Consider the following 57671-nt stretch of genomic DNA (forward strand, 5'->3'; position numbering starts at 1 on the left):
GACAATGGAAGTATTGCTCAAACTGGCTTTTATTTAGATGGTAAACTGCACGGCGAATGGAAATCTTATAATGAAGAAGGGAAGAAAATTGCAATGGCAGAATACAATAATGGAAAGAAAACAGGGAAATGGTTTTTCTGGAATGAAGATTCATTAAAAGAAGTAAACTACGAAGATAATAGAATTGCAAAAGTAACTACTTGGAACAACTCTAATTCTGTAGTAACTGTAGATTAATTGTAACAAAAATAGAATATTTTAAAACCACGTTTTTACGTGGTTTTTTTGTTTTTAGTCCTATTTTATAAGCTCTTTATGGGGAGTGTTGAATTTCAAGTTTTTAAAACCTATTGGATTTCGTACTTTTGCCTATCGATAAAAGAAAAACATGATACAATCAATGACCGGTTTTGGGAAGAATATTATTCAGCTTCCTTCAAAAAAAATCACCGTAGAATTAAAATCATTAAACAGTAAAAATCTAGATCTCAATGCCAGAATTCCTTCATCTTATAGAGAAAAGGAAATTGAGCTGAGAAATATTATAGCAAATAGCTTAGAAAGAGGAAAAATAGATTTTAGTCTGTTTGTGGAGATTACCGGAGAGGTTTCTAACACCAAAGTAAATACTGCAATTGTACAAGGGTATATGGAACAATTGAGAGCGGTTAATGTATCTAATTCTGGTCAAAATGATGATATTGAACTTTTAAAAATGGCGGTAAGAATGCCAGACGCTTTAAAAGTAGAACGAGACGAAATAGATGAAACGGAATATGTAGAAATTAAGGCAGCACTACAAGAGGCATTAAAAGAAATTAATAGTTTCCGTTCTCATGAAGGGGCAGTATTGGAAAAGGATTTTGTTGCTCGAATAGAGAATTTATTGGACTTACTTAAACAAGTGGAGGCTATAGATCCAGAACGAATGGATAATGTTAGAGAGCGACTAAACAAAGCGGTTGCAGATATTAAAGAAAATGTAGACGAAAATCGTTTTGAGCAAGAGTTGATTTTTTATCTAGAGAAATTTGATATTACAGAAGAAAAAGTACGTTTGGCAAACCATTTGGATTACTTTTTACAAACGCTTTCTTCGGATGATTCTAATGGAAAAAAACTAGGATTTATTAGTCAGGAAATCGGAAGAGAGATTAATACCATTGGTTCTAAAGCTAATTTTGCACCAATGCAGCAAATTGTAGTTCAGATGAAAGATGAGCTAGAAAAAATAAAAGAACAAATGTTAAACGTATTATAGTTTAACAAGTAAAATACTTCAGAAGAACATTCTATGCAGCATACCAATAACGGAACAGGGGGAAAGTTAATTATATTTTCAGCGCCATCTGGGAGTGGAAAAACTACTATTGTAAGACATTTACTTAATTACCCAGAATTGAATTTAGAGTTTTCAATTTCGGCAACTTCAAGAGAAGCAAGAGGAGAAGAGGTGGATGGAGAAAACTATTACTTTCTTTCTTTATCAGATTTTAAAAAACATATAAAAAACGATGACTTTTTAGAGTGGGAAGAAGTTTATAGAGATAATTTCTACGGAACTTTAAAATCTGAAGTAGAAAGAATTTGGGCACTCGGAAAAAACGTTATTTTCGATATAGATGTTGCTGGGGGACTTCGTATAAAAAAGAAATTTCCAGAGCAAACTTTAGCAGTTTTTGTAAAGCCTCCAAGTGTTGATGAGCTTAAAATTCGACTTAAAAAGCGTAAAACAGAAAGCGACGATAAAATTAATATGCGCATTGCAAAAGCTTCTGTAGAATTGGCTACTGCACCACAATTTGATACTATTATTAAAAACTACGATTTAGAAACTGCAAAAAATGATGCCTATAATTTAGTGGCTAATTTTATTGGGTTAAAAAACGAATAGTATCAACTTTTATAAAGTGCGTTTGTTGTGATTAAAATAGGCGTTTTTACAAGTCTCTATAATAGATATGAGTAAAGCGAAGGTTTTTAAAGTCAATTATTGCTGGTTTAAAATTCTTAAAATCATATATTTAACTTAAAGTTATTCACATGAAAAAAAAAATTGGGTTGTACTTTGGTACTTTTAATCCTATTCATGTTGGGCATTTAGCAATAGCTAACCATATGGTTGAGTTTAGCGATTTGGATGAGGTATGGCTTGTGGTTACACCACACAATCCTTTAAAAAAGAAAAGCACATTGCTAGACAATCACCATAGGTTGGAATTGGTCTATCGTGCAACCGAAGGTTACGATAAATTAAAACCCAGCGATATTGAATTTGGACTTCCGCAGCCTAATTATACAGTAAATACTTTGGTGTATCTAAAGGAAAAATATCCAGATAATTATTTTGCTTTAATAATGGGGGAGGATAATTTATTGAACTTCCATAAGTGGAAAAATCATGATATTATTTTAGCTGAAAACGATATTTATGTGTATCCAAGAGTTAAGAAAAATGAAAATACTCAAAACTCATTTGAAGCACATCCAAATGTAAAAAAGGTAGAGGCTCCTATTATGGAAATATCTTCTACTTTTATTAGAAAAGCTATTGCAGCACAGAAAAATATCAAGCCTTTACTTAATAATAAAGTATGGGAGTATATTGATTTAATGAATTTTTATAAATAAGGAAATGAGACAGTTTTTTTATGAACGTTTCTAAACTAAATTATAATAAGTTAAAAAATATGAGGCTGTCTAAAAAAGTATCTAAACTCTAAATGTTATCCTGAGCTTGTCGAAGGATTTTATTGAGTGTTGGTTGCGAAACTTCGACAAGCTCAGTTCGACAAGCTCAGTTCGACAAGCTCAGTTCGACAAGCTCAGTTCGACAAGCTCAGTTCGACAAGCTCAGTTCGACAAGCTCAGTTCGACAAGCTCAGTTCGACAAGCTCCTTTAAGTTTGATAACTATGAATTACTTTTTTAGACAGCCTGATAATTATGTGTTCATTAAGGTTATTCTTTTGTAGGAGGAATACGTAACACTTGACCAGGGTAAATTTTATCTGGGTCAGTTAGCATTGGCTTATTAGCCTCAAATATTTCAGGGTACTTCATGGCATTTCCATAAAATTTCTTAGCTATTTTACTTAAGGAATCTCCACTTACAACAGTATGGAATCTAGCTACTGGCTCCGTATGTTCAACTTCCATAAGGTCATCTACAACAGCTATTCCAGCACTATTTCCCACTACTAAAACCACTTTTTCTTTTGTACTTTGGTTGTAAGCTTTCCCTCGTATTGTTGCAGTGTCTTCAGAAATAGTAATGTCTAAATTCTCAACTTTTAATCCTAAATCGTTTATTGTTTCGCTCAAGCTGGCTGCAGCTTTTAAATTTGCTTCTTTTATAGCAGCTTGCTTATCTGCTGCTTGCTCTGCAGCTTCTTCAGCGGAAGTTTTTCCTCCAAAAATTTTTGCACCAGCATCTTTAATAAATGAAAATAGCCCCATAGTTTTTACTTTTTAATTTGAAAGTTAATGACTATCAATCTACGAAAATTATCATATTAATACAAATAAATTGAAAAAATATACTATCAATTTATCGTTAAATAAAATGGACATTTTAGAGATATAAATGAAGAAGTCGTTTTTAGAATTTTCTAAAAACGACTTCTTGTAAATAACCAACCAAAAAAAATCAACTAACCTAACTTAATTCTCTTTATTACGTATTTATAACGTGGAGTTTTCAATAAACATTGTATGAATTTTCACAATCTATTGTTAAACCTTTTTTTAGCATTCTAAAGTTTGTTTCGTAATTTTGTGAATTGTAATGAAATGATAAAATACTGATAATCAACAGTTAATATCTTATTTTAAAATTTAATTACTTTTGACTTATAAATGAAGAATAAATTAATGGAGAATACTATAAAAGTTGCTGTTTTAGGTGGGGGTAGCTGGGCTACAGCGCTAGTTAAAATGTTGTGCGAAAATTTGGATGAAGTAGGTTGGTATATGCGTAATAAAAATGCTATTCAACATATTAAGGAGCAGCAACACAATCCTAATTATTTAAGTTCTGTTGAGTTTAATACGGATAAATTAAAACTGAGTAATGATATTAATGAAATGGCATCTTATGCGGATTATTTAATTTTTGCTATTCCTTCTGCTTTCTTGCATGAAGAATTAGGGAAATTATCAACATCTTTAGATAATAAGGTGGTTTTTTCTGCAATTAAAGGAATAGTTCCAGAGAGCGGACTTATTGTGGGGGAGTATTTTCATAACCTTTATAATGTTCCTTTTGATAGAATTGGAGTTATAACTGGACCTTGCCATGCAGAAGAGGTGGCTCTAGAAAGATTGTCTTATATTACGGTAGCTTCTTCTGATGAGGAAAAAGCGGAGATTCTAGCAAATAAACTTGCAGGTCCCTATATTAAAACTAAAATTAGTGATGATATTATCGGTACAGAATATGCTGCCGTCCTTAAAAATATCTATGCTATAGCGGCTGGAATTGCACATGGGTTGGGGTATGGAGATAATTTCCAATCGGTTTTAATGAGTAACGCCATTAGAGAAATGAAACGCTTTATAAAACGAATTCATAAAATGAAGCGTAATATCAACGATTCTGCTTATTTAGGAGATTTATTGGTTACGGGGTATTCCATTTTTAGTAGAAACCGAATGTTCGGGAATATGATTGGAAAAGGATATACTGTAAAAAGTGCTATGATGGAAATGAATATGGTTGCTGAAGGATATTATGCTACCAAAAGCGCTCATATAATAACCTCTAAGCAAAAGCGTAAATCTAAAACTCCAATTATTGATGCTGTACACGCAGTATTATATGAAGGAAAGGATCCTAAAAAAACATTTTTAAAACTTACTGAGAAACTTGATTAAAATCCCTCATTGAAGGTTTTGTTCCCCAGAGCCAATTCTGAGTTTACCGAAGTGTTCTACGTCAAAATGAGTTAAATTATATTCCTTTGAACACCTCGTAGGCTTGCCTTGAGGTAGATAATTTGCTTATTTTATAATAGTTAAGATTTAGTCTTTTTTCTTATAGCGAAGCGGTCTTGTATTTTAAATCCCTCATTGAGGGTTTTATTATAGAGCCTGTCCTGAGTTTACCGAAGTGCTCTACGTCAAAATGAGTTAAATTTGTTCCCTTTGAACACTCCTTATATAAGATATAAATTTAAAATAAAACCCCGTATTAAAGTTGGAAAACTCATTTTCGGGGTTTTGTTTTATATAAAAATGATTTATAGCTGATTGTTGTATTTACGGATGTGCCTTCCGTAATAAATAAAGCGGCAATCGTTGCTTAATAAATGCAGAATATTATATTCAATTTTATAAGTACCTATTAGAAGCTACGTTTTCTTATCAAATTTAATATCCTGGTAAAAACATATAATTATGATCTCCTTGCCGCAGCAGAATCCATGCAACCAGTTTATGAGATTCTCTGCTAAACAATAAAGAGCCAATAGGTTTTTCAGGATTTTTTTTATTGTAATATGCAAAAGTATAGGGGGCATACTCTTCCATTTGCTCTTTTTTAAATGGAGCATATATCTCAAAACTTTTATAAAACCGTATGGGTTTGGCATCCAGATTTTCTATCCCTATACTGTCAACCGTTTTTTTGAAATAAATAAAAGAATCACTAATAAATTTAGTTCTTTCTGAGTTCCTATCGTAATCTACAATATATCTGTTCAGGATAGTATCATTAAAAATCTCATCTAGTTTATGGTCTGTTGTATAATATGCTAAGCTCTTAAGGTTTTGATATATTTCTTTTTCTATTGCAGACCAGTTGTCTGGATTCTCTTGCCCATAAATATTTAGTATCAAAAGGTTGAAAAATAGGAAAGAAACTAAAGTGACAGTTTTTATGAGTTTTAAATCCATTATTTTGAAAATATTAGTTAGTATAACAGGAATTTTTATAGGTAGCTTTTGTTTGAAGTTAAATAAATTACTAGGTAAGATATGACTGCATAAATAGTAAGTACTCCTATTGTTGCTATGTCTTGAAAAGACTTAAATGATACAGAAATAAGGCCTATATAAGTAAGTAGATATCCTAATAAAATATAGGTTCTTTTTTTTGAAAAAATGAAAATCATTCCAGTAATTGTTAATATCGATATTAAAAGACCAATACGAAATAAATCTAAATCTTGAATACTATCTAATACCATAATAATCCATATAATCCCTGATGTTAGATAGAACTTTTGAACATCTATAGGAACGATTACTAATAATACTATTGAAAGTATTTTTAATATAATTAAATGCTGCTTTTTTTTCATTGAAAATTATTATTATCCGATAAAAGTTAACGGAATTTATTGAACTCCAATTATATTGAGATTCAAATGAGGTTTCCAAAATACCCCTTGCTATTAATAAAAATGAATAAAAAGAGGATTTTAGTAATGTTATTTTTTAAACTGCTTATTTTATAATAGTTAAGATCTAATCTTTGTTCTTTGTTCTTATAGCGAAGCGGTCTTGTATTTTAAACCGGATATTAATGATTAAAATTAATCTTTAATTACGCTATGTTTTTCTATGAGGGTTGAAATTTCTTTTTTGTAATTTTCAATAGTAGCATTGTCAGTCTTAAAGAGTTTTTGATATTCCTCAAGAATTATGGGGCTGTATTGTTTTACACTTTCAATATCAAAATACATACGTCCTGTTCTACGGATAAAAAAGTCTATTGGGTTTTGTAAAATTTCGTATTCAACAGTAAAATGAAATTCGGCTTTTATAAGTTTTTCAGGATTATCGTCTCCTGTAAAATTATGGTATAACTTTAAAATTTCTTCGGTTTGCTTTCCGTATGTATGTACTAAATAAAACGCATCATATTTTGAAAAACCATCTTTTTCAAGCTCTTTAAAAAGTTGTTTTCTGTACTGTTTTACTTCCCTGTAGCTTTCCCAAGTTCCGCCAGAAAGTGGAATTTTATCGGTGTTGCATTTTGGAATTTTAATAGCAAAGTCTTCTTCCATTCTTTTGGCTATTTTATCTACAGTTCGTTCCGCCATTTTACGATAACCAGTTAGTTTCCCTCCAGCTATGCTTATTAATCCGCTTGCGGAAACAAAAATCTCATCCTTTCTAGAAAGTTCTGATGGAGATTTACCGTCTTCATGAATTAAAGGTCGCAATCCAGCCCATGATGATTGGATATCTTCCAACGATAAATTTATTTTTGGAAACATATGGTTTATGGCTTCTATAAGATACACCGCATCTGTTAAGTTAGTATAAACTTCATCCTTATTATCGGTATAATTGGTATCGGTTGTGCCTACATACGTTATTTTTCCACGGGGAATAGCAAAAATCATTCTCCCGTCTGGAACATCAAAATAAACGGATTGTTTTACAGGGAATTTTTCAAATGGAAAAACAAGATGTACTCCTTTTGTTAAATGCAACCCATGTCCTTGTTTTGACTTATTTAGCAATCGTATTTCGTCTACCCAAGGCCCTGTGGCATTGATTACATATTTTGCGTTGATTTTATATGTTTCCCCCGTAATTTTATCGATTACTTCAACACCTTGTACCTTTTTGTTTGTGTATAAAAAATTAGTAACCTCTGTGTAATTAATAGGAACAGCTTGGTATTGCAGTGCTGTTTTTATGTTTTCTATAGTTAAACGGGCATCGTCGGTTCTGTATTCCGCATAATAACCAGCGCCTTTTAAAATTTTCTTCGGAAGTAAAGGCTCTAGGTTTAAAGCTTCCGTTTTATCTACCATTTGTCGTTGGTCTTCATCTTCTACCTGCGCTAATAAATCGTATACTTTTAACCCGATAGAAGTAAGCCACTTCCCGTAAGAGCCATTTTCAACCAAGGGGAGTAGCATTTTCTCTGGGAGGACTAAATGTGGTGCTAATTTGTGTACAATAGCACGTTCGGTACCTACTTCTTTTACCAACCAAAAATCGAATTGCTTTAAGTACCTAAGTCCGCCATGAATAAGTTTGGTAGATTTACTACTAGTACCAGAAGCAAAATCTTCTTTTTCTATCAGCGCTACTTTTAAGCCCCTTGAAGCGGCATCTAGAAGGATTCCAGCGCCTGTTATTCCGCCACCAATAACTACAAGATCAAAGGTAGTCTCTTTTAGTATTTTAGTGTTTTCTGAACGGTTGAGGTTGGAGAAGTTATATAGTTTCATGGATTGATTTTTCCTTTAAGAAAGATACAATTTTAAGCCATAAAAAGGTTAAGGGCAAACTCATACTTTACAAAACAAAGTGAAATTTAGTAAAAATCCATTTGAATCAATCTTAAATCTCAAAATTTTGACACTTTTTTTTATTTTCAATAGTCTTAAAAATTGCTTTTACATAAAAATAAGTAGAAATAAAAGGCTTCAGTTTAGAACTACGTTGATTATTTGTTGACTCCAATATCAACCCAAACGCCAGTGATTTTGTGCTTTTCATTTCTTTTGCTCGCCCAAAAGAAGCGAAACAAAGAAAAAGGCGCCTTATCCAATGAATTTTTTCGACAACGGGGTCGAAAAACCGTAACCGAAACTCTGCGTCGCTGCACTCCTGATTTCAGAGCTTTCGGTCACTATTCTGCGGATAAGGGGTTTAGCTGCGCTAGCACCAACACTACTTTTAACGAAAGCTAAATAAAAAGTATGAGTTTGCCCTGTAAAAAGATTAAGAAGTTTTTTCAATTTCAATAAAAATTGTTTTTTCATTTCCCAATTCATCTATTGCAGTAATTTGATGTTTCCCTACGGAAGGAAGAATAGCAATTTCATGAAAAGTTTTAGTTTCACCAATATAGGTATTGTCCAAATACCAGAAAATACTACTCTCTCTTTTGGGATGTGCAATTTTACATATTACTTCGTTGGTTTTACCTCTAAAGTTTTTGGTTAAAATTATTTTACTATTGTTTTCAGGATAAATAAAATCCATCTGAGAGGCATCGTTATTCTTACAAGCTATATTTAAAGGAGGCATGCTTTTGTAATTTGCATCACTGCTTTTATAATAAAATTCCATTAATGGAGGTAATACAAACCATGATTCAGAAATCATTTTTTCCAGTGGATAGCAAGAGGCGTTCACTCTAAATTGTTTTTTTTCGTCTAAATGAATCAATTTATGATAGGGACATACCTTAAAATTTGCTCCAGCATTAGGTACTTTTATAGTAGTATTTGGACAAATTGGAGACGCTAAATATCCGCTATTATTGCAGATAGTAACTTCTGTTAAAGCGTCAAAAGGAGTTTTAAACCAAGTAGTTTTTGGTAAGGCATCAAAGACATCAAACAATAGGGGAGCGGCACTATTTACGCCAGTTAATTGTGGTCTCCCTTCGCCATCCGCATTTCCTACCCAAACCCCTACCAAGTATTTTTTGGTTACGCCAATAGCCCAAGCATCTCTATTTCCGTAGCTAGTTCCTGTTTTCCAAGCTATTTCTTTAGAATTGTCAAAAAATTCCCATGCTTCTTCATTTTCTGGACGATTCACTTCTTTTAAAGCTTCAAGTGTTAAAAAAAAACTCCCAGCATCAAAGACATTTTTTTCTTGTGTTTTATTTCCGAAGTTATAATTTTCTTGCTGAAGAAATACAGGGTTTCCAAATTCATTAGAAAAATATTCACTAGAAGTTTCTGTAAAATGATTCACAGTAGAAGCCATTCCAGCATATGCTTTACATAAATCCCATAAGTTGCTTTCAGCGCCACCTAGAATCAATGAAAGTCCGTAATAGTCTGAAGTCTTATTAATATCCTTTTGATGAAAATAATTGAGCTGTTCTCTAAATTTCTCCAAGCCATATTCTTGTAATAAACGTACCGCAGGGACATTAAGAGAGCGTGCTAATGCTTTTTTAGCCTGTACCGCACCAGCATACTGTTCATTAAAATTGGTTGGACTGTATCCAGCAATTTGTGTAGGAACGTCTGCAACCAATGTATTTGGTAGGAGTTCTCCGCTATCCAACATAGCGGCATATAAAAAAGGTTTTAAAATACTCCCTGTACTTCTTGGAGCTTGAATAACATCAACATCTTTTTGATGCTTTTTTGTAGTTGGGGTATTTCCTACATAGGCAATTACTTTTTTGGTTTCAATATCCATAACTAAAACGCCTGCATTATATACCTGGTTTTGGCGTAGTGTTTCGTAATGGCGTTTTACAATGGTATTTGTACGCTTTTGAAGTTCAAAATCTAGTGTTGACTTTAGTTTTTTTCCTTTATTTTTTGAGGAAGCAAATTGTAAGAAATGAGGCGCTATTTGTGGTAAAGCAAAAGGTTTTTCGGGTAATGTTTCTGTTATTGCTAATTTATAGGTTAATGAATCTATAATTTCTTCGTTCCATAATTTATGGAGGAGTTTATCCCTTTTTTCTAATAAACGAGATTTGTTTTTTCCAGGATAAATAAGGGCTGGAGCATTTGGTAGTACTGCTAATGTTGCTGCTTCCGCCCATGATAATTTTTCAGAAGAAATTCCAAAATACCGCCAAGAAGCTACTTCCAATCCAACTACATTTCCTCCAAATGGTGCGTGTGCTGCGTATAAATTTAAAATTTCGTCTTTTGTATCTCGAAGCTCTAAACGGGTGGCTTGTACCAACTCAATAAGTTTTTCGAAATAAGTACGCTTTTTTCCTTCTCTTGAAAGTCGGATTACCTGTTGTGTTAATGTACTTGCTCCCCGAACTACTTTTCCAGATTTTATATTTGCTACAAATGCTTTTGCTATAGAAACAGGATTAAATCCTGGATGATGATAAAAATAACCATCTTCAAATTGTATAATACACTGCTTAAACTTGTAAGGAACACTGTCGTTTGCTGGAAAACGCCATTGTTCATCATTGGCAATTTTAGCACCTAAAAGAATTCCTTCCCGACTTTCAATTACTGAAGAAGTTGGATTGTTGAAAAGCGACTTAGGAAGACAAAAATAATATCCTACTAACAGCAATAAAATGACAACACTTTTGTAGCGATGCGTTACAAAAAGGAACTTTTTTGCATCGTATAAAAAATGTTTAATTATTGAATTCATCTTGTCTTTTGCGTTTAAGCGAAAAATAGTAAGATTGCTTTACCCCCTTTAAATCTTTCCGATGGCTATAAAGTCATAAAGCGACAGCGTATTCTTAATTTTTCAATCATTAAATCCTTCAATGTTTTAATCTTTCAATCTTTTCCATAAACACTTAAACACTAACTTATTTAATTACTTCTACCCATTTACCTTTTGTTCTCACCATATAATCATTATCATACATAGCTTCACATTGAATTCCTGGTAAATAATACTTTCCTAAGTAGGATGCATTTAATAGAATTCTAAATGTTTTGCTTTCATTTTTCTTTAAGTCAAAATAGAAATTAGCACTGCTATCTCTAAGGTCGGTATAATTAACTTGGTTATCTTCAAAATTTCCGAAATCGGTAAAACGGGTGTTTACAATTTCCCATCCGCTAGGGAAAAATTCTGTTAAAGCAACGTTTTTTAAGTCTACAGCTTTAGTGTTGGTTATAGTAACTTCAGCAATAAAATTAGTTCCTTGAGTTAATGTATTTATATCTATAGACTTACCGTTTTTTCCTTTGAAGCTAACCAGAGCTTTTAAGTTTCTACTAGATTCTTTTTCTTCTCCTACCGGAAGTTTCCCAGTATTAAGTACTCGTACAAAAACAGTATTTTCTGCATTGTTTTTTAGAGTAATAGTATTGCTTCCTTTTTTTACTGAAAGTACTCGGTTTGCTAAGGTTTTATCAGTCTCGATAGTATTGCTGTTTGTATTCAAGGTATAAGAAATGTGCATCCCTTTCCCGCCAATATAGTTAGCAAATTTTGCCATAGCAAGCAAATTGTAGGCTGTACTCTGTGTACTCATCCATTTATCTGAAGCCAATGTTTTGGCAACATCTTTTGAGATACTTTGAGCTTGCTCTTTATTTTTTAAAAGCACTAAAGTTTCTAAAGCCATAGCTCTATTTCTATCCGTAGAGCCATAGGTGTAAGCATCATAATCAACAGGTGCAAAATCTATAGTAGCGCTGTTAAAAACGGTTTTAGCAACCTGAAGCTGCCCAGCAAGTGCATAAGCTGCTGCAAGTCTATGTTTGGCTTCGTTAGAAATGCTTGGAGTTTCCAATAACCTATTCATGGAAGAAACATCGGGTTTTCCCGCTAAAGCCAATGTATATAAGCGGTAAGCTTGTGCTAAACTTGAATTAGTACTAGAATTTCGCCATTGTTTAGCTTCTTGTTGTTGGTAGTGAATCCATTTCTGTTTAAAGCCAATAGGTAATACATATCCTTTGCTTTCTGCCTCTAATAAGAAATGTCCAGCATAAGAAGTCCCCCAGTCGTCGGTAAAGTTTTGTCCTTGCCAATAGGAGAAGCCTCCATTAGGAAGTTGAAAACTACTAAGACGATTAATACCTTTTTCGATATTTGTTTGAATACGTTGTTTTTTATCAATAGTAAGGTCAAAAATATCAGCTAAAAATAATTGAGGAAAAATAGCAGAGGTTGTTTGTTCCACACAACCATGAGGATATCTAATTAAATATTCCAATCGGTTAGTAAAATCCATTGGAGGCAATGTAGAAAACTCAATTTGAGCACTGTTACTGCCATCAATTCCAAAGGTTTCTAAATTAATAGTTTTTGAAGCTGTAGCCTCCAAAATTTCTTCTTGCACAATGGTAGAATACGGATTCGGATTTACAACATCCAATTCGATTTTATAACTTGCTTTTTCACCATTTGCTGTTGCATTTACTTCAATGGCTCCTATGCCTGTAATTTGATTTACCTGAAGGTCAAAATAAACCATTTTTTCATCAGGTTCTGTAAACGTTACCGTTTTGGTTTTTTCGCCAATTACTTCGTAAGCAACATTATTTTTAATAGAAACGGTTACATTTTTAATAGTGTTTTCCATGGCGAAAACAGTAACTGGAATATTAACTGTTTCTTTTGGAGTTATTTTTCTTGGAGCCGATGCAAGTAGCATTAAAGGTTTTTTTACAGGAGTAGATTTCTCAGCAATTCCGTAGGCATTTTCAGCAGTATTTCCTGCAATAATCATGGTGCGTACAGCTCCAATATATTTAGGAATTTTAATTTTATGCGTTTTTGCTTTCCCTTTTGGAAGTTCAAATGGTCCTAAATAGACAACCATAGGTTTGAATCGGTTTGCCTTTTTATTCTTAGCACCTGCCAACATTCCATCTCCTCCAATACTAAATACTTGATCAATTCTACCGCCAAAAGCCCCAATAATATCATCATAAACATCCCAAGTTTTAACACCTAAAGCTTCACGGGCAAAAAAGGTATCCCAAGGATTTGGAGTTTTAAATCGGGTTAAGTCTAGTAAACCTTCATCTACAATAGCTAACGTATAAGTCATTGCTTTCCCATTCTTCTCACTCACTTTTACATTGATATTCTCTTCAGGTTTTAGAGAATTAGGCATAGATATTACTGGTTCTAAAATGGTTTCTGGATTATTAACAGTAATCGGAATTACACCATACATTCTAATAGGAGCGTCATTTACTGTGGTGGCATGCGGTTGAAGTAATGAAATATGAATATATACATTTGGGGTGTAGAGCGCTTCAATTGGAAGCTCAAATTTGGTTTCTTCCTTTTCAGGAATTATCCACATAGATTTTAAAACTTCATTTCCATTTTCAACGGTTACTAAAGCTCTTCCTTGGTTGCTAGAAGGAAAGGTTATAATTGCTTTTTCCCCTACATTATAAGTTTCCTTATCAGAAGAAAAAACAAGCATGGTAGCCGATTCTGGGTCTTGGTTTTTAGATTTCCCAGCCCATCCTGGCCAATCAAAATAAACAGTTTTCCCTGTGGAATGTCCTCCTTTAGAATCCTCAATACGCACTAAATAACGTCCCCATTCTGGATATTTTATTTGGAATTTAAAACTCGCTTTTCCGTTTTTATTAGTACTTACCGTAGTTTTAAATACTTCTTCTTGATAATTGCTGCTATTAAAAGTGGATAAATTATCTTCGGAAGTGTCCCACCACCAGCGCCAATCAATTTTATAAACCGATACATTAAGTTTGTCTACCGCTTTTGGTTTTCCATTTTCATCTACAGTAGCAACTTCAAAGGTGTGATTCTTGTCTGTTAGCAGCATACTTCTTTTAGCATCTCCGTCGGGAACTCTAAGTCCTACATAAGTGTTGTAAGGCGAATAATTTTTTGTAAATACATCGGTGCTGAAATCTCCCCCGTTTTCATAGACTTTTGTAATAAATGAAGCCTTTAACATTCCTGGAGCTTTGCCTTTTAGTTGTGGAGATAAATTGAAAGTAGTTTTTCCTTCCGCATTTATTTTTCCATCGAAAACAGTTTGATCTTCAGAAGAAAATTTAATGGTAGGATCGTCAAAAGTGTAATTTGGAAATTCTTTAAATGTTGTGTTTGTTACTGAAAAACGCCCTTGAATATCGCTCTTTAAATTTTTTGCAATAGCGCCATGTAACCACGTAACCGACATGTTTCCTTGGATAGCTTCGTTGGCGGAAAGCACTTCTTTATTAAAATCGACTTTTATCTTTAATCGATTCGGTTTGATAGTTTCTATTTTAAGATTTTTTGTAAACGTAGCACCGCCTACACTTACTTTTGCAAGCCAATTTCCTGTTGGTGCATTTTGCTGTGTTACAACATTAAAATTATAAAACCCACCAATACCATCTGCTTTAACCTCTTTATGAATTATTTTACCATAAGGATCACTTAGCTCAAATTTTACAGGATGATTATCTGGAATAGGGTTATTTTTATCATTTAAAATAAAATTTAAAAAGAGGGTGTCCCCAGGGCGCCAAACTCCTCGTTCGCCATATAAAAATCCTTTAATTCCTTTTTGGAGTTCTGTTCCTGCAACATCAAATTTACTTACAGATAATGCGTTTCCGTCGTTTAACTTAAGATATGTTTTTTGATTATTACGTTCGGCAATAGCAAAGAAAGCAGGGGAGTTTGCGTCAAAAATAGTAGTGCCAGAGGTTTCGGTAATTACGTTTCCAATAGGTTGTTGTTGGTAGTTGTAAAAAGTAACTTTTGTTCCTGCTAGAGGTTTTGTAGAGATAATATCATTGGCACTTACAAAATAGCTTTGGTTTTTTCCTTTTTTAATGGTTAAAGCAATGTCACTAGCAATAACATTTGTTTTAACGGTTTTGTTGTAATAGTAAGAATCCTTGCACGGATCTTCGCGTTCATTCCAATTGTAATTGTAGTAATAGTCATTATCCCAATAGGTGTTGTCTGTAGTTGGCGACCATTCCTCGGAATTGTTTACCTCATTTTTAAAATTGTCAAATTCATTGAGTTCAAAAGTTTCACTTTCTTCACTATTGCAGGTATACGAACTGTATTTTTTTCCGAAGGAAAATTCCACTCTATAAATAGCGCCAGGGTCTGGAGTTATAATATCTCGAAGGTCAATGGCGTATGCTCTCCAGTTTCCAGTGTTTTTTGTAAGGTTGGTTTGAAGTTGAATTGCTTTTTTAGCAATTGGGCGCGCTGTGGTGCGTAAATTTCCTTCTCCGTTGAGGTCGTTTTGCTGAAGAAATTGAAGAATATTATTTTCGTAAATTTTAATAATTGTAACATCTACGGCTTTTAAGTTAACTGCTTCGAAGTTAATTTTAAGGTTGCTAGAATTTGGTAAAATAGTACCGCTACTTAAAAGTCTAACATTAGGTTTTAGTTGTTCAAAGGCAATATTTTCACTAAAAATATTTTTAAGTTTAAAACCTTCCGAACTTTCTATTCCTTGAAAAACAGTAAGATTATTTACACCCTGAATTTTTTTATCTGGATATGCTTTTATAACATTCCCGTCAATAATAAATTTTAGATTTTCTGCACCTTCAAGTGTAATTAATCCTTCAAGCTTTTGAGATTTTTTAATTGGGTCGGAAAAATTTATTTCTAAATATTGATTTTCCCCTTCGTACGTATTTACATCTACAATAGTAAAATTATCTTTTCCAGGAATTTTTACTTTTGCCTCCCCTTTGTCATGAATACCTTGGTTATTTCCATCCCATAATATTTCTATTTCCGAATCATTGTCAAAGCGCTGAATACTATCAATAGTAAAAAGAATTTGAGTTCCTTCTTGGATTGTTTCGTCAAATTTGATGTTAAGCGATTTACTGTTTTGATAAGCAGAAACTAAGCTTTTTGCAGTTTTTAAATCCATAACATCACTACTGCGCAAACTTCCTTCTAAATATTGCCAATCTCTGTTGTAAGATTGAAGGTTTGATGTAGTGATATTAAATTGTTGTTCAAGCGTTTTTACTTTAAAAGTAAAGTCCTCAAGGTTGGACGGAATGTCCTCAATAAAGTTTTCTAAGTCTAAGGTAAGTGTATATTCGGTGCCTTGTTTTAAACCTTTTTCAGGAATAAAAGCAATAGTCTGATTGTTTAAAGCAACCACTTTTCCAGCAGCATAAGGCTTTATCTCTAGTATTTTATCATCTAGAATCTTGTTCTCCGAAAGTTTACTAGAAGGGTTTTTTAATACAACTCTAATATCGGATTTTGCTGAAATAATTCCTGTAGAAACATCAGAAATGTATTCTCTATATTTCAACAGGTTTTCCTTTTGCTGCTGAATGTCATTTTCTTTGTCTTTACAACCAATAATTAAGATTGCTAAAATGAAGAATAGTATTTTTTTTACCTGCATGATGTTTTTTTATAGGCGGATTAGACTATCAACCAAGAGTTATATTTTAAACAATGTATTATTTTAATCCCTCATGGAGGGCTTTATTCCTCGAAGCCTGCCCTGATTTTACCGAAGGGCTCTACGTCGAAATGGGTTAAATTATTTTCCTTTGAATACCTCGGAGGCTTGTCTCGAGGTAATTGATTTACCAAAGATACGAACAGTATGCTATTTTATGCAGGAAATTAATTACTTTCCGTAGATAGCAATTTCTAATTCCCCATCTCCGTTAATAGAAGCGCGATACATCCCTGCGGTATTAAATTCCATCGCCATGTTTCCTTCATGGTCAATAGCAATAATACCTCCATCGCCACCCATGTTTGGCACTTTTTCTTGAATTACTATTCTAGCAGCTTCAGCCAACGATTTTCCGCCATATTCCATCATGGCAGAGATATCATAAGCCACAACTCCACGAATAAAATATTCTCCCCATCCTGTAGAAGAAACAGCACAAGTTTTATTATTTGCATAGGTTCCGGCACCAATAATTGGAGCATCTCCCACACGTCCCCAACGTTTATTGGTCATTCCACCTGTAGAAGTTCCTGCGGCTAAATTTCCATTTTTATCTAAAGCTGCACACCCAACAGTTCCAAATTTATCGTCTTTAATAAAAGGGTCGTAAAATGCAGTTTGATCATCATGGTCGAGTTCTATTTTTTCTCTTTTTTGGGCTCTTTTTAAAGAATTCATTCTATTTTCAGTATAAAAATAAGAAGGATCAACTAGTTCAATTCCTTGTTCCTTAGCAAACTGTTCTGCCCCTTCTCTAGCAAACATAACATGTTCGGAATTTTGCATAACCGCACGTGCAAGATTAATGGGGTTTTTAACTGTGGTTACACCTGCCACAGCACCTGCATTTAATGTTTTTCCATCCATTATTGATGCATCCAACTCATTCTTCCCGTCATTAGTAAAAACAGCTCCTTTTCCAGCATTAAATAGCGGAGAGTTTTCCATTACATTAATTGTTTTTTCAATTGCATCTAAGCTACTCCCTCCTTTTTCTAGGATAGCGTAGCCTGTTTCTATAGCTTCTTTTAATTTTGCTCTATAGGCATTTTCCAGAGAGTCGCTCATATTCTTTTTTAAAATAGTCCCAGCGCCACCGTGAATAACAATTCCAAATTTATTTTTGCTTGGAGCTTCTTTTTGAGCAGGAGTTTCTTCCGTAGAAATTGTAGTAGTTTTTGACTGGCAAGAGAAGAAAAGAACCACAAAGGTTAATAAAAGGTATAGATTTCTCATGAAAATTATTTAAATTAGGATGTTAGTGGTTACTAAATTACTTTATTCCCAACTCTTTCCCAACTTGTATCCTTTTTATTTGAACCATGGGAGTTTAAATTAATTTAGTTAAGGTTTTAATACAGAAGAAAAGAGAGGTTACAGATATGATACTTTTATCAGTAAATGTATTCGTATATGAAGAGTAGCATGTAACAATTCAAATAATTTTCCACCCAATATAGCGTTGTTAGATTAAATATTAACATTGGTTTAGCACGGAAATAGTTGTTTTTTACATACATTGTCGGAAGTGGTTTTTTTATCACTATTTTTACTCACGATTATAAATGAATATTTTTATTATATTTAAATTATAAATTTAACGATAACTATGAAAAAAAACATAAGATATAGAACTGATTACCTTTTGCCTAAAAATAATTTTTTGGTCGGAATGGGTTCTATCTTAAATATAGCTGGTAGTTATTTTGAATACAATTACTCAAAATCAGATAACGAAGCAGACTTAAAATCATTGACTTCGGATTGGGATAATGTTGGCCAAGATATTAGGAAATCCAAAATTAGTTTTGAGGAAGAAAATAAACATAAACTTTGTTTAAAATAATTTCTTGTGTCTAAAAATAGAAAAGTTGATAATAAGTCTGCTATTAAGAAGACAAGTCAAGATATACCAGAAGAACTACAAGAAATAGAGGAAGATTTAACGAATTATAATCCAGAAATATTCAAAGGAGTTCCTCAAAAAAAGAAGGTAGAAATACTGCATAGTCTTTCCGTTGTGTCAATTCAGCATAGAAGTCATTCAGGTCCTTTGCCAGATCCAGAAACTTTAATAAAGTATAATTCCGTTATTCCAAATGGAGCAGATAGAATTATGAAAATGGCAGAGAATCAACAAGCTCATAGAATAAGTATAGAAAACAGAGTTGTTGCAAGTCAATCAGCTCAAAGTAAATTAGGTCAAGTATTTGGATTAATAATTGGGTTAGTTGGAATAGGATGTGGCACATTTTTAGCTGCTACAGGAGAACCTACAATTGGAGGAATTATTGCTGGCGGAACTGTAGTTAGTTTAGTTTCCGTTTTTGTGATTGGTAAATCAGCTCAACGAAAAAGTTTAGAAGAGTAGTATAGTTTCTTAAATTACTCCAACTAACGATTAAAATCATTCTTAACTATTAAAATTAGTCATCTTACTACCATTTTTTCTATAAGTTACTTACTTTTATAGTTCATTTAGAAATAATATGGCAATTAAAAAACCTTTCAATTTAAATAAATGGGTAGAAGAAAACAGAGGACTCTTAAAACCTCCTGTTGGAAATAAAAACCTTTATAAAGAAGCCGACGATTACATTGTAATGGTAGTGGCTGGTCCAAATGCCCGTAAGGATTATCATTACAACCAAACGGAAGAGCTTTTTTATCAAATAGAAGGAACTATAGAAGTTCATGTCCAAGATGAAGGGGAGAAGAAAATTATGGAGTTAGGCCCTGGAGATATGTATTTACATCCTGCAGGAATTCCTCATAGCCCTATTCGTTCAGAAGGTTCTATTGGTTTAGTTATTGAAAGAAAACGTGATAAGCTTAATATTGAAGACGGATTATTGTGGTTTTGCGATAATTGTAATCATAAATTATATGAAGTTCGTTTTCCATTAAATGATATAGAAAAAGATTTTTTGAAGCACTTTAAACACTTTTATAATAGTAAAGAATTACGAACATGTGATAATTGTGGAACGGTGATGCCTATTGATGAACGTTATGTAGCTGATGAAGATTAATATGGGTTTTTGTAACGAAATGTCTCCTGCCTGTCGATATGACTTCGGAATATAAAATAAATGAATTTATTATCTGTAAAGCTATTTCTAGAAGATTTATAACCTTGCATGAAAGCATCTATAAAATGAGGTTCTAGTTTAGAATTACGTTGATTATTTGTTAGCTCTAATACCAATCCAAATGCCAGTGACTTCATGCTTTTCATTTCTTTTGCTCGCCCAAACGAAACAAAGAAAAAGGCGCTTTATCCAATGCATTCTGCGGATAAGGATTTTAGCTTCGCTAGTCACCAACACTGTTTTTAACTAGAGTTTTTCTATAATTTAAGTCACAGATACAGGGATTTATATAACAGAATTTTCTTAATACTTTGTACTAAATACCAAGTACCAAAATAATATTAGTGAATTTGTGACAGTAATTTTACTTTAATATGCTATCTTACAGTGTGTTAAGTCTATGAGAGTAGACCGTAGTTAGTTTCAGGAGTATCTGTCTTTTTATGCAATCTTTTTTCTTTTAAGCCAAATATAGTAACCTGTAATGGATAAAAATGGCCCTGAAAGTCCGACTATACAGTACAGAATTTTACTAAATAAGCCTCCATATTGTCCAAAGTGAAGTGGGAGAATACTACTGTTAAATTTAGTACTGAAATTGGCTTCGCTAATTTTGGTAACGGCTTTAATATCCCCCGATTTATAATCTATTAAAACCTTGTTATAATATTCGCTTAAGTAAAAAGCATCCCCTTTAAAAACACCATTCACCGTAATACTACTTTTTGGAGAAGTAGGGAGTCTAAGGTAGGTGGGAGTAAAATCTGGGTACTGTTTTTTTATAGTTTTTAATGCTGCTTCTACGGAAGTTTCTACTGTTGGAGGAGCTGGTTCTACTGCTTTTTTAAGTCCAGAGGTAACCACTTTGTAGGCTAAAAATATACCAGTAAAAACAATAATTAAATTTAGAAATAACGCCCAAACTCCAACATAACGGTGTAAGGAAGAGTAGTAATTTCGTTTGTTTTTACTACTTATTTTTGTTTGGAATAGCAGTGTTTTAAAAATAACTTTTCGGTAAAGAATGATTCCCGTAATTAATGAAAGGAAAAAACATATTCCTGCTAAAAGCACCAAGAAACGCCCTACAATACCAGCATGTAACGAGTAATGAAGTTTAAGAATCCACTTTGTAAAATGGGTGTTGGCATTTATAACTTTGCTTATTTTTCCTGTGGAAGGGTTTACAAAAGCGTATTTTCTAGCTTCGGGAGTTCTTAAATTAAAAATTATTGTTTTTCCTTCTTCAAACTTAATAATCCGCTTATCCCAATTAGGAAATTTTTTCTGAACTTCAGCAATTGCTTTATCTAGTTGTAAGTCGTTAGTTGTTGTTTCAACTTCATAACTATCAAAAATCAGTAAATCAATATCGTCTGTAAAAACCAACACAGAGCCCGTAATACCCAAAGCGAATAAAAAGATACCCGCAATGATACCGAAGTACGAATGGTATTTTAAAAGGACTCTGTTGTTCATGGTTGTATCTTTCTATAAGTTTACTGTAAGTGATACATTAAATTGTGTTCCGTTTGCCTTAATATAATTGGAGTCTCTAGCATTCCATTGAGAAATCGGATTATAATAATCTTCATTCAACAAGTTTTTAATACCTAAGCCTACCTTTGTAGAAGGAGTTAGTTGATAATTTGTTGTAAGATTTAATATGTTAAAACTATCAACAGGACCTTTACCATAGGTGTAGCTTCCATTATCATTTGGTTCAAAACGGTTTCTATCTCCACTGTAGATATAAGAAAGGCGAGCATCAAATTTGTTATTCCATTTGTAAGACACATAAGAAACTATTTTAACAGGAGGAATTCTGTCTCCTCCCATATAAGTATCGTAATCTCCACTATCTTGACTGTCTATTTTTCCTTCAGTATAAGAAACCGAAGTTCCAAAATTTACATTTCTTGCGAGTTCTGTATCCATAGAAACTTCAAAACCATATACTTTTTCTGGCTGACGTAAAATCTCAAACGCACCACTAGCAGTTTCACTGTAAGTAGAACCTAAATCTGAGGTGCTTATAAAGTAAGCTCCGCTTAAATTAGTTCTTCCTAGGTGACTGTTAAAGCCTATTTCGTAGTTGTTTGCAATTACAGCTTCGGAATTAATCTCGTTAACTGTATTTTCTGTTGCAGAGCGAAGTGTTCTTCCTAAATCTGCAATAGAAAAACTTTGAGAGAAACTTATAAAGGGTTTAAAAATACTCCATTTGTTATATCGTAATCCAGCGTTAAAAGTAGTTGCATTATAGTCTAACTCGCCTCCTGTTATGGCATCACCCCCACTATTAGGAGTAGTTTCTCCTACGTTATATCTTGTAAGAGTTGTGTAATCTGGAATCTCGATATTTATGTTTTCAAAACGAATTCCAGCTTTTAAAACAAAGTTTTTATAAAGTGTTTTTAGTTGAGCATAAGGCGCAAAGTTTGTCATATCCATTTGCGGAACCCAATCACGACCATCAACTAATTCTTGCTCTGTTTTATCATTTAAAACATCAACACCATAAAGAATATTTCCTGTTACTTCTCCAAATGTATAAGGTGTTTTTAAATTAAAACGAGCTCCTTTTTTTGCTGATAAAATGGATGATTGTCCGCCATCATAGCCTAAGTTTGGATCGTAAAAGCTATCTGTATACCCATATACGGTTTTAAAATCTTGCATATAAAGGTTCAATCTAAAATCTGTTTTCCCGAAGATATCATCATAATCATACGTTAATTGTGCATTATGGTTATATCTATTTCCTTGATCTTGACCTAAATCCTCACCAAGTACTCCAATAGTTGGTGTTTCACCATAAACCCCAACCTGCGGAACGTAATCTGTATCTTGATTGCTGCTGAAATAATTATACATTAATTCCACTCGTTGCTTTTCGGTAATTTGATAGTTAAGTTTCCCGAATAAACTATACTGGCTAGTTTCTCCTAACCCATAAAACGGAGAAATTACCTCACCATTAGCATCTTTATAAATGCCTGTTTGTCTAAAGCTTCCACTAGCAACATATCCTAATTTATTAAGTTGCCCAGAGAAAGTTTGAGTTACTTTAGCTCCAACAGTATTGTTAATGTCTACCAATGCCCCTTCAGCGCCAACATACGTGGTGCTTTCTAATTTTTTGCTAGCATGTGGTTTTTTGGTAATATAATTTACAATACCACCATCGGCACCATTCCCATAAATAGCAGTTGCACCTTTAATAACCTCTACTCTCTCTAAAGTACTTGGATCTATAGTATTTACATCTCTTCCTCCTGATCTTAGTGGGGTAGACTGCGGAATTCCATCAATTAAAACCAGCATTCTTCTACCTCTTAATGTTTGCCCGGTACTACTTGTTTGGTTAGAACTTAGAGACATCCCAGGAACTTCTGTTAAAACATCGGCAACAGAATTACTTGTTTGCGCTAAATTTTCCACTTGTTTTGAAGTTATAACAGAAACAGAAGAAGGAACTTCATCTAGTGTTTCTCTGGTTCTATTGGAAGTAATTACAACTTCGTTTAACTGCTCCATTGATTCTTCTAATACAACATTGATTTCTGTTGTAGTATTGTTTTTAACTTCTACTTTTTTTGTGATAGTAGTAAAACCAATAGCAGAAAATTTAAGGGTATACAATCCGTTTTGAAGATTCTCTAAACGGTAAGTACCATCGTTGGCTGTAGTAACGCCTTTATTATTTTCTTTTATTACAACCGAAATATATGGGATGCCCTCATTTGTATTATCTACTACCTTCCCTTGGATACCTCCTTCTTGTCCATAAATGGCTATGGAGCTGATGAAAAACAGTATAAAAGTTAAATATTTCATTATTATTCTTATTTAGATTTGTTTAAAATAGCAGCAAAAGTACGCTCATTTTACTCTTATCCAAATATTATGAATGTTAATTTTCTATTTTCTTCTAATAAGTAAGAGTATTCTTATTTTTCTGATGTATGAAGGATTTGTTGGTTTCAGGGAGGGTTTAAAATCTTATAATTTTGCTACAAATACTAAGAGATAATTTCTCCTGTTTGATGGGGTGGAAATAATGATGTATGTTTGGATTCATCACAAAAAATAGCCTGCTATATCCCTTTGTTTTAACAGTATATAGGGGTTTATTTTTAGCTTACCGAATGTGGCTTTCCATAAAGAATTTGTATTTTCGTGATTATTGAAACATAAATGAGTTAAAAAGTTATAAATATGACAATTAATATAAGTGATTCTAAAATTTCTGAAGCGTTAAATCAATTAGGAGTTAAAACTGAAAATTTAGGAAGTTCAACAGGGAGCAATTGGTTTGCATCTGGAGAAGAATTAATTTCTAAATCTCCTGTAGATGGTGTTATTATTGGTAAAGTAAACCAAACTACAGCTGAAGATTATGAAAAAGTGCTTCAAACTGCAGAAGGAGCTTTTAAAGAATGGCGTAAAGTAACTGCACCCCAACGTGGAGAGATAGTAAGGCAATTTGGAGATGAACTTAGAAAACACAAAGCTTCTTTAGGGAAATTAGTGTCTTATGAGATGGGGAAGTCGTACCAAGAAGGTTTAGGAGAAGTTCAGGAAATGATAGATATCTGTGATTTTGCAGTAGGGTTATCTCGCCAATTGCATGGCCTTACTATGCATTCAGAACGTCCAGGACATAGAATGTATGAACAATACCATCCATTAGGAATTGTAGGAATTATTTCTGCTTTTAATTTTCCGGTGGCGGTTTGGGCTTGGAATACAGCTTTAGCTTGGGTTTGTGGAGATGTTTGTGTTTGGAAACCATCAGAAAAAACACCTTTAACGGCTGTTGCTTGTCAGAAATTAATAGGGAATGTTATAGAAGCAAACAATTTGCCAGAAGGGATTTCTTGTTTAATAATAGGCGATTATAAAGTTGGAGAATTACTTACAAATGATAAAAGAGTTCCGTTGGTTTCTGCAACTGGGTCTATAAGAATGGGAAAAATAGTAGCACAGGCTGTTGCGGCTCGCTTAGGGAAATCTCTACTAGAATTAGGAGGTAATAATGCCATTATTGTTACGCCAGACGCAGATATTAAAATGACGGTTATTGGTGCTGTATTTGGTGCTGTTGGAACTTGTGGGCAGCGTTGTACGTCTACACGCCGACTTATAGTGCATGAAACTATGTATGACCAAGTTAAAAATGCGCTTGTAGAAGCATATAAACAGCTTAGAATAGGAGATCCTTTAGATGAGAATAATCATGTTGGGCCACTTATAGATAAAGATGCTGTTGCTAATTATTTAAATGCTTTAGCTGAAGTTAAAAAAGAAGGAGGTACAGTTTTAGTTGAAGGTGGTGTGCTTGAAGGGAAAGGTTATGAAAGCGGATGTTACGTAAAACCTGCAATTGCCGAAGCTGAAAATCATTTTGAAATTGTGCAGCATGAAACATTTGCTCCTATTCTTTATTTAATGAAGTATAAAGGTGGTGTTGAAAATGCTTTGGAACTTCAAAATGGGGTAGTGCAAGGCTTATCTTCAGCAATTATGACTAATAATTTAAGAGAAGCAGAACACTTTTTATCTCACCAAGGATCCGATTGTGGCATTGCAAATGTAAATATAGGAACTAGTGGTGCCGAAATTGGGGGTGCTTTTGGTGGCGAAAAGGAAACAGGAGGAGGAAGAGAAAGTGGTTCCGATGCTTGGAAAGTGTATATGAGACGTCAAACCAATACCATTAATTATACAACTGAACTTCCGTTAGCACAAGGAATAAAATTTGATTTATAATAGCATAATCATACTTTCTACATAAAAAGGAGGCTATCAGGCTTAGCTAATCGAAGTTTTTAAACATCTAACTCTTAAATATTATCTTAAACTTGATAGGATACTCTTATTGTTAGTTGTTTAAAAACTTCAACAAGCTCATTTTTAAAGTTATAAATTACTTTTTAGACGGCTGTTTTTAATATTGTAAAACACTATTATTCGATAAAAAAGTAGGCTTAAACCCTAAACTATAGTAACTTAATTACCAAGGTTAATAAATATTTTCAGAAAGTATCCCTTTTGCTGTTAAAAATAGAAAGCAAAATTTTAAAAAGCTTCCTTTCTAAAATAAATATTTTATCCCAGTAACAACTTGTCTTTACTTTTTTTGCAGCGAAACGGTCTTGCGTCTTTATCTGAAAAGTACAGATTATAAAACTCCATTAGCTTCCACCCATTTAAAAATATGTGGATCTTGGGGAGTAGACATTCTTTCTGAAATACGTTTTAATCTTTCAGGTAATCTTACTAGGTAATCTCTAGCTTTTTCACCTTTATCATTTAACTCTCTAATTTTATCGATTTCCCAATATTGGTTTAATCGATCTAAAATATTGATATAATCAAAAGTTGTGTAAACACCTAGGCGTTGTGCCGCATTAGAGAAGTTTTCAAAAGCACTTCCAATATGGTCTCCAGATTCCCTAACAAATTGTGCTGGCATTACAATTTTTCGCTTCATCATATCAGCAAAGGCAATCATCATTTCACTAGGGTCGTAATCAAAAATAATTTTTACAAACTCACGGTATGCCAAATGGTGTCTCATCTCATCTCCAGCAATTATGTTACACATTTTTGCCAACATAGGGTTTCCTTTCTTCTTAGCTAATTGTCCCACTCTTTTATGAGAAATATTGGTAGCCAATTCTTGGAAAGAAGTATAAACAAAGTTTTTATATGGGTCTCTTCCGGTACCTATATCAAAACCATCAGCAATCATATGTTGTGTAGTAACTTCAATTTCTTTCATGTTCACACGGCCAGAGAGGTATAAATATTTATTTAAAACATCTCCATGTCTGTTCTCTTCTGCAGTCCAATGACGAACCCATTTTGACCAACCATTTCTTGCGTGTTGGTCTACGCCTTCTACATCCATCAACCAAGATTCGTAGGTAGGTAAAGCTTCTTCTGTAATTGTATCTCCAACCAATACTACCCAAAAATCGTATCCTAATTCTTGTGCCTCTCCTCTTATTTTTTTCACTTCTTCAAAAAAGTTTTCACCTTGAGAATCTGGTAAGAAATCTGTAGGTTGCCATATTTGGTCAGCAGGAATAAGATATTGCTCTAGAAAAGAATCAACTCTCTTTTCTATAGTTTGCATTACTTCAAGTCTAATATTATGTAGTGACATGCTGTTCTGATTTTATGTTGGTAAATATCGTATTTCTAAAAATTATATACGAATACTTTAAGCTTTTTCTGCAATTCTCTTTTTAAAAGGAGGTTATGCAGTATTTTTTTGGTTTTAAAACCTCTTATTTTACTTATTAATTGAGATTTTAACGCTCCAAAACGTGCTCTTTATTTGCTGATGAGTTTATGTCTAAATGTTTTTTCAGTTTAATACAAAAAGATTTTAATCCCAACGCTTCCTATTAAAGATACAAAATTTAAAAGTTAGAATGAAGAATTTTACATTTTCATAACTATTTGACTCAAAGTTTTTTACATATTTAGCCCTACAATTTAAGAAATTGACTAAATTTGAGTGTAAGAATTTATAAACCAAAGTGATATCCTATGAAATCTCTCTACTTAGTTGGTATAATTATTACCATTATAGTTGGCTCTTTTTTTAATTGGATTTTATGTTGTGAGGTAGAAGCAACCCCAATAGAAAATATAGAGACTATAGCTCCAAAAGAAACTTCAATGGTTGTTAACCCACTTGTAATAATAGACAGCACAGGAAATTTTAATTATAAAACGAATGATAATTTCAATTTTAATAAATCTGATTTTATTATTCTTAGGCCTCTTGGTGCTGGGGTAGAAGAAGGAATTGCTCAATTGAAAGATTATCTTAATGGAGATGGTGCAAAATTTATTGATGTAACAGGTTTTTATTCAATTGCTGAAGAAAATAATTCTGCTTTTCCAAACTTAGGATTAGCCAGAGCAAATGCAGTTAAAAACCATTTGATAGCAAAAGGGGTTTCTTCTAAAAAAATTAATACTTATGGAGAATTAAAACCAAATCTAAAAGTTCAAGATAGTATCTATGTAGGGCCTGTTTCTTTTGTTATAACAAACGATTCTAATTTTAAAGATGCCGAAGCGGTTGTAGAAAATATTAAAAAGAATCCAATTGTATTATACTTTGAGACTGGCAGAAGTACTATTACCTTAACAGAGGAGCAACGGGCTAAGTATTTAAGTATTGTTCAGGCTATGGATAAGGTTGATGATGTTTCAGTCCAAATTATTGGTCATACCGATACCACAGGAAACGCAGAGAATAATAAGGTTTTAGGAAAAGAAAGAGCAGAATTTATAAAAACCTATTTGGTAAGAAATGGTATTTCTTCTGAAAATATTGAAACCATTTCAAGGGGAGAAACGGAGCCTATAGCAGATAATAACACGAACGAAGGGCGAGCAAAAAATAGAAGAACTGTAATTACAATTAAGAACTAATCATCCAAAATTTATATATATGAACTGGTGTTTACTTATTCCATTAATAGTAGGCGTTATATGCGCAATTTTAGGTTATTTATTAGGGAGGTTATCTTCTGGAAATAATACTGCCGAGATTGAAGCTTGGCAAAAAAAATACGACAAATTGGAAGCCGACCTTACCGATTGTAGGTCTAAATTGGCAGCCAAACCTAGTCCTTCTGTAAGTTCAAAAACTGAAAACACAACTTTAAATTTAATTCCATTTGATGCTGCATTAGCTAAGGCTACTTATGGGAAAAAAATAAAACAAGACGACCTTAAAATTGTGGAAGGAATAGGGCCTAAAATTGAACTATTATTTCACGCTAAAGGCATTACCACTTGGAAAGGACTTTCTGAGTGTAGTGTAGAAAAATGTGAAGAAGTTTTAAAATCTGGTGGAAAGGCATACGAAATACACAAACCTGGAACTTGGCCAAGACAAGCACAATTAGCTTACGAAGGGAAGTGGGTAGAGTTACATGCTTGGCAAGACGAGTTGAAAGGCGGAAAATAAACTAACCAACTTAAAAAATAAAAGGTTCTCTTTTTTCTAAAAGGAGGATCTTTTTTAGTTTACCAATGTAAATAAAAATAATACTTTGTATTGTTCTCCCAATCTATTTCTTAACTTACTATATGCCTTTGTTATCTGCGCTTCTACAGTTTTAATAGATAAATCTATATGTTCGGAAATTTCAATATTGGTAAGGCCTTCAATTTTACTTAACATAAAAACACCTTTGCATTTAGGCGGTAATTTTTCAATTTCTTCTGTAACTATTCTAAAGAAATTTTCAATTTTAGAATCATCTATACTTGTAGTAATTTCTTCTAGGCTTTCTAAATATTTATAATGCAAATAGGTGGTGGCTTTACTTTTTTGATAGGTATTAACAAATTCGTTGTAAACAGATTTATAGAGAAAACTCTGAATAGAAAAATTCTTATTTAATTTCTTTCGATACTGCCATGTCTTTAATAATACATTTTGAACAATATCTTCTGCAATAACCTTGTCGTTTATTAAGCTTACAGCGTATGCATATATTTTCCGATAGTATTTATCTACTAAATATTCATAGGCTTTTTCATCTCCTTTTTTTAAGCTATTTATAAAAATTTCATAATTATTGTAAATCATAAATTGTGGGTTGGCAGGTTGTTAAACCTCAAATTTATGTTAATAAAAGTGAATTTGACAAAAAAAAGCTAAAAAAAATAAGGGTATTATAATTTTGATTTGTAATACTATTAAATACTCAAAATGATTCCTTCAAAAATAGAAGACATTATTATTAAATTCTTATCTAATACAGCAAGTTCAGAAGAGCTGGATTTTCTTATTGAGAATATAGAAAAAAAAGAGAATAAAAAAATTTTTAAATCATATATAAAAACCCATTTCGCTATTTCTATTGCCATGCATAAACCAAATACAAAAAAAGCTAAAAAAGAATTTCTATTAAATATAAAAAATGAAAAAAGAAGAGGTCGACTTAGGGTAATCAATTCGGTTGTTAAATATGCCGCTGTTGTTTTAATAATGATTGGAGGTGCTTTTACTTATAAACATTACTATGACATAAACCAAAGCGCTACAAGCAATACTAAAATCATTCCAAGAGAAGGACAAGTAATACTTCAACTAGAAAATGGAGAAAAACAAATTATATCTGGGAGTAAACCGATAAAAAATATAAAAGGAAAGACTATTGCAAAAAGTGACGGAACCAGTATATTATATGAAAATAAAATAACGAATGATAAAAAATTGGTATATAATAAATTGACGGTACCTTATGGAAAAAAAATTGATTTAGTTCTTTCTGACGGAACCCGTGTAACTCTCAATTCGGGAAGCTCCTTAAAATATCCTGTTGATTTTGTAAAAGATGGAGAGAGAAAGGTTTTTTTACAAGGGGAAGCTTTTTTTGATGTAACACCCAATAAAGAAAAACCTTTTTATGTAGAAGCTCAAGCAATTAATGTAAAAGTCTATGGGACGTCCTTCAATTTTAAAAATTATCAAGAAGAAACAGATACCGAGGTTGTTTTAGTTGAAGGCTCTGTAAGTATGCAACTTAATAAAAGTAGTAAAAATGAAGTTCAGGAAACCATACTTAAACCAGGAGACAAAGCCTCTTTTAATAAAAACAATAAGAATATTACAAAAACAAAAGTAGACACCTCTATTTACACATCATGGATTCATGGGAATCTTGTGTTTAGAGACGAGCCATTTAAAAACATCATCAAGGCGTTAGAGCGCTCATATAACGTTATTATTATAAATAACAACAAGGAAGTAATAAACGAATCTTTTAATGCCACTATCGAAACTAACAATGAAAGCATTGAGCAGGTGTTATCTTATTTTGAAAAGGTATATGATATTGACTATAAAATAATAGAAAACAAAGTAGTAATTAATTAAAATATAATTGCCTATGCAGCACACATAACCAACAGATTTAACCAATCACTTTATAAAAAAGCCAGAAAATGCTGTCACATTTCCTGACTTGAATTAAGTGATCAAAAAAATTAATCACCCTTTTAAACATTTCAAAATTATGAAAAAACAAGCTAACCTGTGGCTTTACTTTCCACAGATTATAAAATTTGACCTAAAAATGAAACTATCCTTACTGTTTCTAGTCACAACTATTTTTACTATTCAGGCCAATAATTCGTATTCTCAAAAGACAAAAATTTCGCTTGAAGCTAAAAACAATAGTATTTCTGAAGTACTTGATGAGATTGAATCTACTACAAAGTTCAGATTTATATTTAGCACCAACGATATTGACCTCGATAGGAAAATATCTGCTGTATTTAAAAAAGCACCTATTACAGATGTGTTAACTATATTATTTAAAAATGAAAATGTAACCTATGAAATCCTAGACCGAAAAATTCTTTTGAAAAAGGAAAAGAAAAATGTTGAAGATTATATTAAAGCCCCCCGTAATGCTATAAAAAAATATCAATTTGAGGTCTCGGGAAGTGTTTTCGATGGGCTAGGAACTCCCCTGCCTGGAGCCAATGTATTGGAAAAAGGTACCAGCAATGGAACTCAAACAGATTTTGATGGTAATTTTAGCCTCTCTTTAAGCAGTGAAAATGCTGTTTTAGTAATATCATATATTGGTTTTACCACAAAAGAAGTTCCTGTAAACGGGCAAACCAATTTAAAAATTACCATTGAAGAAAGCGCTGCTGCCTTAGACGAAGTAGTGGTTATTGGGTATGGAACATTAAAAAAGAGAGACGTAACAGGCTCTATAGGATCTCTTAAAATGAATGAGACCCTAAATAGTAGAGCAACGGTAGATTTCGGACAAGTATTGACCGGTAAGGTAGCTGGGGTACAAGTCATTAATGGAAGTGGAAGACCTGGAGCTTCATCTAGTATTCAAATCCGTGGGGTTAATTCCATATCAGCTGGAGGCTCACCACTTGTCGTTATTGATGGGGTACAGCTCCCAAATTATGATTTAAATTCTATTAATAGTTCTGATATTGAATCTATAGAAGTATTAAAAGACGCTTCTTCTTCTTCAATTTATGGTTCCAGAGGAGCGAATGGAGTTATATTAGTTACCACCAAATCGGGGAAAAGAGGAAAATCAACATTAAATATTGATTATACAACCAGTATCCAACAAGTGATTAAGAAAATGGATGTAATGAATTCTAGTGAATATGCGCAAGCAGCTATAGATGCAGCTCAGAATGGATGGATAGATCAAGGAGGTGATCCAAATGCGCCTAATACCATTAGTGCTAGAGGGCAATACAAATACACATGGCCCAAAGCTTTGGAGTCTCCAGAAACGTTACCTAATACAGATTTTCAAGACCTGATTTTTAGAGCAGCTCCTTTACGTAAACTTGGGATAAGCTTTTCTGGAGGAAATGAAAAATCTAAATATAGCTTGTCCGCAGGATACCTCAATCAAGAGGGAATTGTTATTAACTCTGATTATGAGCGTTATACTATCAATATAAATACATCTACAACCATTAACGATTGGTTAAAGCTGGGGGGAATGTTAAACACCCTTTACGATAATGAAAATCAAGCTTACAACAGGACAGTTGAATGGGCTGTTCAATACCCTTCCATTTATCCGATCTATGGTAATGACGGTTATTTAGGAGGCCCATTGAATACGTCAGGATTTGAAAATTATTCTTCTATTTTGTTTAGACCTAATAATGGACATCCTTTGTATCGAGCTAATGATGACATTCAGAATAGTAACTTTACTACTCTTGGAAATCTTTTTGCAAACATTCAGTTCTCAGACCCTTTGAGTTTTAAATCTACTTTTAGTGCCTATGCTAACAATAAAGAAGGAACAAATTATCAAGCTGGGAATCACGATTTAGGGAAAAACTATGAGACAGTCGCTAGATATTCTGTAGAGAATCAAAGAACTACCAGTTATACATGGTCGAACATTTTAACATACAATAAAACTTTTGATAAACATTCGCTTAATCTGCTTATAGGTCAAGAATATAATCATCAAAAATATAACTATATTATTGCCTTAAGAGAAGGTTATGATAATGATAATTTTCATTCATTAGCAGCTGGGAAAAAAGTAGTGGAAGCAAATGACATGGCAAGAGAAACCAACCTTATTTCATATTTAGGCAGATTAAACTACTCTTTTTTAGATCGTTATATTTTCTCTGCTTCTTATCGTAAAGATGGTTCTTCACGGTTTGGGCCAGAAAATAAATGGGGTGATTTTTACTCCTTCTCTGGTGCTTGGAGGGTTTCGGACGAAGGTTTTATGAAAGACTCAAAAGTAATTAGTAAACTTAAGCTAAAAGCCAGTTATGGGATAACAGGGAACGACAACTTTTCTGACTATAAGTGGGTAAGTACAATTACACAACAAAGAGGCTCTTTAGGGAATAATACAGTAACCACATATTTCCCTACCAATTTAGAAAATAAAAATTTAGCATGGGAAGGGACTAAACAATTGAATGTTGGGTTTGATATAGGAGTGTGGAAAAATCGAATTAGTTTGGAAGTTGATTTATATACTTCAAAATCAAATGATTTATTACTTGATGTTCCTGTCCCTTCCATTACTGGATTTACAAATGCCTTCTCAAATATTGGGGAAATTACCAATAAAGGAGTTGAAATTAATCTGCAAACCCAAAATTTTATTAAAGATAAATTTACTTGGACAACACAATTTAATCTTGGATTAAATAGAAGCGAGATTACCCGCTTAGGTCAAAATAATACATCTATCATATTCGACCTAGGATCATTTGGTTCAATGCAAAAAATTAACCAAATAGGAAAGCCTGTTTTTAGTTTTTATGGTTTTCAATATGATGGGGTGTATATGAATCAAGTTGAAATTGATAGCGATCCGTCAAGTCCAGATTATATTACCCCAGGAGACGGAAGATATAAAGATATTAATGGAGACGGGATATTAAATGCAGATGACAGAACCATAATAGGTAATACTCAACCCGATTTTAACTGGGGAATTACTAATAACTTTACTGTAGGAGACTTAGACGTAAGCATTTTGTTTCAAGGAGTTGTAGGAGGTGAAATCTATGATGATAATGCCCACCGGTCTCTTTTATACCATGAAGGAAGAAATTACCTTTCAGAAGTTAATAACCGTTGGCGCTCTGAAGAAAATCCAGGCGATGGATACCACTACAAGCTTTCAGTAGATACTAAAGGGTTAGAAAAAACAGCGTCTAGTTATTGGATTGATGATGGTTCTTATCTTAGACTTAAAGACCTTACGATAGGATATAAACTACCTAATTATGTTATTTCTAAATTAGGGTTGTCTCATGTGAGGCTTTTTGTTAACGGAGCAAACTTATTTACCATAGCAAAAGCTCCGGTTTTTGACCCAGAGAATTTTTTAAATACCAATGTTTCTAGTCCGTTATATAGAGGGGTTGGAGGTGCAGCATATCCTACTGCAAAAACATATTCAATAGGGCTTAACGTTAAATTTTAACACAAAAAAAATGAAAACATTATATTATATCATAATACTTATAATCGTGGTTGGTTGTTCATCAGACAGGCTAGACTTATATCCTATCACACAACCCACCAATGATACTTTTTATACTTCAGAAGAAGAACTTGAACAGTCTCTCAATGAAGTATACAGACAATTAGGGATTGTATATGATGCTACTGGTTTACCAGACATCTATGGGGAAGCCTATTCAGACAACACCTACATAAAAGCGGCAACAGGGGCCAATAACTTTTTCGAACAAATCAATGAATATTCAATATTAACCGATAATGGTCTTATTGAGAATGCTTGGGAAAATGCCTATAAAGCAATTTTTATTTGTAATAATATTATAGAAAGGATAAATAACACCCCTTTGGAAATAAATGAGACAAAGAAGAATATAATGATTTCTCAAGCGTTAGCGGTACGTGCACTTGTATACTTTAATATAGTAAGAGTTTGGGGAAAAGTTCCTTATGTTGAAGAAACTATTACCCCTGAGGAATCATACGCTGTTGTGCAAACTGAACCAAATGAAATATACAAAAATATTATACAAGATCTAAACACATCCAAACCTTATTTACCTGAAGCATATGATGCAAATAATGTAGGAAGGATAACAAAATATGGAGTGTCGGCTATTTTAGCAAAGATTTATTTAACTCTTGGTAACAATCCAGCAGCAAAAAGTGAACTGGAATTTATCATCAATAGCAATCGATATTCTTTAGATGCCAATGAAGATGGCACTATAAATATTGAAGATTATATGTATCTGTTTTTGCCCGAGACGAAAAATTGTAAAGCCTCTATTTTAGAAATTCAATATTCATCTGGGATTAATGCCAACAACGCATCTCATCAAACCACCTATTCTCCTTTCGAATTTGATTTTCACCTTCCGGGTCAAGCGTTAACTTTTAGAGGAGAAGGATTTAATACTCCTACAGAAGATTTGGTTGCTGAGTTTGAAGAAAATGATCCACGAATAGAAATAAGCGTAGCCAAAGGATATATCAACTTGGGCAGTGGAAACTTTGTAAATTATCCGTATACACTAAAATTCTACGATCCCAATTTTAATAACCCAGGGCAAAACTTTGAAATAATTCGTTATGCGGATATATTATTAATGTATGCTGAAATCACTAACGATCCAACGTATTTAAATATGGTAAGAGAGCGTGTAGGGCTTCCATTATATGGAACACCTGATTATCCTACTTCTAAATATCCAGACCTTAAACTCGCCATAGAACATGAGCGAAGAATAGAGCTTTGTTTTGAGTTTCATCGCTTTTTTGATTTGGTTAGAACCAATCGAGCTATGTCTGTAATGAGTGATAAAGGATATGCTATTAATCAAGATAAACTAATATTTCCAATCCCTCAGAATGAAATAGACATTAACCCCAATTTAGAACAGAATAATGGGTACAAATAAATTCAATGAAAATAATCTATACTTTTAGAGTGTAACACAAATAAGAATCCGATGAAGTTAACAACATGGTTATTAATGGTGTTTTTTTTAATAATTAACACCCAACTTTTCAGTCAAGATAAAATGAATGTCATTATTTTTATAGCAGACGATGTTAGTTGGAACGATTTGGGGTGCTACGGAAATACCGACGTACAAAGCCCCACCATAGATACATTGGCAGAGCAAGGCTTGAAATTTAACAATTTCTACCTTACGGCCAGCTCGTGTAGCCCCAGCAGAAATAGTATTATAACAGGAAGGTATCCTCATAATACGGGAGCCGCAGAACTCCATACAGAGCCGCCGCTATGGATGAAATCCTTTCCAGAGATATTGAAACAAAACGGATATTATACCGTTCAGGCGGGAAAATTTCACATGGGAGCGTATGCATACCGGGGTTTTGATAAAGTTTTTGAAAAAAGGGAGGAAAATGGTTCTGGAGGAGAGAAAATGTGGGTGGATGCTATAAAAGAGCGACCAAAAAACAAACCATTTTTTATGTGGTTTGCTTCGTATGATGCGCATCGGGAATGGGGAGAAAATAAATTTTCTGGTACTCACCCCCCTAATAAAATCACTCCGCCTTTTTATTTAGTAAATGGTGAAAATACCAAAGAAGATATGGGGCATTATTACGATGAAATAAAGCGATTCGATTATAGCATTGGAGAAGTTTTAAAGGAATTGAAAAATCAAGGAGAAATGGAAAATACTTTATTGATTGTTATGGCTGATAATGGCAGACCTTTTCCACACAGCAAAACACGTGTTAACGATCGGGGTATGAAGTCACCTTTTATAATTTATGGACCAAAAAATATTGTGGCAAAAAATACCGAAAGTAATGCCTTGGTAAGTGCCATTGATATTGCCCCAACCATTTTGGATTTGGCAAATGTTTCCATAGAAGATCAATTTCAAGGAGTAAGTTTTAAAGAAGTATTAAAATCGCCTTCAAAAAGCTTTAGGAAACACGTTTTTGCAGAACATAACTGGCATGACTATGAGGCTTTTGAACGTATGGTACGTACAGAAGATTTTATGTATATTTTTAATGCTCAGCCTCAATATCCGCAATCTGGGCCTGCTGATGCTGTTGGAAGTCCATCGTATATTGATTTGGAGATGAAGAAAGAAGCAGGAGAATTAACAGCTGCTCAGGCAGATGTTTTTGTTACACCAAGACCTAGTGAAGAACTTTTTAATTGTAAAACAGATACTCTTCAATTGTTAAATATCGCTTCGATACCATCAAAAAAAGAAAAACTAAATGAGTTGAGAACTGTACTAGAAAAATGGATGACTGAAACCGGAGATTATGTTCCAGAACAACTTACCAAAGATTGGTATACAAGAGAAGCGGGGTATGTTAAAACCGAGAGTTTTGAAATTCGAGGAGAAATGCCCGGCAGCAAAACCAATGCTGTAAAAAACAATAGTAAAGGAGCCTTTTAGCTAGTGCTATTATAAAGTGCTAATAGAAAAGGGTTGATGTTAATTGCATCAACCCTTATTCTTGTATTTTATCTGATTTTTGTTTATAATGTATTAGGTTAATTTATAACCATAGCAACACTTCGATGAGATTTGGGGAATAGCAATGCATAGAACTTTTATTATCTGGATTTGGGTAACAATTACTTCAATTCTCTCACCCAAATATTTCTATAGCTAACACGACTATTATCGCCGTGATCTTGAAGTCTTATTGGGCCATCGCCGTGAGCTTCATTTTTAGGCCATCCAATATAGGGGGTAGTACCTTTTATTTCAGTATGGTCTTGAATTAGTACGCCGTTATGTAAAACGGTTATAGTAGCCGATTTTATTTTCCCTCCTTCACTATTAAATTCAGGTTCATGGTAAATAATATCATATGTATTCCATTCTCCAGTTGGCACAGAAGCCTTTGCTAACGGTACACCTTGTTTGTAAATAGCGCCTACTTGCCCATTTGTATATGTGTTGTTGTTATTATTGTCTAATACTTGAACTTCATATAGGTTTTGTAAAAACACACCACTATTGGCTCTGTGTTGTCCGTCTCCTTGAATTTTGGCAGGCGATTTCCACTCTATATGTAATTGAATGCTTCCAAAACTCTGTTTGGTTTGAATATCGCCCGCTTTATCTTTTACGGTCATACTTCCGTCTTTATTCAAAGTCCAAGCAGCAGCAGTACTGTCTTTAGAGCTAATCCAATTGTCTAAATTTTTTCCGTCAAAAAGGATAATAGCATCACTAGGAGCTCCATTTTTTTCGGTTGGATTTACAGTTGGAGCAACAGGTTTGTAAAATTCTGTTTCTTCAGGAGTAGTTGGTTCTTCCCCAGAATATTCTTCATAAGTTATAACGTCAGATTTTTCTTCAGTTTTAGGGACTTCTACTTTTTGTTCTTCTTTTTGAGGCGAATTACACGCCGCAATAGCACCAATTAATAGGGCGCTAAATAGTATTTTTTTCATCCTTAATTAAGCTCTTTTATTTTTATATTTCTAAAAGAAACTTCATCCCCGTGATATTGTAAACCAATTTTTCCAGTTTCTGAAGCTCCAAAGCCATCCCATCCTTTAAATTTAGAATTTGCTATCATTTCTTCCCATTTATCTCCATGAACTGGGAATTTAACAATTTCCGTACCGTTTAAAGTTACAGAACCTTGATTTGTTTTATGGTTAATTACCAAAATACATGTGTTCCATTCTCCAGCTGGTCTAGCTACTTTTTCACTTGGGGCAATCATATCGTATAAAGCTCCTGCTTGGTGTGTTTCTCCTGCTTTTGCATCTGGATGCCTTTCATTATCTAATACTTGAATTTCTGGTCCAGTTTGGTAAGGTTCTTTATATTTTTTATCTTCTTGTACTCCCCAGAAAAAACCACTGTTTCCACCTTCAGAAATTTTCCATTCTAAAGAAAGTTCGAAATTTTTAAATTCTTCATTTGTAACAATATTTCCAGCGTTTTCACTTGGAGTTAATACCATTGCGTCATCTTTGATTGTCCAAGAATCGTTTACTTCGCCACCATTAAACATGTGCCAAGAATCAAAGTTTGTTCCATCAAACAGTATTTTCCATCCGTCATTATTAGAAGCTAATTCTTGGGTTGCCTCCGTTTCTGTTTTAATACTTTCTTCAGAAGCAGTTTTATCATTATTTTGTTGCTTGCAAGACATCATTGCGAGTGATGCTATAAATAAATAGTTAATAGTTTTCATATGTTTGTTTTTAGTTTTTTATAATCCTAGTATTTTTTTCAATTTTGCGTCGTCTGTATCTCCACCTGCAAAATCGTCGAATACTTTTTCCGTAGCTTCAATAATATGTTTTTGGATAAAAGGCGCACCTTCTCTTGCTCCTTGTTCTGGACTTTTAATACAACATTCCCATTCCATAACTGCCCAAACATCACATCCGTATTGAGTGAGTTTTGAAAAGATTCTTTTAAAATCTATTTGTCCGTCTCCTAAAGAGCGATATCTTCCTGCACGGTCTCCCCAATTATTATATCCTCCAAATGCTCCTTTTTTTCCTGTCGGATTAAATTCGGAATCTTTTACATGGAAGGATTTGATAAATTCATGATAATGATCAATATACTCAATATAGTCTAACTGTTGAAGGACAAAATGAGATGGGTCGTACAAAATATTTACACGTTTGTGATTGCCAGTAGCTTCTAAAAAACGTTCAAAAGTATCTCCATCGTGAAGGTCTTCTCCTGGATGTATTTCATAACAAACATCAACGCCTTGCTCATCAAATTCATTTAAAATAGGGAGCCAGCGTTTTGCTAATTCTTCAAATCCCATTTCCACCAGTCCTGGTGGTCTTTGTGGCCATGGATGGAAAGTGTGCCAAAGTAAGGAGCCTGAAAAGGTTGCATGCGCATTTAACCCTAAATAATTACTGGCTTTTGCAGCTTTCTTCATCTGGTCTATAGCCCATTCGGTACGTGCTTTAGGGTTATTTTTTACATTGTCTGGGGCAAAATTATCAAACATAATATCATAGGCAGGGTTTACTGCCACAAGTTGCCCTTGTAAGTGCGTAGATAGCTCTGTAATCTCTAACCCGTAGGAATTAATTTTTCCTTTAAGATCATCGCAATATGTTTTGCTTTCCGCCGCTTTATCTAAATCGATTAAGAACTTTTCGGTGGTTGGAATCTGGATTCCTTTATAGCCTAAATCGGCTGCCCATTTACAAATTCCGTCAAGAGAATTAAAAGGGGCTTTGTCATCTACAAACTGCGCTAAAAATACCGCAGGGCCTTTTATAGTTTTCATTTATTGATGTATTTAGTTGAATATTATAAAATCGTTTTAGTGATTTAATTAGCAATTTATTCAGAAATAAAATTGATAAAAAATAATTAGTCTTAAAATTATGCTTTTAAAGCAGTCCAAACGGAATTTTCCTTATCACTTTTTACTGCTGCATAAATAAACTCAACCCCATTAACGCCTTCTTTTACTGAAGGATAATCGGGTTTCTCTATGGTTTTGTTCTCTAATATACTCATTAGGTGTAATCCAAAGGCTTTATATATATTTCCAAATGCCTCTAAATAGCCTTCTGGGTGTCCTTTTGGAATTCTAGATATAGCTCTTACATTATCATAAACAGCTATCCCGTCTGGAGTAAAAGTTTGCTGAGGTTTGTCAACCCACTTGGCAATAAGTTTTGTGGAATCTTCTTGGTTCCATTCAATACTTCCTTTGCTACCATATATTTTTACAATCAAGGCATTTTCTTCTCCAGTGGCAACTTGAGAGATTGACATTGTTCCTTTGGCTCCATTTTTCATTCGTAAAAGAATGTTTCCATCGTTATCAAGTACACGGTCTTTTCCAATTCTCCCTAAATCTGCTGCAACTTCTGCAATCTCAGAATTAGTAATATAGGATACCAAGTTTTCTGCATGTGTGCCTATATCTGCTAAAGAACCTCCAATACCAGATTTTGTAGGATCTGCCCTCCAAGGTTTAATTTTTGCCTGTTCATTTACTTCGGCGGTCATCCACCCTTGTAAATACTGCACTTGTACTTTGTAAATAGCTCCTAAATCCCCGTTTAAAACCATTGCTCTGGCTTGTTTTACCATGGCGTTGCCTGTGTAATTGTGAGTCAAAGCAAAGAGGAGTCCTGTTTTTTCAACTAATTTTTCAAGTGTTTTTGCTTCTTCAACAGTAAGCGTCATAGGTTTGTCACAAACTACATGAAAACCATTTTCTAGAGCCATTTTAGCTGGCTCAAAATGTAAGTGGTTTGGCGTAACAATAGTTACAAAATCCATTCGCTCTCCTTCTGGGAGTTGTTTTTCTTTTTCAATCATCTCTTGATAACTTCCGTAGCATCTATCTTCAGGAAGATATAATGCTTTCCCAGAGGCAATTGTTTTTTCTAGAGAGCTATTAAATGCACCGCATACTAACTCTATCATTCCATCAAGGCCAGATGCTTTTCGGTGTACATCGCCCATAAAAGAGCCAATGCCACCACCGACCATTCCCATTCTTAATTTTCTCATTGTTTTTTTATTACTGAATATAAATTTAGTTTTATTAAAAAACAAGGCTGTGTGTATACATACGCACAGCCTAAATTATCATAATTGAGTAGAAATTATTTAACTTCTACCCAAACATTTCCTTGTTGATGTGAGGCTACTGCACGTTCAATAAAATTCATTCCACGCACTCCATCTTTCATAGTTGGAAATTCTCCTGGATGGTATTTTTCTTTTCGGATGGCTTTAGCAACTCCTTTGTAAATATTACCCATGGAGTCAAAAATTCCTTCTGGATGTCCTGGAGGAAGTTTTGTTCCGTCTAAAGAAAATGCACTGTTATAAGCATGCCCTGGTTTTAAAACTTTTAATGGCTCATCTTCAGTTAGGTGGTGTAAATAGTTTGGATTTTCTTGCTCCCATTTTAAACCACCTTTATCTCCGTAAATTTTTACAGTAAAATTGTTTTCTTCTCCAGTAGCAATTTGGCTTGTTCTTAAAACTCCTTTTACATTTTCCGCAAAGCGAAGTAAAATAGTTCCGTCAATATCCATTTTGTTGTCGGCATATAAATAATTGAGGTCGGCTAGAATGGTTTTTACTTCCATCCCTGTAACATACTCAATCATATCAAAACCATGTGTTCCAATATCTCCAACGCAACAGCTAATTCCAGACTTCTCTGGATCTAAACGCCAGGTGCTAGCTCTTTTTTCTTTATCGTGAATAATTGGATTAATCCAACCTTGATAATATTGAACATCTATTTTTTGAACCTTCCCAATTACTCCAGTAGAAATCATCTCTTTCATCTGGCGGACCATTGGGTAGCCTGTATAGGTATAAGTTACAGCAAAAATAGTATTTGCTTTTTCCAATGTTTCTTGAAGAACTTGAGCTTCTTCAAATGTTGTGGTCATTGGTTTTTCACAGATAACATTAAAACCAGATTCCAATAGTTTTTTTGCCATCGGAAAATGTAAAAAGTTAGGGGTTAAAATCGAAACTACTTGGATGCGCTCATCTTCAGGAAGTTTTAATTCTTCCTCAATAAATACATCAAAATCTTTATAAATTCGATTTGTTGGGATGCCAATTTGTTCAGCAAACCCTATATTATCATCGTAATTCGGATTAAAAACACCTCCAACCAATTGGTAGCTATCGTACATAGAAGAAGCGATACGGTGCAAAACACCAATTAACGAATCGCCTCCGCCTCCTAAAATTCCTAATCTTATTTTCTTACTCATATTGTTAGTTAAATATTATAAAGTTAAAAAGAGTACATGGAAGAAGTTATGGGTGTTTTACAATTTATACACGCCTAAACTCTTAATTCCAAACCTCTATATTATTGCTCTTTGTATTCTATTTTTTCATCTTTAAAAAAGATAGCAAACAATACCGCTACGGCAAGTGCAAAACCAGCAGGGTAAATCCAAATGCTATACCAGTCGTGAGACCCTTCAGCAATTAAGAATTTATCAGAAATCATTCCTGCAATTTCAAAACCAATTAACATTCCAACCCCGTAGGTTGCAAGGGTAATAAGTCCTTGTGCAGCACTTTTATATTTAGCGCCAGCTTTAGAGTCGGTATAGATTTGTCCAGATACAAAGAAGAAATCATAGCAAAGTCCGTGTAAAGCAATTCCTATAATAAGCATAAAAACTAAATCTCCGGAGTCTCCAAAAGCAAATAATACATAGCGTAAAGTCCAAGCAAGCATTCCTGCAAGAATTGTTTTTTTGAAGCCGAATTTTTTAAAGAAAAATGGTAAAAGAAGCATAAATAATACTTCTGACATTTGTCCGAAAGACATTTTAAAAGTTGAATTCTCAACGCCAATTTCAGTTAAAAAAGGACTCGCATTTTGGTAATAAAAAGCCAATGGGATACATATTAATACGGAAGAAATAAAGAATAATAAAAAGTTTCTATCCTTTAATAATTTCAAGGCATCTAAACCTAAAATTTCTGAGATACTTGCTTTTTCTTCTTTATTAATTTTTGGTGGTGTTTTAGGTAAAGTAAAACTAAATATACCTAGAGCAGCAGAAACAATGGCTGTCATTAAAAAGGTGTTTTTAAGCATTCCTTGGGCAATATTTTCACTAGAATCCCAAGCAAGGTAACTAATTACACTTCCTGCAACAATCCATCCAATGGTTCCAAAAACTCTTACAAAAGAAAATTGTTTTCCAGGGTCGGTCATTTGGTTAAAAGAAATAGAATTTACCAAGGCCAGAGTTGGCATAAAGGCAATCATGTATGCTAGTACATATGGGTAAAAGGCACCAAAATCTGTACTTTGGTACATTAAATACATCAAAATTGCGCCAATAATGTGTAATACCCCTAAAATTCTTTCGGCATTAAAATAACGGTCGGCAATAAGTCCTATAATAAATGGAGCAATAATTGCGCCCCAAGATTGAGTTGAAAATGCCATGGCAGATTGTGCGCCTGTAGCTTCTAAGTTGTTGCCAAGAAAAGTTCCTAGCGTTACAAACCAGCCTCCCCAAATGAAGAATTCTAAGAACATCATAAAGGATAGCTGAAATTGAATTTTTTTGTTCATGTTCGCTTGCGTTTAATAGTTATAGTTAGTAATTATAAAGAATCCCAATGCTTGCAAATTGGGATTGTATATTCAAAAATAGTTATGCTTGATTGGTTGTTGAAGTCTCACTTAATTTTTTTGCAACAGCTAGTAATAATGCTTTTGTTGCTAAAATTCCTTTTTCTTCGGATAATTCTTCTCCTTCATATTCTACTCCAACAAAACCAGTAAACCCTGCATCTTTAACAATTTTCATCATTTTATAAAAATCGATGGTTGTTTCGTTGCCATTTTCGTCAAAGTTAAAAGTTTTTGCACTAACTCCTTTTGCAAATGGCATTAATTCTTCAACACCTTTATAGATATCATATTCTTCAATACAAGGTGCGTCCCATAATTTATTGTCTTCTCTTTTTAAGCAGAAATTTCCAAAATCGGGTAATGTACCACAATTTTCTTTATTAACAGTTTCCATAACTTCGGCCATGAGTGCGCCATTTGAAGAGAGGTAACCATGGTTTTCTACAATTATATTTACATTTTTTTCTGAAGCATATTCAGAAAGTTCCTTTAAAGAAGCGATGGAATTTTCTTTCCAAATCTCTTCATCGTTAGATCCAAATAAATTAATCCGCATGGAATGGCATCCTAAAATTGCAGTAGCATCAATCCAGATTTTATGATTTTCCACTCCTTGTTTTCGATGTGTTTGATTGGGGGTAGAAAGTAAATTTTCGTCTCCCTGTAAATCAACCATCATAATCTGATTTTTCATTTGCTGCTGATCGCTTATTTTTTTTAAATCTTCAGCTAAAGAAATAATTGCATTATTGTTGTTTCCTCTTTTTTCGAGTTCTTTATTATAAAGTTGATTTACATATTCTAAACCTTCAAAACCTAAATCTTTTGCTTTTTTTGCAAAATCCATTGGATTTAATTTTTCTTCCCAGATCATTTTATGAAGAGACCATTGTGCTAATGATAATTTAAAAAAAGGTTCAAAAACGGCTGCTTCCTCTTCGGGAATTGCTTCTTTTGAAGGAGTTTCTTTACAGGCGTACATCCCTAAAAATGAGAGCGCTAAGCCTGCTTGACTAGTGTTTCTAATAAAATTTCTTCTCTTCATATTCGTAGGTTATTAGGTCGAAAATTATTAAATCAACAATGTTAATGTTGTTAAAATGATTAATTGATAATTAAAATATTCGTCTAATGTAAAAAATTAATTTTTATATTTGGAGAACTACTATTGTAAACAAGCTAAAAAAAATGAGTACATTTTATTACAATTCCCCTCAAGAGGAGTATGATGCTATAGTCGTAGGAACTGGAGTTTCTGGTGGCTGGGCAGCAAAAGAACTTTGTGAAAATGGATTAAAAACGTTGGTTTTGGAAAGAGGCCGTATGGTAAAACATGTGGAAGACTACCCAACAGCAAATTTAGATCCATGGGATATGCCAAACGGAGGCGCAGCTTCCAGAGAAGTAAAAGAAAGAAAATTCAAACAAAACAGAACAGGTTACACAGTTAGTGCAGCAAGCGAACACTTTTTTGTTGATGATGTTAAGCATCCTTATAATGAAGACCGCCGCTTTGATTGGATGCGTGGATATCATGTTGGAGGACGTTCACTAATGTGGGGGCGCCAAAGCTACCGAATGGGAGATGTTGATTTTGAAGCAAATCTTAAAGATGGGATTGCTGTAGATTGGCCTATTCGTTATGATGAAATAAAACCATGGTACGATAAAGTAGAGCAATTTATTGGAGTAAGTGGTGTAAATTTAGGTTTACCTGTTTTGCCTGATGGTAAATTCTTACCTCCAATGGATTTAAATTGTGTGGAAGACCATTTTAAAGATATTATTGAAGAAAAATTTGGAGACCGTACCATTACAATTGGACGTGTAGCTCATATTACTCAAGGAACAAAAGAAGGACAAGGAAGAGGTCCATGTCAATATAGAAATAGATGTATTAGAGGGTGTCCTTTTGGAGCATACTTCAGTAGTAACTCATCTACATTACCTACTGCAGAAGCAACAGGAAACATGACGCTTCGTCCAAATTCTATTGTGCATGAAATAATATATGATTCTGAAACAGGAAAAGCAACTGGAGTTCGTGTTATTGATGCGGAAACTAAAGAAACAATGGAGTTTAAAGCAAAAGTTATCTTTTTATGTGCTTCTGCAATTGCTTCAGCTTCTATTTTATTACAGTCTAAATCTGAAAGATTCCCAGACGGAATGGGGAACGACAGCGGAGAACTAGGTCATAACTTAATGGATCATCACTTTAGAGTAGGTGCTAGCGGGAAGTTTGACGGTTTCCACGATAAATATTACAAAGGAAGAAGACCAAACGGGGTTTACATTCCGCGTTTTAGAAATCTAGGAGGTGCCACAGACCGTAAAGACTTTATTAGAGGTTACGGATATCAAGGTGGTGCAAGTAGAGGAGATTGGTCTGAATCTATCCGTGAGCTTGCTTATGGAAAAGAATTGAAAGAAGCAATTATGGAGCCAGGAGACTGGACTATGGGAATGACTGCTTTTGGAGAAACGCTTCCAGATCATAAAAACCGTATGTATCTTGATTATGATAAAAAGGATGAGTGGGGATTACCAACGGTAACTTTTGATGCTGATTTTGGTGAAAACGAATTGGCAATGCGTAAAGACATGAAGCAACAAGCTGCCGAAATGTTGGAAGCTGCTGGTTTTAAAGATATTTCTACTTATGATAGTATTGGAGGAATGGGATTAGGAATTCACGAAATGGGAACTGCTCGTATGGGAAGAGATCCTAAATCTTCAGTATTAAATAAAAATAACCAATTACATGCTGTGCCAAACGTATATGTAACAGATGGAGCTTTTATGACTTCTTCAGCATGTCATAATCCATCTTTAGGATATATGGCGTTTACAGCAAGAGCTGCAAACCATGCGGTAGAAGAACTTAAAAAAATGAATTTGTAAAAAACATATTATGGACAGAAGAAGAGCACTTAGAAATATTGGTTTAACTACAGGTTTTGTTGTAGCAACACCTACGCTTTTAAGCATGTTGCAAAGCTGCACTGCCGATAAAGCAACTTGGGTTCCTGAGTTTTTTACACCAGAAGAAGGAGTTGCACTTACAAATATTGTAGATGTAATTATTCCTGAAACAGATACACCATCTGCTTCTCAAGTTAATGTACCTCAATTTATAGACAAGTATGTTAAAGAAGTAGAGTCTGATGAAGCGCAAGCTCGCTACCGTAAAAGAATGGCAGGTTTGGTAAATCAGTTAAAAGCAACTTATAATGAAGATTTAAATGATATAACTCCAGAGCAATATGAGGAGATTGTAGCTGCAAATCTTAAAGTTTCTGAAGATAAAAAGAAAGATCTAAACAAACGTATTAGTATTGAAGGGAATGAAGTGGAAATTGGAACTACCGAAAATAAGGTAGAAGACAATGAAGCACTTGCTTTTGGTATGATAAACGATTTACGTTGGTCAACAATAAACGCCTTTAAAAACAGTCAGAAAATAGGGGAAGAAGTATTGGCTTATGATCCTATTCCTGGGGTGTATAATGGCTGCATGCCAGTAGAAGAAGCTACTGGTGGTCGTGCTTGGTCATTATAAAAATTAAAATTATTTACTTAGATTTTGCATTTTTTAAAAGCCCTCTTCTTTTTATGGTTAAAGAAGAGGGCTTTTTTTTGTCCTATTTTTTTTGCTTCTGATTAAAAATAAACTCTTACAAAAGGCATAAAAGGTGTTCCGTAAATACTTTTGTCATCATCATATAAAACATCATACCGTACTCCTATAGTTACAGGTCCTGTGTTGTAACCTGCTCCAAGATGCAGTGCTGGATACCAATATTCGTCTCTAAAATCTGGGATTCCGTCATATTCATATTTTCTGTTTACATGAAGTTCTTCAAATTCTGCTGAAAGTTGAATCTCTCTAATTGGGCTATAAAAACCGAGTACGCTCCCTCCAAAAACAGTAGCTGTATAATTACGATCGTCGGTATAAGTAAAGTTTAAACCAACACCAGTTGCAAACTTATCATTTACTTGATAAATGGCACTTGGAGTTATAGAACCACTAAAAAAGTCATTTCCAAACCCTAATCCTAATCCACCACCAAAACGTACATTGTCCCAAAAATTAGGACTTCTGTAATTTTGCGTCATTTGAGCAGTAGCAAATTGAGTAATTCCTAACATAAAGAGAGCGAAGATGTATTTTTTGAAACAGGACTTGTTATAAATATGCATATCAGTAATTTTTATCTTATAAATATATTAAAACTATGTATCAATTTTCTCAAATATTGTACTTTTGTATAAATTTTGTCTAAAGAGACAGTGAAAAGAAAACATGGATAAATATTCCTTTTTAAATGCGGCAAATACCGCTTTTTTTGCGGACTTATACGATCAATACCTAATTAATCCGGATAGTGTAGAGCCAAGTTGGAGAGCTTTTTTTCAAGGCTTTGATTTTGGGATGGAAACTTCGTCTTCAGAAGACGACACAGTAACCATTGAACATGCTACTTCAGGAGAAAAAATTGAAATTTCTCAGGATGTTTACAAAGAGTTTCAGGTAATTCGCCTTATAGACGGTTATCGAAGCAGAGGACATTTGTTTACTAAAACCAATCCTGTAAGAGAGAGAAGAAAGTATTCCCCTACCTTGGCTATCGATAATTTTGGGTTAGAAAAAGCTGACCTTAATAATGTCTTTAATGCTGGAGATATTTTAGGAATTGGTCCTTCAACCTTACAAGAAATTATAGACCATTTAGAAGCAATTTATTGTGATGCTATTGGGATTGAATATATGTATATTCGAAACCCAGAGCGTAAGCAGTGGATTCAAAATTGGTTGAATGTAAACGATAATCATCCGAAGTTTAATGACGATGAAAAGAAAAACATTCTTAGAAAATTAAACGAAGCCATTTCTTTTGAAAACTTTTTGCATACTAAATATGTAGGGCAAAAGCGTTTTTCTTTGGAAGGAAATGAGTCTTTAATTCCTGCGTTAGATACCTTGGTTGAAAAAGCAGCCGATATGGGGGTGCAGCAATTCGTAATGGGAATGGCACACCGTGGAAGGTTAAATGTGCTTACCAATATTTTTGGAAAATCTGCTAAAGACATCTTTAGTGAGTTTGACGGAAAAGATTATGAGTTGGATATTTTTGATGGAGATGTTAAGTATCACTTAGGGTGGACAAGCGATCGGAAAACAACTAGTGGGAAGAAAATAAATATGAATATTGCTCCTAATCCTTCGCACTTAGAAACAGTAGGTGCTGTTGTAGAAGGGATTACTAGAGCAAAACAAGATAGACATTATAAAGACGACTTTTCTAAAGTGTTGCCAATTGTAGTGCATGGAGATGCTGCAATTGCAGGACAAGGACTTGCTTACGAGGTGGTTCAAATGGCACTTTTAGATGGCTATAAAACAGGAGGAACTATTCATATTGTAGTAAATAACCAAATTGGATTTACTACAAACTATTTAGATGGAAGGTCTTCTACTTATTGTACAGATGTAGGAAAAGTAACGCTCTCTCCAGTGTTACACGTAAATGCAGATGATGCTGAAGCTGTAGTTCATGCAATAACTTTTGCTTTGGATTACCGAATGAGATATGGAAGAGATGTATTTATAGATTTATTAGGATATAGAAAATACGGACATAACGAAGGAGACGAACCTAGATTTACACAACCTAAACTTTATAAGGCTATTTCTAAGCATGAAAATCCACGTGATATTTATGCAGATAAGTTGAAGAAAGAGGGAGTTATTGACGATTCGTATGTTAAAAAACTAGAAGACGACTATAAAGCTTCCTTGGAAGAAAAATTAGAAGATTCTAGAAAAGAAGACAAAACTGTTATCACTCCATTTATGCAAGATGAATGGAAAGGATTTAATCCTGCTCTGGAGGATAAAATGATGGATACAATAGATACTTCTTATCCTAAAGATAAATTAACTCAAATTGCAGAAACAATTACCAATCTTCCGAAGGGTAAAAAATTTATGCGTAAGATTGAAAAGCTTATAAAAGAGCGTAATAAAATGTTCTTTGAAACAGATAAGCTGGATTGGGCAATGGGAGAGTTGTTAGCATATGGTTCTCTTTTAGAAGAAGGATTTGCAGTGCGTATGTCTGGTCAAGATGTGGAAAGAGGAACTTTTTCTCACCGTCATGCAGTTATTAAATTAGAAGATTCCGAAGAAGAAGTAGTGCTATTAAATGAGTTAAAAGAAAATCAAAATGCACATTTTGATGTGTATAACTCATTACTTTCTGAGTATGGTGTTGTTGGTTTTGATTATGGTTATGCCATGGCAAGTCCAGATACATTAACTATTTGGGAAGCACAGTTTGGAGATTTTAGTAATGGGGCTCAGATAATGATAGACCAATACATCTCTGCTGCAGAAGATAAATGGAAATTGCAAAACGGACTTGTAATGTTATTACCTCACGGTTATGAAGGGCAAGGAGCAGAGCACTCGTCGGCAAGAATGGAGCGTTACTTACAATTGTGTGCTAAAGACAATATGTTTGTGGCAGATGTTACTACCCCAGCAAATTTATTTCACTTGTTAAGACGACAAATGAAAGCCGATTATAGAAAGCCTTTAATTGTTTTTACTCCTAAGAGTTTATTAAGACACCCAAAAGTGGTTTCTTCGGTAGACGAGTTTGTAAACGGAAGCTTTCAAACGGTTATAGACGATGCTGAAGCTTCAGTTAAAAAAGTAAAAACCCTAGTTTTCTGTACTGGTAAATTCTATTATGATTTATTGGCAGCAAAAGAAGAAGGTAAAAGAGAAGATGTTGCTTTAGTAAGAATAGAGCAGTTGTTCCCATTGCCAACTTCAGAAATGCGTAAAATAATGGATAAATATAGTAGTGCAGAAGAAGTAGTTTGGGCACAAGAAGAACCAAGAAATATGGGAGCTTGGAGTCATTTATTACTTCATTTTGAAGAGGCACGTACTTTTAGAGTGGCTTCCAGACGTTTTTACGCTGCTCCAGCAGCAGGAAGTGCTACGCGTTCAAAACGTAGACATCAACAAGTAATTGAATATGTTTTTGATAAAACCAAAGACAATATGCAACGAAAAGCGAAATAAGAGTATATTTATAATAGAATTAGACAATAAAATATAAAACTAAAATAAAGAACAATGGTTTTAGAAATGAAAGTTCCCTCTCCTGGGGAATCGATAACAGAAGTAGAGATAGCGGAATGGCTAGTTGAGGATGGAGATTATGTTGAGAAAGATCAAGCAATTGCTGAGGTAGATTCTGATAAGGCTACTTTAGAGTTGCCTGCAGAGGCAAGTGGAATTATTACACTTAAAGCTGAAGAAGGAGATGCGGTAGCTGTTGGAGAAGTAGTTTGTTTAATCGACACTTCTGCAGAGAAACCAGCGGGTGGTGAAGATGCATCAGCCGAAAAGGAAGAAAAAGAAGCGCCTAAAAAAGAAGAAAAAGCTGCTCCAGCTGAAAAAGCTCCGGAGAAAAAAGAAACATATGCTAGCGGTACTGCAAGTCCAGCAGCTAAAAAAGTACTAGCCGAAAAAGGAGTAGATCCTAAAGAGGTAAAAGGTACTGGAAAAGACGGCCGAATTACTAAAGACGATGCCGTAAAAGCTACTCCATCTATGGGGACTCCAAGTACTGGAAGTCGTGGTAGTGAGCGTAAAAAATTATCAATGCTTAGACGTAAAGTGGCAGAGCGTTTGGTTTCTGTAAAAAATGAAACGGCTATGCTAACTACATTTAATGAGGTAGATATGAGTCCGATTTTTGAATTGCGTAAGCAGTACAAAGACGAATTTAAATCGAAACATGGAGTAGGTCTAGGCTTTATGAGTTTCTTTACATTGGCAGTTGTACGTGCATTAAAAATGTATCCTGCTGTTAACTCCATGATTGATGGCAAAGAAATGATAAGTTATGATTTCTGTGATGTTAGTATTGCGGTTTCTGGACCAAAAGGTTTGATGGTTCCTGTAATTAGAAATGCAGAGAATTTAAGCTTTAGAGGTGTTGAAGCAGAAGTTAAAAGATTAGCAATAAGAGCTCGTGAAGGAGAAATTACAGTTGACGAAATGACTGGAGGTACTTTTACAATTACCAATGGAGGGGTGTTTGGTTCTATGTTGTCTACTCCAATTATTAATCCGCCGCAAAGTGCAATCCTTGGGATGCATAATATTGTAGAAAGACCAATTGCTAGAGATGGTGCTATTGCAATTGCTCCAATAATGTACGTGGCTTTATCTTACGATCATCGTATTATTGACGGGAAAGAATCTGTAGGATTTTTAGTAGCCGTAAAAGAAGCATTAGAAAGTCCAGAAGAATTATTGATGGACGGTAATGTTAAGAAAGCTTTAGAATTATAAAATATAAGTTTTATAGAATTGGAAACGCCCAACTGAATTTCAGTTGGGCGTTTTTCATTTTGGTTGGCTAATATAACGGAATTCTAAATTGATAAAACCAAAAATAAATTTAGAAGGAAAGTAATCATAGCTAAACTTACAATAGTTACGGCTAAGTGAATGTCGTTTGAATTTTTTTGCTGCTGGATGTCAGTCTTCATAATCATTTCATTATTAGTTGGTTTGGTAAAATTCTATAATTTAATGAGTTATTTCAAAGGGAATATTACCCTATTTATCTAGGATGAATTACAAATACTATCGTTTATAGTGTTAAAAGACAGTAAATGTTAATAAATAGCGCTATTGCAATTAAAAATATGAGGAGGAATAATAATAAGGTAGGAATCTTTTTTATAACATAGAGTGGTATCATTAATTAGGTATTAGGTTGATTATGAGTTATAAAGCTACGCTATGTTTGTAATAAATGGAATACGTACTTACTCGTATATTATTTTAGAAGAAGTTCTTGATTTTCTATTGCCCAAAGTAATAAGGCGTTGGTTTTATGGGGTATTTCTAGTTTGTTTATAATATTACTTCGGTGTTTTTCAACGGTTCTTATGGAGATAAAAAGCATTTCGGCAATTTCCCTGTTTGTTTTTTCTTTAGCAATTAATCGAAGTATTTTTATTTCTGAAGGAGTGAAAATGGCTAGGATATCATCTTTGTTTAGTTGTAAAGACTTTGTTTTATGAAGTATAATTGGACTGTAGTACCTTCTGTTTTGACAGATTTCTTCAATGCAAAGCTTAATTTCCTCAATGGCAAATTCTTTTAAAATATATCCTTCTACATTGAGTTCTTTTGCTTGATAAATAAGATCCGGTTCTTTGTGTAGGGTAATAAGAATAATTTTAGTTTTTATATTATTCTTTTTACAGTTTAAAGCTACTTCAAGTCCTGTCATTTTTGGCATTTCAATATCCAAAATAGCAATATTGGGTTTGTGTTTTACAATTAAATTGTATGCTGTGTTTCCGTCCTGAGCGCTATCTAAAATGTTATACTTGTTCTCAATTAAAAAATCATTGAGACCTTTTAATAGAAACGGATGATCATCTGCAGTTATAATGGATGGATTCATCATGCTATTGGAATAATGTATGAGAAAGTAGTTCCTTTATTTTTTTCTGAATCAACTTTCATAGTTCCTTTTAAATATTTGGTTCGCTCTCGAAGTGTTTTTAGTCCGAGCGATTTAAAATCATTATACCTTTCTGAAAAGTCAAAACCATCTCCATTGTCTTTAATAACAATAAGAATGCGTTTGCTTTCTTTTATTACAGAAATTTTTGCTGCTTCCGCATTAGCATGTTTTACAATATTGGAAAGTGTTTCTTGAACAATTCTGTATAAATTTAATTCTTGGTCTTTGGTAAGTGTATTTGAAATATCGTCAATATCGGAAGAAATAAAGATATCTGTGTGTTCGTCTACGTCTCTAATTGTATTTTTTATTGCTTTTGTGATTCCTAATTTTTCTAACTGAAAAGGATGGAGTGCTCTAGAAATAGAACGTACTTCTTCAATGGCGTTATTAAACATTGTTCTAGTGCTTTCATCTGTATTTAAAGCTATTTTATTTTTTATTAGAAGTAAACTTTGACCTACTCCGTCATGAAGATCTTTAGAAATACGTTCTCGTTCTTCTTCTTGAGATAATAGTAACTGCTGACTAAAATCTTCCTGCTGGATTTTCGATTTTTTTAAATGTTGTTTGTTTCTGTATAGGAAAACACATAAAAACAGTAAGCTTAATCCAGCTATAGAAAAGCCTAGAAGTCGTTTTTTGGCTTGGTTTTCTTCCTTTAAAGCTTCAATTGAGGCGTTTTTTGTTACTAATTCTTTCTCTTTTTTCTCTGTTTCGTACAGTGTTTGGTAATAGGTGAGGGCGTTGGTTTTTTGAACATTAAATAAAGAATCCTTTAGAGTGTTGTATTCTTGAAAAGCTTTGTATGAAGCAGTGGTGTTTCCAGTTTTATTATAGAGTTGTGCTAATTGTTCTTTTAAATCAACTAAATGGTCGTTACTTTTTCCTTCTTCAGAAAAAAGAATAACTTCTTTCAGTAAAGCAATGGCTTCCTCGTATTTTTTTTCGCCTTCTAAAATTGCAACTTTCGCAATTTTGTAATGATTCATTAATTGTTTTTCATTTACAATATCTTCTTTAAGGCCTTCGATAATAGCAAAATGTTGACGTGCTTTATTGAGTTGATTGATGTTTACATAAAGTTTTGTTAGTGAAGTTTCAATATATATGCTGCTGTAAACATCATTATTATTGGCTTCTTTATTAATTTTTTCAGCCTCTAATAGTAATTCTTCTTGTCGTTTTGGGTTTTTTAATTCTTTATAATGTATGGCTTTGTTGTAAAGAGTACTTACAATTGCATCTGCTTTATCGTTCTCTTTTGCGTAGGCAATTACTTCGTCTTCAGCTTTTTCAGCTTGCTCATAAAATTTATTCATTCCATAAACAGTTGCAACTCCACTTTTGGCTAGAATAACATATTCCACGTCTCCAAGAGACTCATAATACATAGATGCGGTTTTGTAATCTTTAATAGCTTGTAAGAAGTTTCCTTGATAAGCTTCGGCTTGCCCTTTAAATAGGTATGAGTCGGCTACGTAAATGGAATCTTTTATTCCAAAATTTAAAATAGCTTTAGCGTAATTTTCGGCTGCTTTTTTAAAATCTATATCATAATAAGCGCCACCTTTCTTTAAGTAAACACTTCCAAGTAGAAAAGAATCTTTGGTTCTATTTAAATATTTTTCAGCATTTAGAACAACTTTTAGAGCGTCGTCTTTATGGTTTTGGATGTTATTGATGTAGTAAAATACTTTAACAGAGGCAGCAATCATTTTGTCATACATTTCTAACTTTTCAGCTATAGAAATATAATCTTTGGTATAAGTAACATACGTATCTGTATAAGCTTGTTTGTCTATCTTATTAATAATGGAGTCTAAGACTTGGAGTTTTATAGTTTCGTTTTGCGCTGAGTCTAATGCTTTCACAAAATTGCTGATATTTTCTTGCGCATTAATCAGTGCTACTATAAAAAATAGTAGTGTAGTTAATAAAGTCTTAGGTTTCAAACTAGTTGGTTTTTAAGACTTTAAAAATAATGTTTTTTTGTTATAGTCTATTACAGCTTTGGCCTTTTTTAGAACATCTGCACCAATAATCCCATGAACGGGAAGGGCATCATGAATAGTAAGTGCAGAATTTACATGTGTTAAATCAAAAAGTACGATTTTGAGCTTTTTGAGTTTCCAAGATTCCATCTCCAAAGTATTTTTTTTAGAAACCTGTGTTAACATATTTGTTGCTCCAGCACCCGCTGCTTTGACTTCGGAAGCCTCGGTTTCTAAATTAAAATGTTCAATGCAGTCAAAACCAATACAAGTATTAGAAGCGCCTGTGTCTAGAATAAATCTGCCAGTAATACCATTAATTTTTGCAACTACTTCAAAATGATTTGTTTTGGTGAGGGTAAGTGGGGTTTTTATATATCCTTTTGCTAACAAGAATTTTTTTAAACTTTGCATTATCTCTTCAGTTTTATGCAAATATAGCCGTTTAAACTGTTATTTTTGCGCCATGATTTTAACAGATACACATACTCATTTATATAGTGAGGCTTTTGACGAAGATAGAGATGCTATGATCCAAAGAGCACTAGATGCAGGAATTGAACGTTTTTTTATCCCTGCTATCGATTCTACCTATACGCAAGCCATGTTGGAGTTGGAAAAAGCATATCCCAAAAATGTTTTTTTAATGACGGGATTACATCCAACGCATGTAAAAGAAAATTATAAGGAAGAATTAAAGCATATTGAAGAGTTATTGACTAGAAGAAGTTTTTATGCTATTGGAGAAATAGGAATAGATTTATATTGGGATAAAACTTTTTTAAAGCAGCAACAAGAGGCTTTTAAATATCAAATCCAGTTAGCTAAAAAATATAAACTTCCAATTGTAATTCATTGTAGAGATGCCTTTGATGAAGTATTTGAAGTATTGGAAAGTGAAAAAGGAGAAGACCTTTTCGGGATTTTCCATTGTTTTACCGGTACATTAGAGCAAGCAAAACGAGCTATTTCTTATAATATGAAATTAGGAATTGGTGGTGTTGTAACTTTTAAAAATGGAAAGATTGATACTTTTTTAAATGAAATTCCGCTTACAGAAATTGTTTTGGAAACAGATGCTCCTTATTTGGCGCCTACACCCTATAGGGGTAAACGTAATGAAAGTTTGTATTTAACAGAAGTTGCAGGAAAATTGGTAGATATATATAATACCTCTCTAAAAGAAATAGTTACCATTACCACTAATAATTCTAAAGAGGTATTTGGAGTTTAACAAGCTTTTACGGTTAAAGTGAACTAAATTTTGTTTTTTTGCCATTAAACATAGAGTCCGAGTGATTACAATAGACGATATAAGACCTTATTACGATTCTGAAGTCAACGATGCCCTTTTGAAATTTATGGAGCATCCTATGGTTTTGGCGATGCTTCAATTTACTTTCCCCAATAAGAATATGGAGGAGATTATGGCAATAGCAGAAAGTTGTCATTCAATAAGAGATTTTCAGAGTAAAATAATATATAACAGTATTAGAATGGTGCTCGAAAAGAGTTCCGAAGGTTTTTCTACAGATGGTTTTGAGAAGCTAGAAAAAGGAGAATCTTATCTTTTTATATCCAATCATCGAGATATAATTTTAGATACTTCTTTATTAAATGTTGCCTTGTACGAACATGATTTGGTAATGACAGCTTCGGCAATTGGAGACAATTTGGTAAAAAAACCTTTTTTAATGGCATTGTCTAGACTAAATAGAAGCTTCATTATTAAAAGAGATTTATCGCCTCGAGAAATGCTTAAAAGTTCAAAATTAGTATCTTCTTATATAAGCAATTCACTTCAGAAAGAAAAAAGGTCTATTTGGATAGCGCAACGAGAGGGGAGAACAAAAAATGGAGATGATCAAACCCAACAAGGAGTTTTGAAAATGTTAGCGCTCGCAAATGATGAAGACCAAGTGATGGATTATTTTAAAAAGCTTAAAATAGTTCCTATTTCTATTTCTTATGAATACGACCCAACAGATGTGTTGAAGAT

General features: G+C 33.5%; 44 protein-coding genes (2 of these 44 running past the window's edge). 21 read left to right on the forward strand and 23 right to left on the reverse strand.

Translation table 11 applies throughout. The annotated features are described in order from the left end of the window. The 4 genes from JOOMADRAFT_RS04935 to nadD all read left to right on the forward strand — a co-directional run. Positions 1-237, forward strand: the 3' portion of a protein-coding gene (locus tag JOOMADRAFT_RS04935; protein ID WP_008611730.1) for a toxin-antitoxin system YwqK family antitoxin. The gene continues 120 nt to the left of window position 1, outside the view; the window shows 237 of its 357 coding nt (coding positions 121-357); the start codon falls outside the window, past its left edge; the stop codon is at positions 235-237. 151 nt (positions 238-388) lie between these two features. Beyond that, a complete protein-coding gene (locus JOOMADRAFT_RS04940) occupies positions 389-1261 on the forward strand; it encodes a YicC/YloC family endoribonuclease (RefSeq protein WP_008611731.1) in 873 nt (290 codons plus the stop codon). A 33-nt stretch (positions 1262-1294) separates the two neighbouring features. Then, positions 1295-1894 (forward strand): guanylate kinase, encoded by a 600-nt coding sequence (gene gmk / locus JOOMADRAFT_RS04945; protein WP_008611732.1) that lies wholly within the window; start codon positions 1295-1297, stop codon positions 1892-1894. A 149-nt stretch (positions 1895-2043) separates the two neighbouring features. Next, positions 2044-2631 (forward strand): nicotinate (nicotinamide) nucleotide adenylyltransferase, encoded by a 588-nt coding sequence (gene nadD, locus JOOMADRAFT_RS04950; protein ID WP_008611733.1) that lies wholly within the window; start codon positions 2044-2046, stop codon positions 2629-2631. Positions 2632-2960: 329 nt separating this feature from the next. On the opposite strand, the gene lysM is transcribed toward nadD, so the two are convergent. Beyond that, positions 2961-3458, reverse strand: a complete 498-nt coding sequence (lysM, locus tag JOOMADRAFT_RS04955) for a peptidoglycan-binding protein LysM (protein WP_008611735.1) — start codon at positions 3456-3458, stop codon at positions 2961-2963. 414 nt (positions 3459-3872) lie between these two features. Between lysM and JOOMADRAFT_RS04960 the strand changes: the two genes are divergently transcribed. Further along, complete coding sequence (locus tag JOOMADRAFT_RS04960) at positions 3873-4874, forward strand: NAD(P)H-dependent glycerol-3-phosphate dehydrogenase (protein WP_008611737.1); 1002 nt, start codon at positions 3873-3875, stop codon at positions 4872-4874. Positions 4875-5369: 495 nt separating this feature from the next. Here JOOMADRAFT_RS04960 and JOOMADRAFT_RS04965 read toward each other — a convergent pair whose 3' ends face one another. From JOOMADRAFT_RS04965 to JOOMADRAFT_RS04995, 6 genes are all read right to left on the reverse strand, one after another. Then, positions 5370-5894: an RNA-binding protein gene (locus JOOMADRAFT_RS04965; protein ID WP_008611738.1), complete on the reverse strand. Its 525-nt coding sequence runs from the start codon at positions 5892-5894 to the stop codon at positions 5370-5372. A 35-nt stretch (positions 5895-5929) separates the two neighbouring features. Next, positions 5930-6301 carry a hypothetical protein gene (locus tag JOOMADRAFT_RS04970; protein WP_008611740.1) on the reverse strand — a complete coding sequence of 124 codons (372 nt, stop codon included), beginning with the start codon at positions 6299-6301 and terminating at the stop codon, positions 5930-5932. Positions 6302-6535: 234 nt separating this feature from the next. Further along, a complete protein-coding gene (locus JOOMADRAFT_RS04975) occupies positions 6536-8191 on the reverse strand; it encodes a glycerol-3-phosphate dehydrogenase/oxidase (RefSeq protein ID WP_008611741.1) in 1656 nt (551 codons plus the stop codon). 496 nt (positions 8192-8687) lie between these two features. Further along, positions 8688-11069: a penicillin-binding protein 1C gene (pbpC, locus tag JOOMADRAFT_RS04985; RefSeq protein WP_008611742.1), complete on the reverse strand. Its 2382-nt coding sequence runs from the start codon at positions 11067-11069 to the stop codon at positions 8688-8690. A gap of 166 nt (positions 11070-11235) precedes the next feature. Beyond that, positions 11236-16767, reverse strand: a complete 5532-nt coding sequence (locus tag JOOMADRAFT_RS04990; protein ID WP_008611743.1) for an alpha-2-macroglobulin family protein — start codon at positions 16765-16767, stop codon at positions 11236-11238. Between the two features lie 231 nt (positions 16768-16998). Next, a complete protein-coding gene (locus JOOMADRAFT_RS04995; RefSeq protein ID WP_008611744.1) occupies positions 16999-18066 on the reverse strand; it encodes an isoaspartyl peptidase/L-asparaginase family protein in 1068 nt (355 codons plus the stop codon). Between the two features lie 373 nt (positions 18067-18439). Between JOOMADRAFT_RS04995 and JOOMADRAFT_RS05000 the strand changes: the two genes are divergently transcribed. The 3 genes from JOOMADRAFT_RS05000 (at position 18440) to JOOMADRAFT_RS05010 (ending at position 19862) form a co-directional block, all read left to right on the forward strand. After that, positions 18440-18676, forward strand: coding sequence for a hypothetical protein (locus JOOMADRAFT_RS05000; RefSeq protein WP_008611746.1), 237 nt, complete (start codon positions 18440-18442; stop codon positions 18674-18676). A gap of 6 nt (positions 18677-18682) precedes the next feature. After that, positions 18683-19201, forward strand: coding sequence for a DUF2335 domain-containing protein (locus JOOMADRAFT_RS05005; RefSeq protein WP_008611748.1), 519 nt, complete (start codon positions 18683-18685; stop codon positions 19199-19201). A 118-nt stretch (positions 19202-19319) separates the two neighbouring features. Then, complete coding sequence (locus JOOMADRAFT_RS05010; protein ID WP_008611749.1) at positions 19320-19862, forward strand: 3-hydroxyanthranilate 3,4-dioxygenase; 543 nt, start codon at positions 19320-19322, stop codon at positions 19860-19862. Here the strand turns inward: JOOMADRAFT_RS05010 and JOOMADRAFT_RS05015 are convergent. The 3 genes from JOOMADRAFT_RS05015 to JOOMADRAFT_RS05025 form a co-directional block, all read right to left on the reverse strand. Then, on the reverse strand, positions 19859-20059 hold the full coding sequence (locus JOOMADRAFT_RS05015; protein ID WP_157136654.1) for a hypothetical protein: 201 nt from the start codon (positions 20057-20059) through the stop codon (positions 19859-19861). The two genes, JOOMADRAFT_RS05010 and JOOMADRAFT_RS05015, sit on opposite strands and share 4 nt — an antisense overlap. A 304-nt stretch (positions 20060-20363) precedes the next feature. Beyond that, a complete protein-coding gene (locus tag JOOMADRAFT_RS05020; protein WP_008611751.1) occupies positions 20364-21401 on the reverse strand; it encodes a PepSY-associated TM helix domain-containing protein in 1038 nt (345 codons plus the stop codon). A gap of 12 nt (positions 21402-21413) precedes the next feature. Then, a complete protein-coding gene (locus JOOMADRAFT_RS05025) occupies positions 21414-23762 on the reverse strand; it encodes a TonB-dependent receptor (protein ID WP_008611752.1) in 2349 nt (782 codons plus the stop codon). A gap of 381 nt (positions 23763-24143) precedes the next feature. Between JOOMADRAFT_RS05025 and amaB the strand changes: the two genes are divergently transcribed. Then, on the forward strand, positions 24144-25697 hold the full coding sequence (amaB, locus tag JOOMADRAFT_RS05030) for an L-piperidine-6-carboxylate dehydrogenase (protein WP_008611753.1): 1554 nt from the start codon (positions 24144-24146) through the stop codon (positions 25695-25697). A 412-nt stretch (positions 25698-26109) separates the two neighbouring features. On the opposite strand, the gene JOOMADRAFT_RS05035 is transcribed toward amaB, so the two are convergent. Then, positions 26110-27099, reverse strand: coding sequence for an acyl-ACP desaturase (locus tag JOOMADRAFT_RS05035; protein WP_008611758.1), 990 nt, complete (start codon positions 27097-27099; stop codon positions 26110-26112). A 389-nt stretch (positions 27100-27488) separates the two neighbouring features. Between JOOMADRAFT_RS05035 and JOOMADRAFT_RS05040 the strand changes: the two genes are divergently transcribed. Both JOOMADRAFT_RS05040 and JOOMADRAFT_RS05045 read left to right on the forward strand, forming a co-directional pair. After that, positions 27489-28385 carry an OmpA family protein gene (locus tag JOOMADRAFT_RS05040; protein WP_008611760.1) on the forward strand — a complete coding sequence of 299 codons (897 nt, stop codon included), beginning with the start codon at positions 27489-27491 and terminating at the stop codon, positions 28383-28385. 19 nt (positions 28386-28404) lie between these two features. After that, a complete protein-coding gene (locus tag JOOMADRAFT_RS05045; RefSeq protein WP_008611761.1) occupies positions 28405-28926 on the forward strand; it encodes a hypothetical protein in 522 nt (173 codons plus the stop codon). Between the two features lie 54 nt (positions 28927-28980). Here JOOMADRAFT_RS05045 and JOOMADRAFT_RS05050 read toward each other — a convergent pair whose 3' ends face one another. Next, positions 28981-29553 (reverse strand): RNA polymerase sigma factor, encoded by a 573-nt coding sequence (locus JOOMADRAFT_RS05050; protein WP_008611762.1) that lies wholly within the window; start codon positions 29551-29553, stop codon positions 28981-28983. 123 nt (positions 29554-29676) lie between these two features. Here JOOMADRAFT_RS05050 and JOOMADRAFT_RS05055 point away from each other — a divergent pair, with 123 nt between their 5' ends. From JOOMADRAFT_RS05055 to JOOMADRAFT_RS05070, 4 genes are all read left to right on the forward strand, one after another. Then, a complete protein-coding gene (locus JOOMADRAFT_RS05055; RefSeq protein WP_008611764.1) occupies positions 29677-30846 on the forward strand; it encodes a FecR family protein in 1170 nt (389 codons plus the stop codon). A gap of 139 nt (positions 30847-30985) precedes the next feature. Beyond that, the gene (locus JOOMADRAFT_RS05060) at positions 30986-34438 is read left to right on the forward strand and encodes a TonB-dependent receptor (RefSeq protein WP_008611765.1); all 3453 of its coding nucleotides are present in this window, start codon (positions 30986-30988) and stop codon (positions 34436-34438) included. A gap of 10 nt (positions 34439-34448) precedes the next feature. Beyond that, on the forward strand, positions 34449-35897 hold the full coding sequence (locus tag JOOMADRAFT_RS05065; RefSeq protein ID WP_008611766.1) for a RagB/SusD family nutrient uptake outer membrane protein: 1449 nt from the start codon (positions 34449-34451) through the stop codon (positions 35895-35897). Between the two features lie 51 nt (positions 35898-35948). Next, entirely contained in the window at positions 35949-37397 is a 1449-nt protein-coding gene (locus JOOMADRAFT_RS05070; RefSeq protein WP_008611767.1) for a sulfatase family protein, read from the forward strand. A 182-nt stretch (positions 37398-37579) separates the two neighbouring features. Here the strand turns inward: JOOMADRAFT_RS05070 and JOOMADRAFT_RS05075 are convergent, their stop codons facing one another. The 7 genes from JOOMADRAFT_RS05075 to JOOMADRAFT_RS05105 all read right to left on the reverse strand — a co-directional run bounded on the left by JOOMADRAFT_RS05075 (position 37580) and on the right by JOOMADRAFT_RS05105 (position 45148). Next, the gene (locus JOOMADRAFT_RS05075) at positions 37580-38407 is read right to left on the reverse strand and encodes a 3-keto-disaccharide hydrolase (protein WP_008611768.1); all 828 of its coding nucleotides are present in this window, start codon (positions 38405-38407) and stop codon (positions 37580-37582) included. 2 nt (positions 38408-38409) lie between these two features. Next, complete coding sequence (locus tag JOOMADRAFT_RS05080) at positions 38410-39162, reverse strand: 3-keto-disaccharide hydrolase (RefSeq protein ID WP_008611771.1); 753 nt, start codon at positions 39160-39162, stop codon at positions 38410-38412. A gap of 18 nt (positions 39163-39180) precedes the next feature. Next, positions 39181-40233, reverse strand: coding sequence for a sugar phosphate isomerase/epimerase family protein (locus tag JOOMADRAFT_RS05085; RefSeq protein ID WP_008611772.1), 1053 nt, complete (start codon positions 40231-40233; stop codon positions 39181-39183). A 98-nt stretch (positions 40234-40331) separates the two neighbouring features. Further along, positions 40332-41477: a Gfo/Idh/MocA family protein gene (locus tag JOOMADRAFT_RS05090; RefSeq protein ID WP_008611773.1), complete on the reverse strand. Its 1146-nt coding sequence runs from the start codon at positions 41475-41477 to the stop codon at positions 40332-40334. Between the two features lie 95 nt (positions 41478-41572). Then, positions 41573-42709: a Gfo/Idh/MocA family protein gene (locus JOOMADRAFT_RS05095; RefSeq protein ID WP_008611774.1), complete on the reverse strand. Its 1137-nt coding sequence runs from the start codon at positions 42707-42709 to the stop codon at positions 41573-41575. Positions 42710-42810: 101 nt separating this feature from the next. Then, positions 42811-44040 carry a nucleoside permease gene (locus tag JOOMADRAFT_RS05100; RefSeq protein ID WP_008611776.1) on the reverse strand — a complete coding sequence of 410 codons (1230 nt, stop codon included), beginning with the start codon at positions 44038-44040 and terminating at the stop codon, positions 42811-42813. An 82-nt stretch (positions 44041-44122) separates the two neighbouring features. Continuing rightward, positions 44123-45148 carry a sugar phosphate isomerase/epimerase family protein gene (locus tag JOOMADRAFT_RS05105; RefSeq protein WP_008611778.1) on the reverse strand — a complete coding sequence of 342 codons (1026 nt, stop codon included), beginning with the start codon at positions 45146-45148 and terminating at the stop codon, positions 44123-44125. A 143-nt stretch (positions 45149-45291) separates the two neighbouring features. Here JOOMADRAFT_RS05105 and JOOMADRAFT_RS05110 point away from each other — a divergent pair, with 143 nt between their 5' ends. Both JOOMADRAFT_RS05110 and JOOMADRAFT_RS05115 read left to right on the forward strand, forming a co-directional pair. Continuing rightward, positions 45292-47007, forward strand: coding sequence for a GMC oxidoreductase (locus tag JOOMADRAFT_RS05110; RefSeq protein ID WP_008611779.1), 1716 nt, complete (start codon positions 45292-45294; stop codon positions 47005-47007). Between the two features lie 10 nt (positions 47008-47017). Beyond that, entirely contained in the window at positions 47018-47665 is a 648-nt protein-coding gene (locus JOOMADRAFT_RS05115) for a gluconate 2-dehydrogenase subunit 3 family protein (RefSeq protein WP_008611780.1), read from the forward strand. Between the two features lie 101 nt (positions 47666-47766). Here JOOMADRAFT_RS05115 and JOOMADRAFT_RS05120 read toward each other — a convergent pair whose 3' ends face one another. Beyond that, entirely contained in the window at positions 47767-48309 is a 543-nt protein-coding gene (locus JOOMADRAFT_RS05120; RefSeq protein ID WP_008611781.1) for a hypothetical protein, read from the reverse strand. Positions 48310-48412: 103 nt separating this feature from the next. On the opposite strand from JOOMADRAFT_RS05120, the gene JOOMADRAFT_RS05125 reads away from it, so the two are divergent. Further along, positions 48413-51205, forward strand: coding sequence for a 2-oxoglutarate dehydrogenase E1 component (locus JOOMADRAFT_RS05125; protein ID WP_008611782.1), 2793 nt, complete (start codon positions 48413-48415; stop codon positions 51203-51205). Positions 51206-51259: 54 nt separating this feature from the next. Further along, a complete protein-coding gene (odhB, locus tag JOOMADRAFT_RS05130) occupies positions 51260-52486 on the forward strand; it encodes a 2-oxoglutarate dehydrogenase complex dihydrolipoyllysine-residue succinyltransferase (protein WP_008611783.1) in 1227 nt (408 codons plus the stop codon). A gap of 493 nt (positions 52487-52979) precedes the next feature. On the opposite strand, the gene JOOMADRAFT_RS05135 is transcribed toward odhB, so the two are convergent. Genes JOOMADRAFT_RS05135 through JOOMADRAFT_RS05145 form a run of 3 tightly spaced genes read right to left on the reverse strand, consistent with a single transcriptional unit; the run spans position 52980 to position 56086 of the window. Beyond that, positions 52980-53618 carry a response regulator transcription factor gene (locus JOOMADRAFT_RS05135; protein WP_317133720.1) on the reverse strand — a complete coding sequence of 213 codons (639 nt, stop codon included), beginning with the start codon at positions 53616-53618 and terminating at the stop codon, positions 52980-52982. Continuing rightward, positions 53615-55633 (reverse strand): tetratricopeptide repeat-containing sensor histidine kinase, encoded by a 2019-nt coding sequence (locus tag JOOMADRAFT_RS05140; RefSeq protein WP_008611786.1) that lies wholly within the window; start codon positions 55631-55633, stop codon positions 53615-53617. The genes JOOMADRAFT_RS05135 and JOOMADRAFT_RS05140 overlap by 4 nt, the downstream gene beginning before the upstream one ends. Positions 55634-55645: 12 nt before the next feature. Further along, positions 55646-56086 (reverse strand): retropepsin-like aspartic protease family protein, encoded by a 441-nt coding sequence (locus tag JOOMADRAFT_RS05145; protein ID WP_008611788.1) that lies wholly within the window; start codon positions 56084-56086, stop codon positions 55646-55648. A gap of 52 nt (positions 56087-56138) precedes the next feature. Here JOOMADRAFT_RS05145 and JOOMADRAFT_RS05150 point away from each other — a divergent pair, with 52 nt between their 5' ends. Then, positions 56139-56906 carry a TatD family hydrolase gene (locus tag JOOMADRAFT_RS05150; protein WP_008611789.1) on the forward strand — a complete coding sequence of 256 codons (768 nt, stop codon included), beginning with the start codon at positions 56139-56141 and terminating at the stop codon, positions 56904-56906. 61 nt (positions 56907-56967) lie between these two features. Beyond that, positions 56968-57671, forward strand: the 5' portion of a protein-coding gene (locus tag JOOMADRAFT_RS05155) for a 1-acyl-sn-glycerol-3-phosphate acyltransferase (RefSeq protein ID WP_008611790.1). The gene runs 436 nt beyond the window's last position; 704 of the gene's 1140 nt are visible here — the first part of the coding sequence; its start codon is at positions 56968-56970; the stop codon falls past the right edge of the window.

This window comes from Galbibacter orientalis DSM 19592, from assembly GCF_000260115.1.
Classification (GTDB): domain Bacteria; phylum Bacteroidota; class Bacteroidia; order Flavobacteriales; family Flavobacteriaceae; genus Galbibacter; species Galbibacter orientalis.

Bases quoted from the DNA above. Each gene is read 5' to 3' on its own strand.
- JOOMADRAFT_RS05105 (WP_008611778.1), bottom strand. From the start codon at position 45,148: ATGAAGAGAAGAAATTTTATTAGAAACACTAGTCAAGCAGGCTTAGCG.
- JOOMADRAFT_RS04975 (WP_008611741.1), bottom strand. From the start codon at position 8,191: ATGAAACTATATAACTTCTCCAACCTCAACCGTTCAGAAAACACTAAA.
- JOOMADRAFT_RS04965 (WP_008611738.1), bottom strand. From the start codon at position 5,894: ATGGATTTAAAACTCATAAAAACTGTCACTTTAGTTTCTTTCCTATTT.
- JOOMADRAFT_RS04995 (WP_008611744.1), bottom strand. From the start codon at position 18,066: ATGAGAAATCTATACCTTTTATTAACCTTTGTGGTTCTTTTCTTCTCT.
- JOOMADRAFT_RS05065 (WP_008611766.1), top strand. From the start codon at position 34,449: ATGAAAACATTATATTATATCATAATACTTATAATCGTGGTTGGTTGT.
- nadD (WP_008611733.1), top strand. From the start codon at position 2,044: ATGAAAAAAAAAATTGGGTTGTACTTTGGTACTTTTAATCCTATTCAT.
- JOOMADRAFT_RS05055 (WP_008611764.1), top strand. From the start codon at position 29,677: ATGATTCCTTCAAAAATAGAAGACATTATTATTAAATTCTTATCTAAT.
- gmk (WP_008611732.1), top strand. From the start codon at position 1,295: ATGCAGCATACCAATAACGGAACAGGGGGAAAGTTAATTATATTTTCA.
- JOOMADRAFT_RS04990 (WP_008611743.1), bottom strand. From the start codon at position 16,767: ATGCAGGTAAAAAAAATACTATTCTTCATTTTAGCAATCTTAATTATT.
- JOOMADRAFT_RS05015 (WP_157136654.1), bottom strand. From the start codon at position 20,059: ATGAAGTCACTGGCATTTGGATTGGTATTAGAGCTAACAAATAATCAA.
- JOOMADRAFT_RS05150 (WP_008611789.1), top strand. From the start codon at position 56,139: ATGATTTTAACAGATACACATACTCATTTATATAGTGAGGCTTTTGAC.
- JOOMADRAFT_RS05010 (WP_008611749.1), top strand. From the start codon at position 19,320: ATGGCAATTAAAAAACCTTTCAATTTAAATAAATGGGTAGAAGAAAAC.
- JOOMADRAFT_RS05125 (WP_008611782.1), top strand. From the start codon at position 48,413: ATGGATAAATATTCCTTTTTAAATGCGGCAAATACCGCTTTTTTTGCG.
- lysM (WP_008611735.1), bottom strand. From the start codon at position 3,458: ATGGGGCTATTTTCATTTATTAAAGATGCTGGTGCAAAAATTTTTGGA.
- JOOMADRAFT_RS05075 (WP_008611768.1), bottom strand. From the start codon at position 38,407: ATGAAAAAAATACTATTTAGCGCCCTATTAATTGGTGCTATTGCGGCG.
- JOOMADRAFT_RS04960 (WP_008611737.1), top strand. From the start codon at position 3,873: ATGGAGAATACTATAAAAGTTGCTGTTTTAGGTGGGGGTAGCTGGGCT.
- odhB (WP_008611783.1), top strand. From the start codon at position 51,260: ATGGTTTTAGAAATGAAAGTTCCCTCTCCTGGGGAATCGATAACAGAA.
- JOOMADRAFT_RS05090 (WP_008611773.1), bottom strand. From the start codon at position 41,477: ATGAGAAAATTAAGAATGGGAATGGTCGGTGGTGGCATTGGCTCTTTT.
- JOOMADRAFT_RS05035 (WP_008611758.1), bottom strand. From the start codon at position 27,099: ATGTCACTACATAATATTAGACTTGAAGTAATGCAAACTATAGAAAAG.
- JOOMADRAFT_RS05120 (WP_008611781.1), bottom strand. From the start codon at position 48,309: ATGCATATTTATAACAAGTCCTGTTTCAAAAAATACATCTTCGCTCTC.
- amaB (WP_008611753.1), top strand. From the start codon at position 24,144: ATGACAATTAATATAAGTGATTCTAAAATTTCTGAAGCGTTAAATCAA.
- JOOMADRAFT_RS05000 (WP_008611746.1), top strand. From the start codon at position 18,440: ATGAAAAAAAACATAAGATATAGAACTGATTACCTTTTGCCTAAAAAT.
- JOOMADRAFT_RS05020 (WP_008611751.1), bottom strand. From the start codon at position 21,401: ATGAACAACAGAGTCCTTTTAAAATACCATTCGTACTTCGGTATCATT.
- JOOMADRAFT_RS05070 (WP_008611767.1), top strand. From the start codon at position 35,949: ATGAAGTTAACAACATGGTTATTAATGGTGTTTTTTTTAATAATTAAC.
- JOOMADRAFT_RS05085 (WP_008611772.1), bottom strand. From the start codon at position 40,233: ATGAAAACTATAAAAGGCCCTGCGGTATTTTTAGCGCAGTTTGTAGAT.
- JOOMADRAFT_RS05115 (WP_008611780.1), top strand. From the start codon at position 47,018: ATGGACAGAAGAAGAGCACTTAGAAATATTGGTTTAACTACAGGTTTT.
- JOOMADRAFT_RS04970 (WP_008611740.1), bottom strand. From the start codon at position 6,301: ATGAAAAAAAAGCAGCATTTAATTATATTAAAAATACTTTCAATAGTA.
- JOOMADRAFT_RS05045 (WP_008611761.1), top strand. From the start codon at position 28,405: ATGAACTGGTGTTTACTTATTCCATTAATAGTAGGCGTTATATGCGCA.
- JOOMADRAFT_RS04940 (WP_008611731.1), top strand. From the start codon at position 389: ATGATACAATCAATGACCGGTTTTGGGAAGAATATTATTCAGCTTCCT.
- JOOMADRAFT_RS05135 (WP_317133720.1), bottom strand. From the start codon at position 53,618: ATGATGAATCCATCCATTATAACTGCAGATGATCATCCGTTTCTATTA.
- JOOMADRAFT_RS05080 (WP_008611771.1), bottom strand. From the start codon at position 39,162: ATGAAAACTATTAACTATTTATTTATAGCATCACTCGCAATGATGTCT.
- JOOMADRAFT_RS05110 (WP_008611779.1), top strand. From the start codon at position 45,292: ATGAGTACATTTTATTACAATTCCCCTCAAGAGGAGTATGATGCTATA.
- JOOMADRAFT_RS05025 (WP_008611752.1), bottom strand. From the start codon at position 23,762: ATGAAATATTTAACTTTTATACTGTTTTTCATCAGCTCCATAGCCATT.
- JOOMADRAFT_RS05060 (WP_008611765.1), top strand. From the start codon at position 30,986: ATGAAAAAACAAGCTAACCTGTGGCTTTACTTTCCACAGATTATAAAA.
- JOOMADRAFT_RS05040 (WP_008611760.1), top strand. From the start codon at position 27,489: ATGAAATCTCTCTACTTAGTTGGTATAATTATTACCATTATAGTTGGC.
- JOOMADRAFT_RS05100 (WP_008611776.1), bottom strand. From the start codon at position 44,040: ATGAACAAAAAAATTCAATTTCAGCTATCCTTTATGATGTTCTTAGAA.
- pbpC (WP_008611742.1), bottom strand. From the start codon at position 11,069: ATGAATTCAATAATTAAACATTTTTTATACGATGCAAAAAAGTTCCTT.
- JOOMADRAFT_RS05050 (WP_008611762.1), bottom strand. From the start codon at position 29,553: ATGATTTACAATAATTATGAAATTTTTATAAATAGCTTAAAAAAAGGA.
- JOOMADRAFT_RS05145 (WP_008611788.1), bottom strand. From the start codon at position 56,086: ATGCAAAGTTTAAAAAAATTCTTGTTAGCAAAAGGATATATAAAAACC.
- JOOMADRAFT_RS05095 (WP_008611774.1), bottom strand. From the start codon at position 42,709: ATGAGTAAGAAAATAAGATTAGGAATTTTAGGAGGCGGAGGCGATTCG.